This window comes from Mycobacterium bohemicum DSM 44277, from assembly GCF_001053185.1.
Lineage (GTDB): Bacteria > Actinomycetota > Actinomycetes > Mycobacteriales > Mycobacteriaceae > Mycobacterium > Mycobacterium bohemicum.
The window spans coordinates 1,717,891-1,775,561 of sequence record NZ_CSTD01000001.1 but is presented as its reverse complement, the minus strand read 5'-3'; the positions used below and the strand labels follow the sequence as shown (position 1 = coordinate 1,775,561).

Genomic DNA, 57,671 nt, shown 5'->3' with positions numbered 1-57,671 from the left:
GCGGCCGCCGACCGGATACTCGATGCGGCCGAGCGGCTGTGGACCGAGCGGGACCATTCCGCGGTGGGGATGAACGAAATCGCCAGGGCGGCGGGCTGTTCGCGCGCGACGCTGTACCGGTATTTCGAGAGCCGCGACGCGCTGCGCGCCGCATACGTGCACCGCGAGACCTACCGGCTGAGCCGGGCCGTCGCCGACCGGATCGACGGCATCGAAGACCCGGGCGAGCGGCTGGTGGCCGCCGTGAGCTCCACGCTGGCGATGGTTCGCGCGAGCCCGGCCCTGGCGTCGTGGTTCACCACCACGCGGCCGCCGATCGGCGGCGAGCTGGCCGGTCAGTCGGAGGTGATCACCGCCCTGGCCGCGGCCTTCCTGAATTCGCTTGGGCCCGAAGAGCCTACGGTGGTGGACCGGCGCGCGCGGTGGGTGGTGCGGGTACTCACGTCGCTGCTGATGTTCCCCGGGCGGGACGAGGCCGACGAGCGCGCGATGCTCGAGGAGTTCGTCGTGCCCCTGGTGACGTCGGCTCCGGCGCGGCGCTAGTTCGTCACACCGGTCCCCGCCGGAGGGGACACGCACGTTGTGCCCGCCTCAGAGCGACGATTTCCGCGGGGAGCCGGCTACCCTTGCGCGCGGCCGTCCCACCCCGGTTTTTCGTAAACGAGCCAACGCATCTCGACCGGCGAGGCCTCGCGGTCGACGTCGAAGATGTCCAGTCCGCTGACCCACTCGGCGTACCAATGGGTGGGCGGCCAGGCGCCCGCGGGCAGGTAGGTGCTCTCGAACTCGTAGACGGAATCGTCGGCGATGAGGTTGAGCGGCAGCAGGGCCGTCGCGTTCGTCACCTCATACGAGGTGAAGATCGTGCTGTAGACCTGTTGCCCGAGTTCGCGGGCGGCCTCGTCCGGGGTGTAGCCCTGCCGGGCCAGGAACGCATTGAAGACCAGGCGCCCGCCGGGAGCCAGGCAACGGGCCGCGAGCTCGAACATGCTGCGCAACTGCCGCGTGGTGCGGAAGTCGGACACCACCTCCGAGAGCACGATCAGCTGGTAGTCCCACCGCAGATCGTCGGTGGCCGAGAAGACGTCGCGCTCGATGACGCGGACGTCCAGCCCTTCGCGTTCGGCCTCGGCGCGGATCGTCTCGGCGAAATGCGGCGTCATCTCGACCGCGTCCACCGGATGACCGCGCCGCGCCAGCGCCAGGGCGTTGCGGCCCGTCCCCGCGCCGATGTCGAGCACCCGACACGCCCTGGGATCGGAGGCTTCCCAGGCCAGCGCCCACACCCGCGCGTCCGGCTCGATGCCGAACAGGGGCGGCTGGCGGGTGCCGGCCCACGTGCCGTAGGACTCGGCGAGGGTTTGCCATTCGGCCCTGACGTTGTAGTTCAGCACCATCCCGACCGGGCAGTCATAGGAGATGACGATGTTCGACCGGGGGGACGCGGCATAGGCGTCGGTCAGCTCCCCTTCGAGCACCTTGCGCAGATGAGCCAGTTCGGCCGCGTTGAACTTGATGCCCAGCCCGGCAAAGATGTTCTGGCACATGCTGACGTACTCGTCGATCATGGCCGGAACTGCCGGCAATGTCAGCTGGCCGGAGGCCACCGAACGGCGATGCAGCCGCCGGGCCATCGCTTCGCGAAGCTGCGCCGGACTGGACGATCTCAGGGGCGGATTGTCCATCAGGCCTCCCACACAACGCAATTCGCGTTACGCCGACGAGTGCGGAGCACTAACAGACCGTTCCGGGCACGCATGGAGATTAGCAAACCTGCGCCGCGCGGTGTGTTATTTGCGCCGCTGGCTTCAGTCCCGCACCCGGGTGAAGCGGTGCAGGAGCCAGGCGAGCGGGATCGTCAGCACCAGGGTCGCGACGAACAGGTAGAGCATCGAGCCGGTGTAGACGTGCGCCCGCACGACGTAGACCATCGCGAATTCCATGGTGATCAGATGGATGAGGAAGATCTCGTAGGAGATCTCGCCGAGCCACACCATCGGCCGGGTGGCCAGCAGTTGGTAGTACCAACCGTGATCGCCGAGGGCGAGCGGCGCCACCGCCAAGGTGGCGATCACGGCGTAGAAGCACGTCTTGTAGAGGGCCTCGCTCAGCGATGCCGGCGAGGTGGTGGGCGCCCCCGCGATGGGCGTGGACACGATGAAGTAACAGATGACCGCCAGCGGGATCGCCACGAATGCGTAGGCGCGCACGCCCATCCCCTGCAACACGGCCAGCATCATGCCGCCGAGAAACCACGCCAGATAGGTGGGCAGCCACAACCGGGCGCCGTCGGGGAACCAGTGATCGGCGTGCACCAGCACCAGCCAGGCCGGGCTGATCAGCGTCAGCCCCGCCAGGGCGGCCAGCATCAACCTCGGCTGCCAGCGGCGCCGGCAGATCAGCACCAGCAGCAGGTAGGCCAGTAGGGGCAGCGCCACGTAGAACGCCGCCTCCACGGCCAGGCTCCACATCTGGGTCAAGCCCTGGTGCAGGTACTTGCCCAGGTAGCCGTTGCAGTAGATCTGGGTCAGCGTGAGGTTGCGGACCAGCCCGAGCCAGGTGTGCCCGGGGTTGGGTCCCGCTTGGCGGAAGTGGTACAACACGTAGGCGAACAGCACCGTGATGACGTAGGCCGGCATGATGCGCCGAAACCGGTGCCGGGCATAGCGACTCAGCGACGGCGGCGGTCCGCCGGTGGCGGCCGACTTCACCCACGGCCGAAACAGCAGGAAGCCCGACAGCACGAAGAAGATCGGGACGCCGATCTCCAGCCGCGCGCCGACCAGCCCCCAGTAGCCGTGCGTGTACTTGCCGGTCGTGTAGGCGGCGTGGGTGCCGACGACCAGCAGCGCGGCCACGGCGCGGATGCCGGTCAGCGCGGCGACGCGGTCCACGTGGGCGGTCTGCTCGAGTCCGCCCTGGGCGTCTTCCTCTTGATCTTCGGACAGCGTCATCCGGTGTGACTTCTGCGCGGCTTGGTCTTGTTCGGTGACCGGTCCGGCCGAAGGTCGATCAGCACTCCCGAAATACGGGTCTGCTCAAGTTTTTTCAGGGTCGCCCTGGGCAGCTTGGCCGGCAGCTCCACCAGCGAGAAGTCGGGGCCGATGGCGATGTGGCCGAAGTCGCTGCGGTGCAGGCCGCCCTCGTTGGCGATGGCGCCGACGATCGCGCCGGGCCCGATCCGGTGCCGCTTGCCGACGGAGATCCGGTAGGTGGTGAACGGTCTTGTCTGCCTGGGCTTTTCGTGGCCTTTTTCGGGGCGCTCCCGGCGCTCGCGTCGCTCGGGCGGCGGCTCGGGGGCCATCAGGAACGCCTCGCCGTCACGGGCCTGCACGGCAAGCGCCGCGGCGATGTCGGCCATCGGGACGTCGTGCTCGCGTTCGTAGTCCTGCACCAGTTTGCGAAACAGGTCGATCCCCGGGCTGCCGAGCGCATCGGTGATGGAATCGGCGAACTTGGTGATGCGCTGGGCGTTGACGTCCTCGACGGTGGGCAACTGGGTCTCGGTGAGCGTCTGCCGCGTCGCCTTCTCGATGGCCTTGAGCAGGTGGCGCTCGCGCGGGGAGACGAACAGCAGCGCGGTGCCGCTGCGCCCGGCCCGTCCGGTGCGCCCGATGCGGTGCACGTAGGACTCGGTGTCGTGCGGGATGTCGTAGTTGAGGACGTGCGAGATGCGTTCGACATCAAGGCCTCTGGCCGCCACGTCGGTGGCGACCAGGATGTCGACGTTGCCATTCTTCAGCGCCGCGATGGTGCGCTCTCTTTGCGCCTGGGGGATGTCGCCGTTGATGGCGGCCGCGGAAAAGCCCCGGGCCCGCAGCTTTTCGGCGACCTCCTCGGTGGCCTGCTTGGTGCGCACGAAGACGATCATCGCCTCGAACGGCTCGACCTCGAGGACTCGGGTCAGGGCGTCCATCTTGCGCGGCCCGGCGACCTGGATGTAGCGCTGCGAGATGTTCTCGGCCGTAGCGGTTTTCGCCTTCGAGGTGACCTCGAACGGGTCGTGCAGGTACTTCGTGGTGAGCTTGCGGATCGCCGCCGGCATGGTCGCCGAAAACAGCGCGACCTGTTTGTATTCCGGCGTTTCGGACAGGATGCGTTCGACGTCCTCGGCGAAACCCATGGTCAGCATTTCGTCGGCCTCGTCGAGCACCAGGTAGTCGACGTGGGACAGGTCCAGCGTGCCGCGCTCGAGGTGATCGATCACGCGGCCGGGGGTGCCGACGACGATGTGGGCGCCGCGTTTGAGACCGACCAGCTGCACGGTATAGGACGACCCGCCGTAGATCGGCAGCACGTGGATCTTGGGCAGGTGCGTCCCGTAGCGGCTGAACGCCTCGGCCACCTGCAGGGCCAGCTCGCGGGTCGGCGCCAGCACCAGGGCCTGGGTGGCTTTGCTGGTGACGTCGATCTTGGACAGGATCGGGATCGCGAACGCGGCGGTCTTGCCGGTGCCGGTCTGCGCCAGGCCGACGACGTCGGAGCCGGCCATCAGCGGCGGGATCGTCGCCGCCTGGATCGCCGTCGGCGTCTCGTAGCCGACATCGTCGAGCGCCCGCAGGACCGCAGGGTGAATCTGCAGGTCGGCGAACGTCGTAGAGGCAGCTTCGGACGGGCTGTCGGGGGAGGTCATCGCACTCTGGAGTGTAGTGGCGCAGGCACCCGACCGCGGCACGCGGCCGGGCCTGCCGCGGCTCGGACCCGGAGGACGGTACGGTGCGTCGGTGTGGGAGTGCGAGCTAGTCATACGCTGAGGGGCCTGGCCGGTGTCGTGTCGCTCGCCGCGGTGTTGACCGCCTGCGGTGCGGGGGATTCCACCGTCGCCAAGACGCCGAAGGCGACGACGACCACCGAAACCGCCTCCATCACCGCCCCCGCCACACCGAGCCCGACGTCCGGCGCGGCGGCGGCCGGTCCCAGCACCGCGCCGCCCGACCCGTGCGCGGTCAACCTCGCCTCGCCGACGATCGCCAAGGTGATCTCCGAACTGCCCCGCGACCCGCGCAGCCAGCAGCCGTGGAACCCCGAACCGCTGGCCGGCAACTACAACGAGTGCGCCCAGCTGTCGGCGGTGATCGTCAAGGCCAACACCAACGCGGTCAACCCCGGCACCCGCGCAGTACTGTTCCACCTCGGCCAGTACATCCCGCAGGGCGTGCCGGACACCTACGGATTCAACGGCATCGACGCCTCACAGACCACCGGCGACACCGTGGCGCTGACCTACCCCGGCGGCATCGGCACCAGCAGCGTGGTGAAGCTCCGCTGGAACGGCAGCGGGGTCGAATTGATCGGCAACACGCCCGGGCACTGAGGCAACGAGAAGGCTCCCTCGTCACTCAGCGGCTGCCTTCACCGCTCACCTCCAACGGCAGTGAGATCGCGCCCGATCCGCCCGTCACCACGATCACCCAACGGCCGTCAACCGGCAGACACACCTCGATGTCGAAGAACGCGAATCCGATCTCGCCGCCCGCGGCGGCGTGGGGCAGCTGGTACTCGACCTGCAGCGGCTCGTCATTCGTCGGCGGTCTGATCTCCACCTCCACCCGCTGGACCGGACCGTCGGTCTCGGCCTGGGTCAGGACCACCAGCACAAACTTCGCGAACCGATCGGGACCGACCACGTAGCCGGACAACACCCCGCCCGCCACGTTGAGTTTGTTGTTCACGACCGAGGCAGCCTCGGCCAGGAACGCCCCAGTGATCACGCCGCCGAAGCTACCCCCTCACCGGTCGGCGGCTACTCGAAGGGCGTCGGGATTGGGCACCGGTCGTCAGCACAGCCGACGGGGTTGTCCCTTCTGTCGGACCCGGCACCTACAGTGACTGCTGTGTTCGTGACCGGTGGCAACATCGTCTACAGCGCGTCGGACCTTGCCGCCGCAGCACGCTGCGAGTACGGGTTGTTGCGCGACTTCGACGCCAAGCTCGGGTGGGGTCCCGCCGTCGCGGTCGAGGACGAATTGTTCTCCCGCACCATCGCTCTCGGCAACGAGCACGAACGACGCGAGCTGCAGCGGCTCCGGGACGAACTCGGCGATGCCGTCGCGGTCATCGGTCGCCCGGCCTACACGCTCGCCGGGCTCACCGCTGCCGCCGACGCCACCTCGCGGGCCGTCGGCGCCCGGGCGCCGGTGGTGTATCAGGCCGCCATGTTCGACGGGCGCTTCGTCGGGTTCGCCGACTTTCTCATCCTCGACGGCGAGCGGTATCGGGTCACCGACACCAAGCTCGCACGCTCGCCCAAGGTCACCGCGCTGCTGCAGCTGGCCGCCTACGCCGACGCGCTGGCCGCCTCGGGAGTCCCGGTCGCACCGGAGGCGGAGCTGCAGCTCGGCGACGGCACCGTCGTGCGGTACCGCGTCGACGACCTGGTCCCGGTCTATCGCACCCAGCGTGCCCGGCTGCAGCGGCTCCTCGACGAGCACCACGCCGGCGGAAGCCCGGTGCGCTGGGACGACGACCGGGTGAGCGCGTGCTTTCGCTGCGAGTTGTGCACCGAACAGCTGCGGGCCTCAGACGACCTGCTGCTCGTCGCCGGCATGCGCGTGAGCCAGCGCGCCAAGCTGCTCGACGGCGGGATCGCCACGGTGGCCGAACTCGCCGACCGCACCGAACCGGTGCCCGGTCTGGCCGCCAACGCGTTCGGGAAGCTGAGCGCCCAGGCCAAACTGCAAGTGCGGCAACGCGCCACCGAACGGCCGCAATTCGAGGTCGTCGACGCCCAGCCACTGACGCTGCTGCCCGAGCCCGACCCGGGCGACCTGTTCTTCGACTTCGAGGGCGACCCGCTGTGGACCACCGACGGCCACGACTGGGGGCTTGAGTACCTGTTCGGCGTGCTGGACGCCGCGGGCGGCTTCCGCCCGCTGTGGGCCCATAGCCGGGTGGACGAACGCAAGGCCCTCGCCGACTTCCTGGCGATGGTGGCCAAGCGCCGCCGGCGCCGGCCCAACATGCACATCTACCACTACGCGCCCTACGAGAAGACGGCGTTGCTGCGGCTCGCCGGCCGCTACGGCGTCGGCGAGGACGAGGTCGACGAGCTGTTGCGCAGTGGGACGCTGGTCGACCTGTATCCGTTGGTGCGCAAGAGCATTCGTGTCGGCGCCGAATCCTTCAGCCTCAAGGCGCTGGAGCCGCTGTACATGGGCGCGCAGTTGCGCGCCGGGGAGGTCACCACCGCGGCCGCGTCGATCACCTCCTACGCCCGCTATTGCGAGCTGCGGGACGGCGGTCGCCCCGAGGAGGCCGAATCCGTGCTCAAGGAGATCGAGGACTACAACCACTACGACTGCCGGTCGACGCGCGAGCTGCGCAACTGGCTGCTGGTCCGCGCCTGGGAATCCGGCGTCACTCCCATTGGTGCGCAACCGGTTTCGCAGGGCAACACCGTCGAGGACCGCGACCACCTCGCGGCCACGTTGTCCCGCTACACCGGCGACCCGGCCGTCGCAGAGCGCACGCCCGACCAGACCGCGGTGGCGCTGCTGTCCGCCGCGCGCGGCTACCACCGCCGCGAGGACAAGCCGTTCTGGTGGGCGCATTTCGACCGGCTGAACTTCCCACTCGACGAGTGGGCGGACGACGCCGACGTGTTCATCAGCGACAGTGCGTCGGTCAGCGTCGAGTGGCACACCCCGCCGCGCGCCCGCAAGCCACAGCGGCGCGTGCTGCTGCACGGCGCCCTGGCGGGCGGTGACCTGATGAGGGAGGTGTTCGCGCTCTACGATCCACCGGCCCCGGTCGGGATGACCGACAGTCCCGACCGCCGCGCCGCCGGGCGCGCCGAAGTGATCGAGGCCGACGACCCGGAACTGCCCACCGAGGTGGTCATTCTCGAGCGGACTGCGCACGGCACCAACACTTTTGACCAGTTGCCCTTCGCGCTTACCCCGGGCCCGCCGATCAAGACGACGGCGCTGCGGGAGTCCATCGAGTCGACCGCCACGGAGGTGGCCGCCGCGTTGCCGCGACTGCCGCGGACCGCCGCGCTCGACGTACTGTTGCGCCGCGCGCCCCGCACCCGCAGCGGTGATCCGCTGCCCCGCGGCGCCGACACCGCTGAGATTGCAGCCGACCTCACCGCCGCCGCGCTGGATCTCGACTCGTCCTACCTCGCCGTGCACGGGCCGCCGGGCACGGGCAAGACGCACACGGCCGCCCGGGTGATCAACCGGCTGGTCGCCGAGCACAATTGGCGCATCGGGGTTGTCGCGCAGTCGCACGCCACCGTGGAGAATCTGCTGGGCTGCGTGATCGAAGCGGGGATGGATCCGCAACGGGTCGCCAAGAAGCCCTGCGACGACGCCGCGCGGCCCTGGCAGCAGATCAAGGACAGCCAATACGCCGCATTCATCGCGGACACTCCGGGTTGCGTGATCGGCGGCACCGCATGGGATTTCGCCAACGCCAACCGGGTCGTGCCCGGCAGCCTGGATCTGCTGGTGATCGACGAGGCGGGGCAATTCTGCCTGGCCAACACCATTGCCGTGGCCCCGGCAGCTGCCAACCTGATGCTGCTCGGCGACCCCCAGCAGCTGCCGCAGGTCAGCCAGGGCACCCATCCCGAGCCCGTCGACACCTCGGCGCTGGACTGGCTGGTGGACTCCCAGCGCACGCTGCCGGCCGAACGCGGGTACTTCCTGGATCGCTCTTACCGGATGCACCCGGCGGTCTGCGCCGCGGTGTCCGCCCTGGCCTACGAGGGCAGGCTGCATCCCGACGAGCGTGCGGCCGCGCGGCGCCTCGCCGGATGCCGGCCCGGCGTCCGGGTTCTTTCCGTCGCGCACCAAGGCAATTCGACCGAGAGTCCGGAGGAGGCCGACGCGATCGCGAACGAGATCGGGCGGCTGCTCGGCGCCGAGTGGACCGACGAGCACGGCACCCGGCCGTTGAGCGCCTCCGACGTGCTGGTGCTGGCGCCCTACAACGCTCAGGTCACGCTGGTGCGTCACCGGCTGAACGCCGCTGGGCTCGGCGGCGTCCGGGTGGGGACCGTCGACAAGTTCCAGGGCGCGCAGGCGCCGGTGGTGTTCGTGTCGATGACGGCGTCTTCGGTCGACGACGTGCCGCGGGGCATATCGTTCCTGCTCAACAGGAATCGCCTCAACGTCGCGATCAGCAGGGCGCAATACGCGGCGGTGATCGTGCGGTCGCGACTGCTGACGGAGTACCTGCCCGCCACGCCGGCGGGGCTGGTCGACCTGGGCGCCTTCCTGGCGCTGACGGAGCGGCCCTACCCGCCGGTGGAGTGCCTTCCGTAGCCGGTGGCGCCCTCGTCGGGATCGGCCCGGTGATGCTGCCCCCGCGGGGCCTGGCCCTGGTGCGGACGGGCGGACCCGTTGGGGCGGCGCCGGTCCGCCTCGACGATCGGACGCAGGCGCCGACCGTGGTCCACCCGGGAGCCGTTGTGGGCGAGCCCTACCGGGCGCGCCTGCGGCACCGGCGGGCGTGCGGACCGCGCGGGGGGCGCCGCGGTGCCGGGTGCGGTCTCACCCGCGCGCTCGGGCACAGCGCCGCGCGCGACGACAGGCCCAGCGTCGGGTTCGCGCAGCAGGATGAGTTCGACGTAGTCGTCGTCGTCGACGTAGTCCTCGTCGCCGGCGTCGGGCGCCGCACCCATGGCGGCGGGCCGGAACCCGAGGAGGAAGAGCGCGGCGACGATGCCGAGCAGCCCGACGAAGGCGGGCAGCAGCACCGACTGCGCCATCGCCGCCGAAAACGGCTCGCGAAGGAACTCGGGTAAATGCAGCGCAACGCCGTCGTCGTGGCCCGACGGCCGCGGCGGCATCTCGGCGCCGATCCGGTACGTCATGAACGCGGCCATGCCCGCGCTGCCCAGCACCGCGCCCAGCTGCCGCACCGAGTTGTACACCGCCGACCCCGCGCCGGCCAGGTGCGGCGGCAGGTTACGGGTCGCGGTGGCGGTCAGCGGCGACCACACGAACGCCATCCCCACCCCGACCGCGGCAAACAACAGCACCAACCGCCAGACCGGCGTCGTCGGGGACATCTCGAAGGACAGCCACGTCAGGGCGATCGCCAGGACCGAGAAGCCGAACCCCAGCACCGGCCGCGGGTGGTACCGGTCCACCATCCGGCCCACGAACGGCGCGAACACGCCGTTGCACACGGCCATCGGCGCGATCAGCAGGGCCGAGCGGGTCGGCGACAACCCGCACACCTCCTGGGCGTAGAACGTCACGGGCAGAATCATCGCGGTGGCCGCGAACGACACGATGGCCACGCCGACGTTGCACAGGCCGAAGTCGCGGTCCCGAAAGATCTCCAGCGGAATCAGCGGCTCGTCGGCGTTGACCGACTGCCAGTAGACGAACGCCGTCATGCACCCGATGCCGGCCACGATCAGGGCCCAGATCCACGGTTGCCAGTGCGCGGCCTGGCCCTGCTGCAGCCCGAACACGACGAGAAACATCCCCACCGCCGACAGCGCGACCCCGATCAGGTCGAAGCGGTGCGACTGGGTGGGCAGCGCCGGGACCAGCCACACCGCCAGGACCAGCCCGGCGATGCCGACCGGGACGTTGACGAAGAAGATCCAGGCCCAGCCCAGCCCGTCGACCAGCGCGCCGCCGGCGAGCGGGCCCACCAGGCTGGCCACCCCCGCGGTGGCGCCCCACAGGCTCACCGCGACGCCGCGCCGCGCCGCCGGGAAGATGCGGGTGATCGTGGACAGGGTCTGTGGGGTCAGCACCCCGGCGCCGACGCCCTGGACGACCCGGGCCGCGATCAGCATCGCGGCGCTGCCCGACAGCCCACACCACACCGAGGCCAGGGTGAACACCACCAGGCCGATCAGGTACAGATTCTTGGTGCCGTACCGGTCACCGAGGCGTCCGGCGACCAGCAGGACGACGGCGTATCCCAGCAGGTAGGCGCTGGTCACCCACACGACGGTGTCGTAGCCGATACGCAGATCGGTCATGATCGTCGGATTGGCGATGGCGACGATCGTCGAGTCGACCATGATCATGAAGAAGCCGATCATCATCGCCCACAGCGCGTTCCAGGGGTTCTGCGATCCCGAGCGCAGGGCCGAGTCGAAGCGCTGCAGGACGGCGGGGCGACCCGGCGCCGCCCCCCGGCTCCCCCCACCCGGCGGGGGCGTCACCGCAGGCATGAGCCCCGGCCATCAGCCCTGTTCATGCACCCACCTCGTTCCCCCTCACACCGCCGTGGCCGCCGGCCCGATCCCGCCGCGCCGGCCCCACACACCCCCGGAACGACGAGAACCCGCCCCGGGTCGTCGTCGACTCCAAGCCTGCATTATCCCGCGCCCGGGAATCGACTGCGCGGCGGAGGATGCAATGCGGGTTAGCCTGGTAGGAAGCCGTTCGCAGGAGGGGCAGTATGCGGGGCCGACGCAGCCGAAAGTCGAATACGTCCACCGAGCAGGACCCGGCCACCCAGGGCGGGCGGCCCAAGGCGTCCGCGCGGGCGTTGGCCCAGGTCATCGAGCGCAGTTACCGGATCCAGGGACCGGCGGCCGAGGCGTACGTCGCGAGGCTGCGGGACGCGGGCCGGGGCGCCGGCCCGGCCGAGGTGGTCGCCAAGCTCGAGCGCCGGTATGTGGCGATGGTGACGGTCAGCGGCATGGCGGTGGGGGCGGCGGCGACCATTCCTGGCGTCGGGACGTTGAGCGCGCTGTCCGCGGCCGCCGCCGAGACCGTCGCGTTCCTCGAGGCCACCGCCTTCTACGTGCTGGCGCTGGCGGTGGTGTACGGGATCCCCGCCGATCACCGGGAACGTCGGCGCGCGCTGGTGCTCTCGGTGCTCGTCGGTGACAACAGCAAGCGCGCGGTCGCCGACCTGATCGGGCCGGGCCGCACCAACGGCGCCTGGGTCGCCGAGGGGATGTCCGCGCTGCCGCTGTCGTCGATGTCGCTGCTCAATTCGCGGCTGCTCAAAACCTGGGTGAAGCGCTACACGGTGCGGCGCGGCGCGCTGATGTTCGGCAAGATGCTGCCGGTCGGCATCGGCGTCGTGGTCGGCGCCGTCGGCAACTATCTCGCCGGCAGGAGGATCGCGCGCAACGCCCGCCACGCGTTCGGCGCCCCGCCGGCGCGCTGGCCCCGCCCCCTGCATCTGGTGCCGCCGATCCAGGAAGCGGGCTGACACTCAACCTGGCGAATCGGCCGCGAAACGCTAGCCTTTATAGGGCGGAAAACGTTGATTACCGCCGCGGATGTGACGTACCCCATAGCTCGGGGTTGAGGAAGTTGCAGGCGCCACGGGATGTGCTTGCAGGACATAGGGATTGAGGCGAACAGCGGCCGTGAGCAAAATTTCCCCATTCGGGCAAAACGAATGGCTGGTCGAGGAGATGTACCGCAAGTTCCGCGACGACCCCTCTTCGGTCGACCCGAGCTGGCACGAGTTCCTCGTCGACTACAACCCCGAGCCCGCCACCGAGTCGCCCCCGGGCGGTGTCGGCCAGTCTCGCCCACCTGCACAACCCGCCGCGACGCCCCGGCCCGTCCCCGCCGACAAGCCCGCCGCGGGCAACGGAGCGGCGGCCGCGCCGGCCCAGGCCCAACAGGCCCCGACCCAAGCCCCGGCACCCGCCAAAGCCCCCACTCCCCCACCCGCCGAGGGTGACGAGCTCCAAACGCTGCGCGGCGCCGCCGCGGCCGTCGTCAAGAACATGTCCGCGTCGCTGGACGTGCCCACGGCGACCAGCGTCCGCGCCATCCCGGCCAAGCTGCTGATCGACAACCGGATCGTCATCAACAACCAGCTCAAGCGCACCCGCGGCGGCAAGATCTCCTTCACCCACCTGCTGGGCTACGCGCTGGTGCAGGCGATCAAGCAGTTCCCGAACCTCAACCGCCACTACGCCGACGTCGACGGCAAGCCGACCGCCGTCACCCCGGCGCACACCAATCTCGGCCTGGCGATCGACCTGCAGGGCAAGGACGGCAAGCGTTCCCTGGTGGTCGCCGGGATCAAGCGCTGCGAGACCATGCGCTTCGCGCAGTTCGTCACGGCCTACGAGGACATCGTGCGCCGCGCCCGCGACGGCAAGCTCACCGCCGAAGACTTTGCCGGCGTGACGATTTCGCTGACCAACCCCGGCACCATCGGCACCGTGCACTCGGTGCCGCGGCTGATGGCCGGCCAGGGTGCCATCATCGGTGTCGGCGCCATGGAATACCCCGCGGAGTTCCAGGGCGCCAGCGAGGAGCGCATCGCCGAACTCGGCATCGGCAAGCTGATCACCCTGACGTCGACCTACGACCACCGCATCATCCAGGGCGCCGAATCCGGCGACTTCCTGCGCGCCATCCACGAGATGCTGCTCTCGGACGACTTCTGGGACGAGATCTTCCGCGAGCTCTCCATCCCGTACGTCCCGGTGCGCTGGAGCACCGACAACCCGGACTCGATCGTCGACAAGAACGCCCGGGTGATGGAGTTGATCGCGGCCTATCGCAACCGCGGCCACCTGATGGCCGACATCGACCCGCTGCGCCTGGACAACAGCCGGTTCCGCAGCCATCCCGATCTGGAGATCCTCAACCACGGACTGACGCTGTGGGACCTCGACCGGGTGTTCAAGGTGGGCGGCTTCGCCGGGTGTGAGTACAAGAAGTTGCGCGACGTGCTGGGCCTGCTGCGCGACGCCTACTGCCGCCACGTCGGGATCGAGTACACCCACATCCTCGAGCCCGAGCAGCAAGAGTGGCTGCAGCAGCGCGTGGAGACCAAGCACGTCAAACCGAGCGTCGCCGAGCAGAAGTACATCCTGAGCCGGCTCAACGCCGCCGAGGCCTTCGAGACCTTCCTGCAGACCAAATACGTTGGGCAGAAGCGATTTTCGCTGGAGGGCGCAGAGAGCGTGATCCCGATGATGGACGCGGCCATCGACCAGTGCGCCGAGCACAGCCTCGAGGAGGTGGTGATCGGGATGCCGCACCGCGGCCGGCTCAACGTGCTGGCCAACATCGTCGGCAAGCCGTACAAGCAGATCTTCAGCGAGTTCGAGGGCAACCTCAACCCGTCGCAGGCGCACGGCTCCGGCGACGTCAAGTACCACCTCGGCGCCACCGGCGTGTACCTGCAGATGTTCGGCGACAACGACATCAAGGTGTCGCTGACCGCCAACCCCTCGCACCTGGAGGCCGTGGACCCGGTGCTGGAGGGCCTGGTGCGGGCCAAGCAGGACCTGCTGGCCGATGATGGCGAAGCGCAGGAGGCGTTTTCCGTCGTGCCGATGATGATGCACGGCGACGCCGCATTCGCCGGGCAGGGAATCGTCGCCGAGACGCTGAACCTGGCGAACCTGCCCGGCTACCGGGTGGGCGGCACGATCCACCTCATCGTCAACAACCAGATCGGCTTCACCACGGCGCCGGAGTTCTCGCGCTCCAGCGAGTACTGCACCGACGTGGCCAAGATGGTCGGGGCGCCGATCTTCCACGTCAACGGCGACGACCCGGAGGCCTGCGTCTGGGTCGCCAAGCTGGCCGTCGACTTCCGCCAGCAGTTCCACAAGGACGTCATCATCGACATGCTGTGCTACCGGCGGCGCGGCCACAACGAGGGCGACGACCCGTCGATGACCAACCCCGCCATGTACGACGTCGTCGACGTCAAGCGCGGGGCCCGCAAGAGCTACACCGAGGCGCTGATCGGCCGCGGCGACATCTCGATCAAGGAGGCCGAGGACGCGCTGCGCGATTATCAGGGCCAGCTGGAGCGGGTGTTCAACGAGGTCCGCGAGCTGGAGAAGCAGAACGCGCTGCCCAGCGAGTCGGTCGAGGCGGACCAGATGATCCCCGCGGGCCTGGCCACCGGGGTGGACAAGGCGCTGCTGGCCCGGATCGGCGACGCGTTCCTGGCGCTGCCCGACGGGTTCACCGCGCACCCGCGGGTGCTGCCGGTGCTGGAGAAGCGCCGTGAGATGGCCTACGAGGGCAAGGTCGACTGGGCCTTCGGCGAGCTGCTGGCGCTGGGCTCGCTGGTGGCCGAGGGCAAGCTGGTGCGGCTGTCCGGGCAGGACACGCGCCGCGGCACCTTCTCCCAGCGGCACTCGGTGATCATCGACCGCAACACCGGCGCGGAGTTCACCCCGCTGCAGTTGCTGGCGACCAACCCCGACGGCACCCCGACGGGTGGCAAGTTCCTGGTGTACGACTCGCCGCTGTCGGAGTACGCCGCGGTCGGCTTCGAGTACGGCTACACCGTCGGCAACCCGGACGCGCTGGTGCTGTGGGAGGCGCAGTTCGGCGATTTCGTCAACGGCGCGCAGTCGATCATCGACGAGTTCATCAGTTCCGGCGAGGCCAAGTGGGGCCAGCTGTCCTCGGTGGTGCTGCTGCTGCCGCACGGCCACGAGGGCCAGGGGCCCGACCACACCTCCGCGCGCGTCGAACGCTTCCTGCAGCTGTGGGCCGAGGGTTCGATGACGATCGCGATGCCCTCCACCCCGTCCAACTACTTCCACCTGTTGCGCCGGCACGCCCTCGACGGGGTGCAGCGCCCGCTGATCGTGTTCACGCCGAAGTCGATGCTGCGCAACAAGGCGGCGGTGAGCGACGTCCGGGACTTCACCGAGATCAAGTTCCGCTCGGTGCTGGAGGAGCCCACCTACGAGGATGGCATCGGCGACCGCGGCAAGGTCAACCGAATCCTGTTGACCAGTGGGAAGATCTACTACGAGCTGGCGGCGCGCAAGGCCAAGGACAACCGCGACGACGTCGCGATCGTGCGGATCGAGCAGCTCGCCCCGCTGCCCAAGCGCCGGCTGAACGAGACGCTGGACCGCTACCCCAACGCCACGCAGTTCTTCTGGGTGCAGGAGGAGCCGGCCAACCAGGGCGCCTGGCCGCGCTTCGGGCTCGAGCTGCCGGAGTTGTTGCCCGACAAGCTGACCGGGATCAAGCGCATCTCCCGGCGGGCGATGTCGGCGCCGTCGTCGGGCTCGTCGAAGGTGCACGCCGTCGAGCAGCAGGAGATCCTCGACACGGCGTTCGCCTAGCCCTCACATTTCCGAACGTCGACTTGCCGCCGCGCACAGGCGGGTTGTCGCGAGCCCGAATTCACCCCCACCGCGAGGAGATCGAGCCGCCACCGGCCTTGCACCGGTAGTGCCCGCCGTCGTGGCCGGACGGCCTATCTCGAACCCGCCCGCGGGTCAGAGTTTTTCCAGGTTCATCGCCATGAAATCGAGGCGCCACAACGATTCGAAGAGCCTGCGGCCGAAGTTCTCGACATCGCCTGGATTGGCTCGCCGCGAGTCCCCGGCCTGCGACGCTCGCTCGGCGATCTCGCGGATCGTGCGCCGGCCGTCGACACTCTGCACGAACGGCAGCTGAGCCGAGTTGAGGACCATGCTCCAGTCCGGACGGAAGAGCTCGTTGCCGTTCAGGCCGCAACGCATCCGCATCATCGGGATGTAGTTCACGGAGTCCTCGGACGAAAAATCAATGGCGTAGGACTTTTTCGGCCGTTCGGGGCGGCACGCCATGAAGAAGTGGCAGCCGTTGAGGGTCTGGATGCGTTCCATCACCGACCAGATCTGGCGCTCGGGCAGCTCGTTGACGGCCCGGTAGAACTCGTTCAGCGGGGTGAACAGGTCGTGCGCGTAATACGGCGCCTTCAACAGCCAACCCTGAAAATCGAGCCCGGCCGAACTGACCAGTTCCAGGCAGTCCTCGACGGTGTAGCTGCGCTGCCGGCCGTGCAGGAACGTGTCCACCAGGGCCGCGTCGGACGTCTGCAGATCCCGCGCTATCCGGATGTAGCTTTGCACCGGATGATCTTGCGAAAGAACGGCAATGGCTTCCTTGACCACCTGAACCGACGTGTCGTCCTGACCTAATCGCAAGTCACGGAAGACCGATTCCAGAATTTCGACGCCGATCCGGCCGTACTTGGCGTACAGCATGACGGCCAGCACGCCGTCCTCCCGGAGGCGCCCGGCGAGCGCCTCCATGCCCTTCTGCGGGTCGGCCAGGTGGTGCAGGACGCCGGTCGACACGATCAGGTCGAACTCCAGGCCCAGGGTCGCCACTTCTTCGATCGGCAGCAGGTGCAACTCCAGGTTCCACAGCCCGTGCTTGTCCTTGAGATACTGCTGGTGATCCAGCGACGGCCGGCTGATGTCGATCGCCACCACTCGGGCGGCCGGGTTGTTGAACGCGAATATGGCGGCCTGGTTGGTGCCGCAGCCCGCGATCAGCACGTCGGCGTCGGGCTTGTATTCCCGATCAGGCCACAGGATTCGGTGGGCGTGTACCGGGTCGAACCATTCCCAGTTGCCGGCGACCCAGCCCTCGAGGTCATGGATCGGGTGGGGGTACCGCCACCGCTCGTACTGCCGGGTGACAACGTCGGCGCGCGGGTCATCGTTCATGTCAGCGTTCGCTCCTTAGCTGTCAGCGACGATCGACGATCGGATCACTGACCGGCCGAGACTAACCCAGATCCCCCCCTCTTGGACGACCGATTATCAAACACGACGCTCAGGCCCCGCAAGGATTCTCTGGGCGGCGGCCTCTGCGGGCAGCGCCGCGGTGGCCTCTACGGACCGGACGCCGCACCCAGGCCGATGGCCAGGAAGTCCAGGCGCCACAGCCACTGAAACAGCCTGACGGCGAACCGCTCGAAGTCCGCCCCGGTGGCTCGCGGGGACCCGCCACCGGCCGCCACGCACGCGGCGATCTCGCGGATCGTGAGGCGACCGTCGACGTGCCGCACATGGGGCAGCTGGGCGGCGTTGAGGGTTTGCCGGCCGCCGGGCTTGACGATGTCGCTGCCCACGAGTCCGCACCGCAGCCGCATCATCGGAACGTAGTCGAGTGCGCCGTCGGACGAAAAGTCAATCGTGTAGCTGTCTTTCGGCCGCTCGGGCCGGCACGCCATGAAGAAGTGGCACGCGCCGAAGATGTGCAGGCGTTCCATCACCGCCCAGAGCTGACGCAACGGCAGCTCGTGGACGGCGTCGTAGGCCGCGGTGCCGGGCGCGAACCAGTCGTGCGGGTAATAGGGCGCGTTGACGAGCCAGCCCTGAAACACCAGACCGGCGCGGGTGACCAGGTCGATACATCCGTCCACGTCATAACTGCGGTCGCGGCCGTGCAGGAAGGTGTCGACGACGGCGCCGTCGTACTGCAATTCGAACCCTTCCATCTTCAGATAGCTCTGGATCGGGTGGTCTGCGGGCAGCGACGCCATCGCCGCTTTGACGATCCGGACGGATTGCTCGTCCTGACGCAGACCCATCTCCCGGAAGACGGCCTGCAGCATCTCGACGCCGACCCGGCCGTACTTCGCATACAGGGTCAGACCGATCGCACCGTCCGGCCGCAGGCATTCGCCCAGGGCCGTCATGCCCGCCGCCGGCTCCGCCATGTGGTGCAACACCCCGGTGGACACGATGAGGTCGAAGGCGAGCCCGAGCGACGGCAGTTCCTCGATCGGCAGCAGGTGCAACTCCAGGTTCCACAGGCCATGCTTGTCTTTGAGGTATCGCTGGTGGTCCAGCGACGGCTGGCTGATGTCGACCCCGACCACCTTCGCGCCCGGATTGCGGTGGGCGAAGACGGCCGCCTGGTTGGTGCCGCACCCGGCGATCAGGATGTCGAGGTCGGGCTTGTAGTCGCGATCCGGCCACAGGCTCCGATGGAATCGGGACGGGTCGAACCAGTGCCAAACGCCCTCGGGCAACGCGTCGAGGTCCTGGATCGGCTGCGGGTACCTCCACCGTTCGTACTGGCGGGAGACCACGTCCGCGCGCGGATCGTCGTTCATTCAGCGCTGGCTCCTGACGGTTCACGGACCGCCGTGGCGTCCCGTTTCGCCCCTGCAGGGCAGGATAGGCACGCGTGGCCGTCCGCGGGCCGGGATCGCGCAATTGCGCCGCCCCGACCACCGGGTGCTCGAACCGGTACCCCGGGTACCGGCTAACCTCGACGCAGGGCAAGCGACGAAGGAGTGTGCATGAGGGGCTTCGCCGGGAAGGTGGCCGTGGTCACCGGCGCGGGTTCGGGGATCGGGCAAGCGCTGGCTGTCGAGCTGGCCCGCGCGGGCGCCAAGGTGGCGATCAGCGACGTCGACACCGAGGGGCTGGCGCAGACCGAGGAGCGGCTCAAGGCGATCGGCGCGCAGGTCAAGGCCGACCGGCTCGACGTGACCGAGCGCGAGGCCTTCCTGGCCTACGCCGACGCCGTCGCCGAGCACTTCGGCAAGGTCAACCAGATCTACAACAACGCCGGCGTCGCATTCAGCGGTGACGTCGAGGTCAGCCAGTTCAAGGACATCGAGCGAGTGATGGACGTCGACTTCTGGGGCGTGGTGAACGGCACCAAGGCGTTCCTGCCGCACGTCATCGCCTCCGGCGACGGCCACATCGTCAACATCTCGAGCGTGTTCGGGCTGTTCTCGGTGCCGGGCCAGTCGGCGTATAACTCGGCCAAGTTCGCCGTCCGCGGCTTCACCGAGGCGCTGCGCCAGGAGATGGTCCTGGCCGGTCACCCGGTGGGGGTGACCGCGGTGCACCCCGGCGGCATCAAGACCGCGATCGCGCGCAACGCCGGCGCCGCCGAGGGCCTCGACCGCGACGAGCTGGCCAAGGTGTTCGACAAGCGCGCGGCGCGGACCACCCCCGAGCGGGCCGCGCAGATCATCCTCGACGGGGTGCGCAAGAACAAGGCCCGGGTGTTGGTCGGAACGGACGCCGTCATCCTCGACGCCCTGGTGCGGCTGACGGGCGCGGGCTACCAGCGGCTGTTCGGCCCGGCCCTACGCCGGTTGCTGGCCCCCAAGTACTGACGGCCGCGCGCGCACGCCGCACCGAGACTGCGCTCGGGGCGCCGCGTCGCGCCCGGAACACGCGCTGTGTGCGGGCTCGACGCCGTGAGCGCAGTCTCGACGCCGAAACCCGCGTCCTCAGCGCCCCAGCGGGTGCTCGGCGAGCCACGCCCCCGCCACCGCCTGCGGGTCGGCGCCGCCGGCCACCTGGCGGCGCATGTCGGCCAGGGCCGCGGTGTCCAGCACGCCGGCCACCTCGTTGATCGCCAGCAACTGTCTATCGGCCAGCGCGTTGCGGCGATACAGAGGCACCAGGTTCTCGGCCATGATCAGCGCGGGCGTGCCGTCGGCCAGCGCGGTGAGATCGGTGGGGATGGCGGGGTCGGCGGTGGTCGCCCAGGCGAGCGTCAGTTGACCGGCCCGCAGCGCGGCGAAAAGCGTGTCAGCCGAAGGGAATTCACGCGCAGCCGGCAGCCGGCACGTGCCGACCGCCGGCGGCGGTGCGAACCCCGCCGCGGCCCCGGCCACCAGCCCGTCGCAATGCTTGGGCAGTTCGCTGAGGTCCTGGCCGCCCCAGGCCGCCGCGGTGGATCCGGTCACCAGCGCCACCGGTTTGTCCTCGGCGGCGGTGGTGTAGTCGCCCGCCGCCACGCCCTCGGGCAGCGCCGCGATCATCGCGCGGTACACCTGGGTGTCCGACATCGCCGGCGCGCCGGGCTGCAGGCGCTGCAGGGTTTGCCCGGTGAACGCCGGGACGACGGTGAACGCGCCGGCGTCCAGCTTGGACATCGGGTCGGCCGCCGACTCGGCCCGCGCCCCGAAGCCGTACGACCGCAGCGCGGCAACGTAGATCCCGGCCAGCAGCCGCGACTGGGCGTCCGGCGTGGAACCGACCGCCAGCTCCGGACGGCCGCCGTCGCCGCCCGCGCAGCCGGCGAGCGTGGTCACGGCGGCGAGCAGCGCGGCTAACCTGCCGACCCTCACCCCGCGTTGTCGGGGATTTCCGGGGCCACGGGAAGTTCTGCGGCCAACGCCACCGCGCGGGCGACCGCTTCGCCAACACGCAGGTCCAGGGGGCTGGGCACGATCCGATCGTAGGCGAGGTCGTCGCTGACGACGGAGAAGATCGCCTCGGCCGCGGCGACCATCATCTTCTCGGTGATCCGGCGCGCCCCGGCGTCCAGCGCACCGCGGAACACACCGGGGAAAGCCAGCACGTTGTTGATCTGGTTCGGGAAGTCGCTGCGGCCGGTCGCCACCACAGCCGCGTACCGGGCGGCGACGTGGGGGTGGATCTCGGGGTCGGGGTTGGAGAGCGCGAACACGATGCCGTCGGGCGCCATCGCGGTGAGCATCTCCTCGGGCACCACGCCCCCCGAGACCCCCAGGAACACATCGGCCCCGTCGAGCGCCTGCGCCAGAGCGCCGGTGCGGCCGTCAGGATTCGTGCGCCGCGCCAGGTCCCGCTTGACGTCGTTCATGTCGTCGCGGCCGGTGTGCAGGATGCCGCGCGAGTCCAGCACGGTGATGTCCGAAACGCCCATCGCCATAAGGAGTTCGGTGCAGGCGACGCCCGCGGCGCCGGCGCCCGAGACGGCCACCCGCAACGAGGACATGTCCCGGCCGAGCAGCTTGGTGGCGCCCATCAGCGCGGCCAGCACCACGATCGCCGTGCCGTGCTGATCGTCGTGCATCACGGGGCAGTCCAGCGCCTCGATCAGCCGTCGTTCGATATCGAAGCAGCGCGGCGCGGAGATGTCCTCGAGGTTGACGGCGCCGAACGTCGGCCGCAGCCGCACCAGGGTCTCGACGATCTCGTCGGGGTCCTTGGTGTCCAGCACGATCGGGATCGCGTTCAGGCCGCCGAACGACCGGAACAGGCCGCACTTGCCCTCCATGACCGGCAGCGAGGCCGCCGGTCCGATGTCGCCGAGGCCCAGGACTGCGCTGCCGTCGCTGACGACGGCCACCAGCCGGCCGGCCCAGGTGTAGCTGGCGGCGCACGCGCGGTCGGCGGCGATCGCCCGGCTGACCTGCGCCACGCCGGGGGTGTAGGCGATTGACAGGGCGCGCTGGGTGTCCAGCGGCGTGGTCGGTGCCATGGCGAGCTTGCCGCCGACGTGTGCCTCGAAAATCTCGGCGTCGGTGATCAGGCCCTGCTCCGCGCGAGTCTGTATCGATTCAAGCGATTCGGACACGCGCCCTAGGGTACTGACTACTCATTAGTAGGCCTAATTGCGTCGGGCCCCCTGCGCGACACGTGCACCACGCACACGACACGCCGCCGGCCGTCGCCGTGGTGCAAGTCTCGGCGAATCGGAAGTGAGTTAGATCAGGCCGAGCTCGGTGACCGCGCTGCGCTCGTCGGCCAGCTCCGCGGTCGACGCGTCGATCTTGCCGCGGGAGAAGTCGTCGATCTCCAGGCCCTGCACGATCTTCCAGTTGCCGTCCTTGGTGGTCACCGGGAACGACGACATCAGGCCCTCGGGCACGCCGTAGGAGCCGTCGGAGAAGACGGCCATGGAGACCCAGTCGCCGTCGGGGGTGCCCAGCAGCCAGTCGCGGGCGGCGTCGATGGTGGCCGACGCGGCCGACGCGGCCGACGAGGCGCCGCGCGCGTCGATGATCGCCGCGCCGCGCTTGGCGACGGTCGGGATGAAGTCGTTCTCGATCCAGGCCTGGTCGCCGACGACCTCGGCGGCGTTCTTGCCGCCGACCTCGGCGTGGAAAACGTCGGGGTACTGGGTGGCCGAGTGGTTGCCCCAGATCGTCATCTTCTTGATGTCGGTGACCTTCGCGCCGGTCTTCTTCGCCAGCTGCGAGATCGCCCGGTTGTGGTCCAGGCGGGTGAGGGCGGAGAACCGCTCCCGCGGGATGTCGGGGGCGTTGCTGAGCGCGATCAGGGCGTTGGTGTTGGCCGGGTTGCCGGTCACCCCGATGCGGACGTCGTCAGCCGCGACGGAGTTGAGCGCCTTGCCCTGAGCGGTGAAGATGGCGCCGTTGGCCTCCAGCAGGTCGCCGCGCTCCATGCCCTTGGTGCGGGGCCGGGCGCCGACGAGCAGCGCGAGGTTGACGCCGTCGAAGATCTTGTTCGCGTCGGCGCCGATCTGCACGCCGGCCAGCAGCGGGAACGCGCAGTCGTCGAGTTCCATGACCACACCCTCGAGGGCCTTCAGTGCGGGCTCGATCTCGAGCAGACGCAGCTCGATCGGGCGGTCGGCGCCCAGCAGCGCACCGCTGGCCAGGCGGAACAACAGGCTGTAGCCGATCTGGCCGGCGGCGCCGGTGACGGCGACCTTGAGGGGACTAGCGCTCACGTCGAAGTGCTCCTTATGGAGAAGGTGGGGCAGATTGTGGTCTGCGCACGAAACTATCGCACCCGCACCGGCGCCTGGCCTCCGGTCCGCTACCAGGGGTTTCCCCGCCCGCTCGCCGGGCCGCGGCAACGCCGGACGCGTAGCATGAGCACGGCCCGGTCAGAATCGTGCGCGATCGGAGGTGAGCGTGTTCCAGGGATTCGACGCGATACCCGAGGTGCTCAGGCCGATCACGCCGTCGCCGCGGCGCGAGCGCCACCACACGCACCCTCACCCCCGTCCCACCGAGCCGCTGGTCGACTGCGGCGTCTACGTGGGCGGCCAGCGCCTGCCCGGCACGTACGGCTACGCCTCGGCGCTCGACACCGTCCGCCAGATCCAGGCGACCGGCCAGGAGGCGTTCGTCTGGGTCGGCCTCCATGAGCCCGACGAGACGCACATGCAGGGAGTGGCCGACGTCTTCGGCCTGCACCCCCTGGCGGTCGAGGACGCGGTGCACGCGCACCAACGGCCCAAGCTCGAGCGATACGATGACACGCTGTTTTTCGTGCTGAAGACCGTGAAGTACGTCCCGCACGACTCGGTGGTGCTGGCCCGCGAGATCGTCGAGACGGGCGAGATCATGATCTTTGTCGGCAACGATTTCGTGGTCACCGTCCGCCACGGCGACCACAGCGGGCTGTCCGAGGTGCGCAAGCGCATGGACTCCTCCCCCGAGCAACTCGGTCTGGGCCCGTACGCGGTGATGCACGCGATAGCCGACTACGTGGTGGACCACTACCTCGCCGTGACCAACCTGATGGAAGACGACATCGACAGCATCGAGGTGGTGGCGTTCGCCCCCGGCGCCAACATCGACGTGGAGCCGATCTATCTGCTCAAGCGCGAGGTCGTCGAATTGCGCCGGTGCGTCGTACCGTTGGGCGTCGCCTTCCAGCGCATCCAGACCGAGAACAAGGACCTGATCTCCAAGGAGGTGCGGCGCTACCTGCGCGACGTCGCCGACCACCACTCCGAGGCCGCCGACCACATCGCCAGCTACGACGACATGCTCACCTCGCTGGTGCAGGCGGCGCTGGCGCGCGTGAGCATGCAGCAGAACAACGACATGCGCAAGATGGCGGCGTGGGCGGGCATCATCGCCGTGCCCACCATGGTCGCGGCGATCTACGGCATGAACTTTCATTTCATGCCGGAGCTGAACTGGGAGTGGAGCTATCCGGTGGTGATGGCGCTGATGGCCATCGCCTGCCTCATCCTGTACTTCCAATTCCGCAAAGGCCACTGGCTCTAGGACACCTCCTCTCGCCGAGCAAAGCGCGCAGCTCAGCGGGGTTGGGCCGCGGCGCGATTCGGGTCCAGCACGTCGACGCCGTCGTCGCACCAGGCCTGCCGCATCGCCTCGGCGCCCTTGAGCCGCACCCACGCCGCCTCCGTCGCGGTGATCGGCGTCGCCGAGAGAAACGTCACCGGGTCCAGCGGCGGCGATAGGACAAGGTCGGGAATGTCGCTGCGCCCCAACAACACCGCGCTGAACGGCACCCGCCGCCGCGGCGACGACCACAGCGGCGAGCCGAGGTCGATCAGCGCGTCGGGGACCAGCACCACGCCCTCGACGGCCGGCGTCGCCGCCAGCACCGCCAGGCTGCGCCCCAGACCTCTGACCGGGCCGGCGTCGCGCTGAGTGAGCACCACTTCGGCGCGCGGCCCGCGCAGCGGGTCGCCGACCGTATGCGTCGGGTCGGTCATCGGATGCCGCGAGCAGCCGACCGACACGTAATGCGTCAATTCCCTTCTGCCGAAGGCGAACCGCATGACATCGATCGGTTCGGCACCCAGGAAGGTCACGCTCGCCGATTCGGGCTCGATGTCGGCGAAGTGGGCGCGCAGGTGCGCGCGCACATCGTGCAGGACGTCGGTCATCTACGCCGGCGGCGCGAGGCTCAGGTTCGCCCCCGAGTCCGCGTCGAAGACGACGATCTTGGTGGTGTCGAGCGCCAGCTCGATCGGCCGCCCGACCGACGCCCGCGACTCGGCGGGAACCCTTGCGACGAACTGGTTTCCGTGCCGCTCCTCGCCCTGCGCCTCGAGCTCGTCGAGCTGCGCCGAATGCACGGCGGGACCGGACGTGCCGAAATACACGTACTTGTCGGCGCCCAGCGACTCCACCAGGTCGACCTTCACCTCGAAGGTCAGCGCCCGGATGCGCTGGTATCCGTCGATCAGCGCGGCGTCGGCCAGGTGCTCGGGGCGCACACCGACGATCACGCCTCTCGGTTTCGGGTGCTGCGCGATCACCTGCGCCACGTCGGGCGTCAACGTGACCTCCCCGAAGGGCAGTTCGAGCCCGACGGGCGTGAGCGTCGCGGGGAAGAAGTTCATGGCCGGGGAGCCGATGAACCCCGCGACGAACAGGTTGACCGGGCGTTCGTAGAGCTCGTCGGGCGTGCCGACCTGCTGGGCCACCCCACCGTGCATCACCACCACGCGGTCCCCCAGCGTCATCGCCTCCGTCTGGTCGTGGGTGACGTAGACGGTCGTGGTGCCCAGCCGCTTCTGCAGCCGGGCGATTTCCCCGCGCATCTGCACGCGCAGTTTCGCGTCCAGGTTCGACAGCGGCTCGTCCATCAGAAACGCCTTGGGGTGGCGCACGATCGCCCGGCCCATCGCCACCCGCTGCCGCTGGCCGCCCGAGAGCTGCGCGGGCTTGCGGTCCAACAGATCGGTCAGGTCAAGGGTTTTGGCGGTCTCCTCCACCTTCTGCGCGATCTCGGCCTTCTTCATCTTGGCCAGCGTCAGGGGGAAGGCGATGTTCTGTCGCACGGTCATGTGCGGGTACAACGCGTAGGACTGGAACACCATCGCGATGTCGCGGTCCCTGGGGGCCTTCTCGTTCATCCGCTGGCCGTCGATGCGCAGCTCGCCCGACGAGATATCCTCAAGTCCCGCAATCATGTTCAGCGTGGTGGTCTTGCCGCAGCCCGACGGCCCGACCAGGATCAGGAATTCGCCGTCGGCGATGGTGAGGTTGAGGTCGTTCACCGCGGTCGCGCCGTCGGGGTAATTCTTGCTGACGTGCGCCAGCACGATCTCGGCCATCGCGCTATCCCTTCACCGCACCGGAGGTCAACCCGGCGACAATCCGTCGTTGGAAGATGAGAACGAAAACGATGATGGGGACGGTGATCACGATCGCGCCCGCCGCGATCGACCCGGTGGGCTCCTCGAATTGCGATGTGCCGCTGAAGTTCACGATCGCCACCGGCGCGGTGATCGCCGCCTTGGTCGCCGTCAGCGACAGCGCCAGCAGCAGGTCGTTCCAGGCGAAGATGAACACCAGGATCGCCGCGGTGACCACCCCGGGGGCCGCCAGCGGGACGATCACCTTGCGAAAAGCCTGCCCCGCCGTGGCGCCGTCCATCTTCGCCGCCTTCTCCAAATCCCACGGGATGTCCCGGAAGAACGCCGACAGGGTGTAGATCGCCAGCGGCAGCGCGAACGTGATGTAGGGCAGGATCAGGCCCGGCCAGGTGTCGAACAACCCGAGGAACCGTTCGATGTTGAACAGCGGCGTCACCAGCGAGATCGCCGGGAACATGGTGATCATCAGGGTGGCGCCGATGAGCAGCCGCTTGCCCGGAAATTCCAGCCGGGCGATCGCGTAGGCGGCCATCGCCCCCAGCACCACCGCGATCACGGTGGTCAGCAACCCGACCCCGATGGAATTGACCAGCGCGGAGCCGAAGAACCCGCCCCGGAAGATGGCGCGGTAGTTCTCGAAGGACACCGACGACGGAATCAGCTTGCCGTCCTTGACCGTTGACGTCGGCTTGAGCGAAAGGCTGAGAATCCACAACACCGGCACCAGCGCGTACACCACGACGGCCGCGTCGATAACGACCCAGGCCGCCGCGCGCCGCGGCCCCGCCGACTCAGCGCCCATCGACGCCTCCACCCGGCGCGGCCGCGCCGAACACCTTGATGAAAACCAGTGCGATGATGCCCACGCAGCAGAAGATCAGCACGCTGATCGCCGAGCCGAGCCCGACGTTGAAGCCCTTGAACAGGTTGTCGTAACCCAGGATCGACACCGAGTCGGTGTCGTTGGCGCCGTCGGTCAGCACGTAGATGTTATCGAAGATACGGAACGCGTCCAGCGTGCGGAAAAGCAGCGCGACCACCACCGCGGGCTTGATGATCGGCAGGGTCACGCGGGTCAGCCGGCGCCAGGCGCCGGCGCCGTCGACCTGGGCGGCCTTCGACAAATCCTCGGGCACCAGCGCCAATCCGGCCAGGAGCAGCAGCGACATGAACGGCGTCGTCTTCCAGACCTCGGCGATCACGACGATGCCCAGCGACGGGATCTGTTGTGTCAGCGGCGCACTCCCCTGCGGCAGCAGGTTGGCCAGGTACCCCGTGCCCGGCGTCCAGGCGTAGTACCAGCTGTAGGACGCGACCACGGTGACGATGCCGTACGGGACGAGGACGGCGGTGCGCACCAGCGCCTTGCCGACGACGGCGCGGTGCATCACCAGCGCCAGCGCCAGCCCCAGCACGAACTCAATAGACACCGACGCCACCGTGATGCCCAGCGTCACCGCGAGCGCCGTCCACCAATACCGGTCGGTGAGGATCGTCGCGTAGTTAGCCAGGCCGATGAACGCGGTGTCGCGCGGCGTGGCAAGGTTGTTGCGCTGCAAGCTCAGCCAGACGGCGTAGCCGATCGGATAGGCCGTCACCCCGAGCATCAGGATCGCCGCGGGTGCGACCATCAGGTAGGCCAGTCGCCGCTCCGTCATGGGCGCCGCTCCCTCATGGCAACAGCCCCTTGCCGTCGATCGCCTTCTGCACCTGCGCGGTGAGTTCGTCGGCCGTTCGCTGCGGGTCGATCTCGGTGATCGGGTTCAGCGTCGCGGCCACCCGGATCGCCACCGCCTGATACGCCGGGGTGGCCGGTCGCACCGCGGCGTCGGTCAACTGCTGGCGAATGATGGTGTACATCGGGTAGGTGGCCTGGAATTCGGGGTCGGAATACAGCGAGGCCCGCACCGCCGGCAGGCCGCCCTGGATGGAGATGAATTTCTGGTGCGCCACGCTGCGCAGGCAGCGCACGGCCTCGAACGCCTCGGCGCGGTGTCGCGACGTGCTCGCCACCGCCAGGTTCAGGCCGCCGATGGTGACCCTCGCCGGGCGGCCCGGCGCGACGCCGGGATAGGGGGCGAACCCGAATACCTTCTGGCTGGCCGCGTACGCCAGGCGCCGCTGTTCGGGGGTGGGCGTGAACACGCCGAGATCGTTGACGCTGCCGGCCAACTGGGGGTCGCGGTTCAGCGGCAGGAACGGCACGCCGCCCTTCACCGCGTTCTCCAGCATGGACGCCAGCACGAAAGGCCAGTTGACTTCGAGCGCGGCCTTGCCCTGTTCGACGGCCAGTCGCGCGGTGCTCGTGTCGCTGCGGCTGATCGACGGGTCGGCCCCGGGCGCGGTGGCCACCGCTTTGAGGATGCGCAGCGCGTTGACGGTGGCGGCCCGGTGCTCGGGCGTGTCGGTGAGGGTGACGTGGCGCCCGTCGTCGGAGAGCACCTGGCCGCCGCCACTGACCAACAGGGTGTTGAACCAGACGACCAGGCCCTCGGCCTCGTTGGCCTGCACGGCGATCCAGCTGGGGCCGCCCGCGTCGCGCAACCTGGTGGCCTCGGCCACCATCCCGTCCCATGTCTCCGGCGGGCTGCCCACCAAATCGGCTCGGTACCAGAGCAATTGGGTGTTGGTGGTGATGGGCGCGGCGTACAGTCGCTGCTTCCACCGGGCGGTCGCGAGCGGGCCCGGCAGGGTGTCGACGGCCGCGTCGGACTCGGCCTGGCCGGCGGGGTCGTCGGACAGCGGCAGCGCCCAGCCCGCCTCGGCGAACTCCGCGGTCCACACCACGTCCAGCCCCATCACGTCGAGGGTGCGGTCGCGACCGGTCAACCGGCGGGCCAGTTGCACGCGCTGCTCGCCGGGGGCCCGGCCCAGGCCGAGGTGCCGGACGGTGAATCGGCCACCGGATTGCTGTGTGCAGTCGCGGGAGATCGCGGCGAAGGTGTCCTCGTCCGTGGACGGGGTGTAGAAACTGATCACCAGCGGGCCGCCGGCGGACCCGCAGCCCGCAACCACCAGAAGCGCGGCCAGCGCGATGGCGCCGACCCGGCGCAGCGGCCCAATATGACTCACTCGAGACTCACCCGTGCGACTCCGGCCTCAGATCGCCAAGCGCGCCAGCAGATCCCGCGCCTTCTCCGCGTTCTGCGGATCGCACAGCACGTCGTAGCGGCCGGCCACCAGCTGCATGGTTGAGCTGAAATCCCTTGTGCCCCTGGCCATTGCGTAGGGGACGGCGGAAGTGATCAGCCCGAAGAACACCCCGGCGATCAGGCCGGTGACCAGCGCGGCCCACGGATTGGGGCTGAAGAAGCCCAGCACCAGCCCGATGAACAGGCCCAGCCACGCCCCGCTGAGGACGCCGCCGCCGATCACCTTGGCCCACGTCAGGCGGCCGGTGACGCGCTCGACCTGCATGAGGTCGACGCCCACGATGGTCACCTGCTGGACCGGAAAGTCTTGGTCGGAGAGGTAGTCGACGGCCCGCTGCGCCTCCGCGTAGGTCGGGTAGGACCCGACCGGCCATCCTTTGGGCGGTGTCGGTAGCCCGGGTGCCCGCCCACGGGCCGCGCCGGACGGCGTCGAGCCCGGGACCTGCCCGGGCTGGAAAGGACTAGTCATCGGTGCATTCTCCTACGCCTTGACCTCGAACTCATCTCGGGTTTCGTCTGCCTCCTCGCCCACCCTATCCAGGGGACCGGCGGGCGGGCGCGGGCCGATCGGGCGCGCCGTCTCGGCGGCGCCGTGGCCGCCCGCCGATGCGTTAGGTTGAACCTCATGACGGCTCCCGGCGGTGACCACGGCGAGGCCAATCCCACCCCCGCGCAGCCGGATCGGGACGTTCCCTGGGTGCCGCCCGCGGGCGCCGACTCGCCGCCCGCGAACCCACCCTCCGGCCATTCCGCCGGGTACCAGGGCGGCTACCCCGGCGAGTACCCCCCGCCCATGCCGCCGCCCGGGTACGAGCAACCGCCGGCCGGCTACGGACCGCCCGCCTATCCGGGCGGCTACTACCAAACGCCCGACTACCCGGGCGGCTACGGACTTCAGGGATCACCGGTATACCCGGGAGCGCCGTATCCGGCGGCGCAGCCGGGGATGAACGGCCTGGCGATCGCCTCGCTCATCTCGTCGTTCGCCGGCGTTTTCTGCTGCCTCGGCTCGATCGCCGGGATCGTGCTGGGCACGGTCGCGCTCGAGCAGATCAAGCGGACCCGTCAGGAGGGCTACGGCATGGCGGTCGCCGGCATCGCCATCGGCGTGGCGGGGCTCGTGGTGACGTTGGTCGTGGTCATCTTCGCGATGAATTCCCGATAGCGACTCACCGCCCCGCGCCTCTGCCGTCGGATCCGGCGCTGCCTAGGCTTCCTGTCATGGCATCGGTCAACAGGGTGTACATCGCGCGGCTGTCGCGGATGTTGGTGCTGGGCCCGTTCGGCGAATCGTTCGGCCGCGTCCGCGACGTCGTCGTCAGCATCAGCATCGTGCGGCAACAACCGCGCGTGCTGGGGCTCGTCGTCGACCTGGCGACCCGCCGCAGCATCTTCATCCCGATCCTGCGGGTCGCCGCCATCGAACCCGACGCCGTGACGCTCAACACGGGCAACGTCTCCCTGCGTCACTTCGAGCAGCGCCCCGGCGAGGTGCTGGCCATCGGCCAGGTGCTCGACACCCAGGTCACCGTCAGCGATCCCGCGCTGCCGGAGCTGGCCGGCCTGGAGGTGGTGGTCACCGACCTGGGCATCGAACAGTCCCGGACCCGGGACTGGCTGGTGACCCGGGTCGCGGTGCGCGTTCCGCGGCGGCTGCGTCGGCGCGGCCCCGTGCACGTCGTCGACTGGCAGAACGTCCGGGGACTGACTCCCTCGGCGCTGGCGATGCCGGACCAGGGGGTGGCCCAGCTGTTGGGCCAGTTCGAGGGGCGCAGGGCGGTCGACGTCGCCGACGCCATCCGCGGGCTGCCGCCGAAGCGGCGCTACGAGGTGCTCCGCGCGCTCAACGACGACCGGCTGGCCGACATCCTGCAGGAACTCCCCGAATTGGACCAGGCCGAGGTGCTCTCCCAGCTGGGCACCGAACGCTCGGCCGACGTGCTGGAGGAGATGGATCCCGACGACGCCGCGGACCTGCTCGGCGTGCTGAACCCGACCGACGCCGAGATGCTGCTGACCCGCATGGACCCGGACGACTCCGAACCCGTGCGCCGCCTGCTGACCCACTCCCCCGACACCGCCGGCGGGTTGATGACCTCCAACCCCGTCGTGCTCACGCCCGACACGTCGGTGGCCGAAGCCCTGGCGCGGGTGCGCGACCCCGATCTCACCGCCGCGTTGGCGTCGATGGTTTTCGTGGTGCGCCCCCCGACGGCGACGCCCACCGGCCGCTACCTGGGCTGCGTGCCGCTGCAGCGGCTGCTCCGCGAGGCGCCGGCCGAACTGGTCGGCGGGATCGTCGACAGCGACCTGCTGACCCTGACGCCGGAAACCCCGCTGGCGGCGGTGACCCGTTACCTGGCCGCCTACAACCTGGTGTGCGGGCCGGTGCTCGACGACCAGAACCACCTGCTCGGCGCGGTGACCGTGGACGACCTGCTCGACCACCTGCTGCCCCACGACTGGCGCGTCGACGCCCAGGAACTCGACCTCGCCGGCCGGCTCGAGGGATTGGGGGGATCCGCGTGAGCGGCTCGACGGCCCCGCGCCGCCTGTACACCCCGCGCACGTCGCGCAGATTAGAGGTTCGCTTCGATCCCGAGGCCGTCGGCCAGATCACCGAGTCGATCGCACGGTTCTTCGGCACCGGCCGTTACTTGCTGATCCAGACGATCGTGGTGCTGGTCTGGATCGCGGTGAACGTCTTCGCGGTGACGCTGCGCTGGGACCCCTACCCGTTCATCCTGCTCAATCTCGCCTTCTCCACCCAGGCCGCCTACGCGGCCCCGCTGATCCTGCTGGCCCAGAACCGTCAGGAGAACCGCGACCGGGTGGCGCTGGACGAGGACCGCCGCCGCGCCGCGCAGACGAAGGCGGACACCGAATTCCTGGCGCGCGAGCTGGCCGCGGTGCGGCTGGCCGTCGGCGAGGTGGTGACGCGCGAATACCTGCGCCGCGAACTGGAAGACCTGCGCGAACTGCTGGCCGGCCACCGGCCGGAAACCCCGGCCGACGTCGCCGCGCGGGTCGACGGGCCCGGGCGCACAGCTAAAAAATCCCAGTGAAAACCCGGCCTGACCATTGCGCCACTCTGGTCACAAGAGTTATGTATGGTGATCTAGTTCACGAGGCTACAAGGTCGTAACGTTTCGGCTACCTCACCATTAAGGACGGTCGAGTGCGCATTGGGGGACGCTGGGGTCGCCGGAATGCCGGCCCCGACGCGAAGACGCGACAGCGGGCACCCCACGTGAAAAGCTCGCAGGCGTTCGGCGTTGCGACGATCGCCCTGCTGGTTCTCGCCGGAGCGGTCGGCGCCGGGGCGCCCCCTTCCCCGGTGACCGTCCCCCCGGTGCGCGCCGCCGTCACCCCGGTCGCGGCCGTCTCCCCCAGCCTGCCCAACCTCTCCGGCCCGGTGGTCGTCTCGGTCGAGCGCTCACCCACCGCCTTCCACGTTGCCGAGCCCGCGCTGTCGGCGCCCCCGCCGCCGATGATCGTGAATGCGCCTGGGGCGCTTGGCATTCCCAGTATCGCGCTTTCCGCCTACCGCAACGCCGAACAGAAGATGGCCGTCGCCGCCCCGGGCTGCGGCATCAGCTGGAACCTGCTGGCCGGCATCGGCCGCATCGAGTCCGGTCACGCCGGCGGCGGCGCCGTCGACGCACGCGGTACCGCGGTCCAGCCCATCTACGGCCCCTCGCTGGACGGCACCCTGCCCGGCAACGAGGTGATCATCTCCAGCAGCGTCGGCAATCGCGTGACGTACGCCCGAGCGATGGGCCCCATGCAGTTCCTCCCCGGCACCTGGGCCCGATACGCCTCCGACGGCGACGGCGACGGCATCGCCGACCCGCAGAACCTTTTCGACTCCACGCTCGCGGCGGCCCGTTACCTGTGCAGCGGCGGGCTCAACCTGCGCGACCCGTCGGCGGTCATGGCGGCGATCCTGCGCTACAACAACTCGGTGTCGTACGCACAGAACGTGCTCGGCTGGGCCGCCGCGTACGCCACCGGCGTCGTCCCGGTCGACCTGCCCCCGATCACCGGGCCGCCGCCCCCGCTCGGCGACGCGCACCTCGAGCACCCGGAGGGGCTGGGGCCGAACCTGCCGATGAATGTCAATGGCCTGCCGATCGACGACCCGATGTCGCGCATCCCGCTGATCGACTTCAGCCAGCCCCAGTCCGTCGGCCAGCCGCCGATGTTCCCCTGGATGATGCCCCCGACCCCGCCGCGCCCGCGCCCAAGCCGGCCGGCCCGGCGGCGCCGAAGGCACCCGCCGCGGGCTGATCGCCTGCGCCTACACTCGGCGGTGATGTCCAGTCATGACTCCCCGGGTTCGAAAGACGACCTGACCTCAGCTATCCGCACCGCCCTCGGCAAGGTGATCGACCCCGAGTTGCGGCGCCCGATCACCGAACTCGGGATGGTCAAGGGCATCGACGTCGACCCCGCCGGAGGCGTGCACGTCGAGATCTACCTGACCACCGCCGCCTGCCCGAAGAAGACCGAGATCAGCGAGCGCGTCACCGCGGCCGTCGCCGACGTCCCCGGCACCGGCGCGGTCAAGGTCAGCCTCGATGTCATGAACGACGAGCAGCGCACCGAGCTGCGCAAGCAGCTGCGCGGGGACGCCCGCGAGCCGGTCATCCCGTTCGCCCAGCCCGATTCCCTGACCCGGGTGTACGCCGTCGCGTCGGGCAAGGGCGGCGTCGGAAAGTCAACGGTCACAGTCAATCTCGCCGCGGCGATGGCCGCCCGCGGCCTTTCGGTCGGCGTTCTCGACGCCGACATTCACGGCCATTCGATTCCCCGGATGATGGGCAGCACCGACCGGCCCACCCAGGTGGAGTCGATGATCCTGCCGCCCATCGCGCACGAGGTGAAGGTCATCTCGATCGCGCAGTTCACCGAGGGCAACACGCCGGTGGTGTGGCGCGGGCCGATGCTGCACCGGGCGTTGCAGCAGTTCCTCGCGGACGTGTACTGGGGCGACCTGGACGTGCTGCTGCTGGACCTGCCGCCGGGCACCGGCGACGTCGCGATCTCGGTGGCCCAGCTGATCCCCAACGCTGAGATCGTGGTGGTGACGACGCCGCAGCTGGCCGCGGCCGAGGTCGCCGAGCGGGCCGGGAGCATCGCGGTGCAGACCCGCCAGCGCATCGTCGGGGTCGTGGAGAACATGTCCGGGCTGCTGCTGCCGGACGGCTCGACGATGCAGGTGTTCGGCGAGGGCGGCGGCAGGCAGGTCGCCGAGCGCCTGTCGCGGGCGGTCGGGGCCGACGTGCCGCTGCTGGGTCAGGTGCCACTTGACCCGGCGCTGGTGGCCGCCGGCGACTCGGGCACCCCCATCGTGCTCAGCGCGCCCGACTCCCCGGTGGCCAAGGAATTGCGCGGCGTGGCCGACGCCCTGTCGGCGCGCCGGCGCGGCCTGGCCGGGATGTCGCTGGGCCTGGACCCGACGCGCCGCTAACCGCCTGCGACGCCAAAACCTCCCGCGAGACTGCAACCACGGCGGCGACACGCCGAGCACGACCGCCCTCAGCGCAGTCTCGGCGGGAGCGCGAGAGCCCGCTTCGCCTCAGGTCGCGTCGGTGTCGAACGGGGTGCGCTCGGGCGGATTCCGCTCCACCGCCGGCGCGGGCTCCACCGCCGGTGCGGGCGGGGCCCCGTTCACCGGACGGTCGAAGTTGCCGGTGAGAAACGAGTCGTCGCCGTCGAGCAGGTGCTTGGTCAGGGCGGCCCGCGGTGACATGCTCCGCAGCCGCTGCAGCTCGCTCAACGGGGCGCGCAGGTCGTCGAACTCGGGTCCGAGGTCCTCGCGCAGCTGGGTGGTCACCCCGCTGAGGTAGTCGCGCGCCTGCCGCAGCGCGTTCGACGTCCAGCGGATCGCGCCCGGCAGCCGCTCCGGCCCGAGGATCACCAGGCCGACCACGACGAGCACCAGGATGTGCTCCCAGCTCAGGTTCGCGAACACTTTAGCTGTTGTCCGGGTCCGGCTTCACCGTCAGCGTGACGTGCCGGCCGTCGCGGACCACCTCCACCGGGGCGTCCTGGCCGATGGTCAGCAGTCGCACGGCGACGACGAACTCGTCGGCGTCGGCGACCTTGCGGTTACCGACCTTGACGATCACGTCGTTCTCCAGGATTCCGCCCTTCTGGGCCGGGCTTCCGGCCTTCACGTTGGCGACCTGCGCGCCCGAGGCGATCGCGTTGCTCACCGAGCGGGTGCTGACGCCCAGCGTCGGGTGCACGATCTTGCCGTCCTTGATCAGCGTCTGGGCGACCTGCTTGGCCTCGTTGATCGGGATTGCGAAGCCCAGGCCACTTGCGCTGTCGGACAACGACTTTCCGGCGGTGTTAATGCCGATCACCTGGGAGTCCATGTCGATCAGCGGGCCGCCGGAGTTGCCGTGGTTGATCGAGGCGTCGGTCTGGATCGCGTCGATGACGGTATCGGTGTCCGAACCCTCACCCGACAGCGGGACGGGCCGGTGCAATGCGCTCACGATGCCGTGGGTGACCGTGCTGCGCAGGCCCAGCGGCGCGCCCGCGGCCAGCACCTCGTCGCCGACGCGCACCTTGTCGGAGTCCCCGAGCCGGGCGACCGTCAGGTTGTCGACGTTGTCGACCTTGAGCACGGCCAGGTCCGTCTTGGGGTCGCGGCCCACCAGGTTGGCGGGCACCTCCTTGCCGTCGTTGAACACCACGGTCGTCTTGAACTGGCTGGGATTGTTGGCCGCCTCGGAGATCACGTGGTTGTTGGTGACGATGTAGCCGCGGCCGTCGATGATGACCCCGGAGCCCTGCATGCCCTCCTGGTCGCTCTTGGACTCGATGGTGACCACCGAGTCGGCGGTCGCGGCGGCGACCTTGGCGAATCGGCCGGCCGGTGACTCCCCATTGTTGTTGGTCGCCAGCGTGACCTTGGAGGTGGTGAACGCCTCGACGACCTCGGCGGTCTTGCGGCCGATCACCCCGCCGAGCAGGCCGATCACCAGGGCGATCAACGCCAGGACGGCCAACGCGACGTAGGAGACCTTGCCGCCGAACAGGACGTCGCGAACCCCCAGCTTGCCGGTGAAGCCCGCCGGGGTCTGCGGCGGCGCGGGCGCGACCGCGGGAGTGCCCAGCGCGGCGCCGGCCGCGGGGTCGCGCCAGGGGTCGTCGAGTTCGTCGGGTTCGGAGCCGTTCTTCTCCCCGGCCAGCGCGCTTCCGCAACGTCGTCGGCTCGACGGACGAAGAGGGAGCGCCGGAGCAGTCGACGCCGGACGAGGTCAACGCGACGCTGGACCGGATGCTCATCGCCGATGCGGTGGCCCTGTCGTCGTCCGAGCAGTGCGGGATGTCGGCCAGCAATCCGAGCAGGCCGCTGGGAATGCGGATGGGGTGCGAGTCGCGCAACGCCGCTCGCGCCCGGCTCTGCCCCTCGACTTCGGCCGCGCATTGCGGGCACAGCGACAGGTGATGGGCCGCCCGCAGGTGGGCGTTCATCCGCAACTCGCCGTCGACGAACGCGGCGATCGCCTCGACGGACAGGTGCTCGGTGGAACCGAATTGCCGCGGTCCCACGGGAGCGTCACTTTGGGAGGCGAACTGGGCGGGGAGCCAAGCGAATGCGCGCCGGAACACGTTTCCGGGATCGGCCATCACCGCTCCTTCCTTGCCTACACCCTCGAATGTAGCGCGAGGTGGTGCCCGATACCGCGTGTACGACCCCCAAATGTGTGCCGGATTGTCGCCCCGGCGACGGTTTTACGCCGACGCGGCGTGCACGGCCCCCGCCTCGGGGTGTGCGGCCAAGTAGTCACGCAGGGCCTGGCGTCCGCGGTGGATGCGGCTGCGCACCGTCCCCAGCTTCACGCCCAGGGTGGCGCCGATCTCCTCGTAGGACAGGCCTTCGATGTCGCACAGCACCACCGCCGCGCGGAACTCCGGCGGCAGCGAGTCCAGGGCCGCCTGCAGGTCGGGCCCCAGCCGCGCGTCGTGATAGATCTGCTCGGGATTCGGCTCGTCGGCGGGCACCCGGTCGTAGTCCTCGGGCAGCGCCTCCATCCGGATGCGCGCGCGCCTGCGCACCATGTCCAGGAACAAGTTCGTGGTGATGCGGTGCAGCCAGCCCTCGAAGGTGCCCGGCTGATAGTTCTGCACCGACCGGAAGACCCGGATGAAGGTCTCCTGGGTCAGGTCCTCGGCGTCGTGCTGATTACCGGAGAGACGGTAGGCCAGCCGGTAGACCCGGTCGGCGTGCTGGCGCACGAGTTCGTCCCAGGACGGCATCGCCGCCTTGTCGCCGGTCGCGTCGAAGACCGCGGTGCCGTGCAACTCGTCGGACGGTTCCACCCATTCGTCGTCGCGGTGCGCGAGGCGGCCCGCCTCATCGCCGAGGACGAGCGGCTGACGCCGGCGCTGATTCCCCTCGGCGACGGCCTGCTCGCCGCGGTCCGCGACTAACCGCGCGAGCAGACGCACAATCGCCCGCACGCTCGGCGTGTCGGGCGATTCTGCGTCTGCTCGCGTCCGCTTTCCCAACCGCGCCCCACCCATTTGACCCATTGACCCATTGACGCATTGACGCGCGACTGAACCAGCGTTTAATCTACTGAACATGCGTTCAGCCGACCTGACCGCTGCCGCCCGGATCCGGGATGCGGCCATATCGCAGTTCGGCGAGCACGGGTTCGGCGTGGGTGTGCGCGCGATCGCCGACGCGGCCGGGGTGAGCGCGGGGCTGGTCATCCACCACTTCGGGTCCAAGGACGGCCTGCGCAAAGCCTGCGACGACTACGTCGCCGAGGAGATCCGCAGCACCAAGTCCGAAGCCATGAGATCGAACGACCCCGCCACCTGGTTCGCGCAGCTGGCCGAGATCGAGTCCTACGCACCGCTGATGGCTTACCTGGTGCGCAGCATGCAATCCGGCGGTGAGCTGGCGAACATGCTGTGGCGCAGGATGATTGACAATACCGAGGAATACCTGGACGAGGGCGTGCGGGCCGGCACGATCAAGCCCAGCCGCGACCCCGCGGCCCGGGCGCGCTACCTGGGGATCACCGGAGGCGGGGGCTTCCTGCTGTATCTGCAGATGCACGAGACCCCGACCGACATCCGCACCGTCCTTCGCGACTATGCCCGCGACATGATCCTGCCCGCCTTGGAGATCTACTCCGAGGGATTGCTGGCGGATCGCACCATGTACGACGCATTCCTGGCCGCCGAGAAGCAAGGAGACTCACATGCCAGTTGACCATCAGCCGCCGGTCGAAATCCGCGGTCTCATAAAAAGGTTCGGCACGGTGCGGGCGCTGGACGGGCTGGATCTCACGGTGCACGAAGGCGAAGTGCACGGCTTCCTCGGGCCGAACGGCGCCGGAAAGTCGACCACCATCCGCATCCTGCTGGGCCTGGTGAAGGCCGACGGTGGCACCGCCCGACTGCTCGGCGGCGACCCGTGGGCCGACGCCGTCGAGTTGCACCGCCGCATCGCCTATGTGCCCGGCGACGTGACGCTGTGGCCGTCGCTGACCGGCGGTGAGACCATCGACCTGCTGGCGCGCATGCGCGGCGGCATCGACGGGCAGCGCCGCGCCGAGCTGATCGAGCGCTTCGATCTGGACCCGCACAAGAAGGTCCGCGCCTACTCGAAGGGCAACCGGCAGAAGGTCTCGCTGATCTCGGCATTCTCGTCGCGGGCCGAGCTGCTGCTCCTGGACGAGCCGAGCAGCGGTCTGGACCCGTTGATGGAGAACGTCTTTCAGCAGTGCGTCCGCGAGGCGCGTGATCGCGGCGCGACCGTCCTGCTGTCCAGCCACATCCTCGCCGAAACCGAAGCGCTGTGCGAGCGGGTCACCATCATCCGGTCCGGCAAGACCGTCGAGAGCGGATCGCTGGAATCCATGCGCCACCTCAGCCGCACCTCGATCAAGGCCGAAATGATCCGCGACCCCGGCGATCTCACCCGCATCAAGGGCGTCGCGGACGTCAGCCTCGACGGCAACACGCTTCGCGCCCAGGTCGACGGCGACAGCCTCGGGGAGCTCATCCGGGCGCTCGGCGACGCGGGCGTGCGAAGCCTGGTGAGCCAGCCACCGACCCTGGAGGAGCTCTTCCTGCGCCACTACAACACCGAGCAGCAGGTGCCGGCGCTATGAGCACCGCGACCCTGGACCGGCCCCGCCACCACCAGCCGCCGCACCGCTCCCGCTCCAACTTCTCCGGAACGCTCGGCGTGCTGCGGCTTTACCTGCGCCGCGACCGAATTGCGTTGCCGCTGTGGGTGTTGCTGCTGTCGGTGCCGTTGGCCACGGTGTACGTCGGCAGCGTCGAGAAGGTGTACCCCACCGCGGCCGCGCGCGCCGGTTTCGCCGCGTCCATCAACGCCAGCCCGGCGCAGCGCGCCCTGTACGGGCAGGTCTACAACGCCAGCCTCGGCTCCGTCGGCATCTGGAAGGCCGGCATGTTCCACCTGCTGATCGCGGTGGCCGTCATCCTGACGGTCATCCGACACACCCGCGCCGACGAGGAGACGGGCCGGACCGAAATGGTCGACTCGACGGCCGTCGGCCGGTACGCGAGCCTCACCGCGGCCCTGGTGTTGTCGTTCGGGGCGTCGCTGGCCACCGGGGTGATCGGCGCGCTCGGACTGCTGGCCACCGACGTTCCCGCCGGCGGATCCCTGGCCTTCGGGGCGGCGCTGGCCGGCAGGGTCGCCCGGGGCACCGCCTTCGGCGCGCTGGCGGTGGCGTTCAGCCTGCGCGCCGTCGGCGACGCCGGCGACGGCGCGCTGTCCTGGTTCTCGCCGCTGGGCTGGTCGCTTCAGGTCAGGCCGTACGCGGGCGACCGGTGGTGGATTCTCTTGCTGCACTTGGTGACCGCGGCCGTGCTCACCGTGGTGGGGTACCGGTTGCTTGCCGGCCGCGACGTCGGGGCCGGGCTGATCGCCGAACGGCCCGGACCCGGCACCGGCGGACCCACCCTCGGCGGCGTCTTCGCCCTGGCGTGGCGGCTCGACCGGGGCGCGTTGGTGCTGTGGACCGTTGGCCTGTGCCTGTACGGCCTGTTGTTCGGCAGCGTGGCACACGGCATCGGCGACGAATTGGGCGACAGCGCCGCCGCACGCGACATCGTCGCGCGGATGGGTGGAACGAGCGCGTTGGAGGAGGCCTTCCTCGCCGTGGCGTTCACCATGATGGGCATGGTGGCCTCGGCGTTCGCCATCTCGCTCACCCTGCGCCTGCATCAGGAGGAGGCGGCGCAGCGGGCGGAGACGACGCTGGCCGGGTCGGTGGGCCGGAGCCGTTGGCTGGCAAGCCATCTGACGCCGGCCGTGGCCGGTTCCGCGACGGCGATGCTGGGCAGCGGGGTCGCCGCCGGCCTGCTTTACGGCGCCGCCGCCCGCGACCCCGCCAAGCTCGGGACGGCGGTGGCCGGCGCCGCGGTGCAACTGCCCGCCGCGTGGCTGGGCTCCGCCGTGACACTCGCGCTCTTCGGCTTCGCACCCCGCTTCGCGCCGGTGGCCTGGGGCGTGCTCGTCGGCTTCGTCGCCCTCTATCTCATCGGGTCGCTGGCCGGATTCCCGCAATGGCTGCTGGATCTGGAGCCCTTCGCGCACACGCCGCGAGTCGGCAGCGGCTTCACCGCCGCGCCGCTGGCGTGGCTGCTCGCCATCGACGCGGCGTTGTTTGCGTTGGGGGCCGCAGCTTTTCGACGTCGCGACCTGCGCTGCTAGGAGCTCCCATGAAGACCGCCGTGCGGATGACGGCCTCGTCGGTCGTCGGGCTCCTCGGTTTCTGCGTGCTCCTGTTTGCACCGGCCGGCACGCTGAACTATTGGCAGGCATGGGTTTTCATCGCCGTCTTCACCACGGTGTCGACCGTTCCGACCGTCTACCTGTCCCGGAGGAACCCGGCGGCCCTGCAGCGCCGCATGCACGCCGGTCCCCGCGCGGAAGCCCGGACGGTGCAGAAGATCATTATCACCGCATCGTTCCTGGACATGTTTGTGATGATGGCGTTCAGCGCGTTGGACCATCGTTTCGGTTGGTCGTCGGTGCCGTCGTGGGTAAGCCTGCTCGGTGACGTCGCGGTGGCGGTCGGGCTGGGGCTGGCCATGCTGGTGGTCGTGCAGAACGGCTACGCCGCCGCCACGGTCACGGTCGAGGCGGGCCAGCCCGTCGTCTCCACCGGCGTCTACCGGCTCGTCCGGCACCCGATGTACGTCGGGGACGTGATCATGATGGCCGGCATGCCATTGGCGCTCGGCTCGTACTGGGGACTCCTCTTCGTCGTCCCCGGCGTCGGCGTGCTGGTCTGGCGCATTCTCGACGAGGAGAAAATGCTGAACGAGGACCTGCCGGGATATCGCGAGTACGCGCGGCACGTGCGCTACCGGTTGGTGCCGAAGCTGTGGTGACGCCGGCGCGGGGCGCCTAGGGTGACGGCGTGGCCCGAACGCCGGTTCCTCCGCTCGACCGACCGTGGCGGCGCCCCGGTGCGCTCCGGTATGCACTGACCCGCCTGCGCAGCATCGTCAAGCCGCCGGTGACCGTCACCCAGCCGCCGCCCGACATCGTCGTCGATCGCGATATCAGCGTCCCCACGCGCGATGGCACGCTGCTGCGTATCAACGTGTTTCGGCAACAGGGCGATGCGGCCCGGCCCGTCATCCTGAGCATCCATCCCTACGGCAAGGACGACCTGCCCAGCCGGCGCGGCAACAAGTCGAAGTTCGACGTGCAATACCGCATGCTGCGCCAGCCGCAACCCGTCAGCTTTTCGGCGCTGACGGGTTGGGAGGCTCCGGACCCGGCCTGGTGGACCGCGCGAGGGTTCACCGTCGTCAATGCCGACTCGCGCGGCGCCGGCCATTCCGAGGGCACCGGACGGCTGCTGTCACGTCAGGAGGCCGAGGACACGTACGACCTCGTGCAGTGGATCGCCGGCCGGCCCTGGTGCGACGGCAGCGTTGTGATGCTTGGGGTTTCCTATCTGGCGATCAGCCAATTCGCCGTCGCCGCCCTGCGCCCACCGGCGCTGAAGGCGATCTGCCCGTGGGAAGGCTTCACCGACGTCTACCGCGACCTCGCCTTTCCGGGCGGCGTTCGCGAGCGCGGGTTCCTCCGGATCTGGTCGCTCAACCTGCGTCGCCGCACGCGGCAGACCTACGACATCATCCGGATGCAGGACGATCACCCGCTGCGCGACGACTTCTGGCGCTCGCTGGCACCCGACCTGTCGGCGATCACGGTGCCGATGCTCGTGTGCGGCAGCTTCTCGGACAACAACCTGCACAGCCGCGGATCGATCCGCGCATTCAGCCACATCGCGGGCCCCGCCCGCCTCTACACCCATCGCGGCGGCAAATGGGCGGTCTTCTACTCCGAACCCGCGCTGGCAGAACAACTCACGTTCTTCCGCGGCGTGCTCGACGGCGCGACCGCCTCCCGCAGCGTGCGCCTCGAGGTGCGGGAGGACCGCGAAACCGTCGCCGCGGTCCGCGAGGAGGCCGAATGGCCGCTCGCCCGAACCCGTTGGCGGCCGTTATACCTGGCCACCGGCGGGGCCCTGACGCCCGACCCGCCGCGCGGGTCCGGCGGCATCGGCTTCCACACACACTCACGCGCAGCGGCGTTCAGCTGGACCGTTCCGGAGGACGTCGAGCTGACCGGTCCGATGACTGCCCGGTTGTGGGTTTCACTGGACGGTTGCGACGACGCCAACCTATTCGTCGGCGTCGAGAAGTGGCGTGGCGGAAGGTATGTCGAATTCGAGGGCTCCTACGGTTACGGCCGCGACCGGGTGACCACCGGCTGGCAGCGGGTCGCGCTGCGGGCGCTCGACCCCGACCTCTCCCGCCCCTGGGAACCGGTCCCCGCCTGCATCGAGCCGAGTCCCCTCTCCCCCGGCGAGGTGGTCCCCGTCGATGTGGCGCTGGGCCCGTCGGCGACTCTGTTCCGCGCTGGGGAGCAGCTGCGCCTGGTGGTGGGCGGGCGCTGGTTGTTGCCGCGCAACCCGCTCACCGGGCAGTTCCCCGCGGCCTACGCGACGTCGCCCCGCGGGCGCGTGACCCTGCACTGGGGCCCCGACCGCGAGGCCCACCTGCTCATCCCGGAGATCCCCTAGCGGGCGCCAGCAGACGCGGGCTCAGATCCAGACGCCCTTGCCGACCGCGACCACGCCGCCGGTGCTGATCGCGAAGCGCTCCCGGTCCTTCTCGAGGTCCACCCCGACCATCTCGCCCGGCCCGACGACCACGTTCTTGTCCAGGATCGCGTGGCGCACCACCGCGCCGCGACCGACCCGGGCGCCCGGCATGATCACGCTGCCCTCGACGATCGCCCCGTCGTCGACCACGACGTTCGACGACAGCACCGAGTTGCGCACCGAGGCGGCCGAGATGATGCTGCCGGCCCCCACCACCGACTCCTGCGCGGAGCCGCCGTTGACGAACTTGGCCGGCGCCAGGTTATCCGACTCCCCGCGGATCGGCCAGCGCTTGTTGTACAGGTTGAACACCGGATGCACCGACACCAGATCCATGTGGGCGTCGTAGAACGCGTCGAGCGTCCCGACGTCGCGCCAGTAGCCGCGGTCGCGGTCGGTGGCGCCGGGCACCTCGTTGTCCTTGAAGTCGTAGACCGCGGCCATCCCGTCGCCGACGAGCCGGGGGATGATGTCGCCGCCCATGTCGTGATCGGAGTGGTCGTCGTCGGCGTCGGCGCGGATCGCGTCGATCAGCACCTTGGTGGTGAAGATGTAGTTGCCCATCGACACGAACGTCGCCGCGGGGTCGTCCGGGGTCCCGGGTGGATCCAGCGGTTTTTCGACGAACTCACGGATGCGGCCGGAGTCGTCGGCGTCGATGCAGCCGAAGGCGCTGGCCTCGCCGCGCGGCACGCGGATGCCGGCCACCGTCGCGCCCGCCCCGCTTTCGATGTGGAACTGGACCATCTGCTCGGGGTCCATGCGGTAGACGTGGTCGGCACCGAAAACCACTATGTAATCGGGGTCTTCGTCGTAGATGAGGTTCAGCGACTGGTAGATCGCGTCGGCGGATCCGGTGTACCAGCGCGGCCCGAGACGCTGCTGGGCGGGCACGGGGGTGATGTATTCACCGGCCAGGCCGGACAGCCGCCAGTTCTGAGAAATGTGACGGTCGAGTGAATGCGACTTGTACTGGGTGAGAACACAGATCCGCAGGAATCGGGCATTGACGAGGTTGGACAGCACGAAGTCGATCAGCCGGTAGGCGCCGCCGAAGGGAACCGCGGGCTTGGCTCGGTCCGCCGTCAGGGGATACAGCCGCTTGCCCTCACCGCCGGCCAGGACGATGCCCAGCACGTGTGGCGCTTCCCTCATAGGTCAAACCTATCGGCCGCATCCGGCCACTGCCAGGGGATTGCACTATTGGCCCCGTCCTGTCGGGCTGTCCGTCAATGTATTTGGCCGAAGTTGGCCCCGAAAAAAGCCCGGCCCGACTCGCGGGCCACCTCGTCTGCGAACTACCGTGCGGAGTATGCGGGTGGCGATGATGACTCGGGAGTATCCACCCGAGGTCTATGGCGGAGCCGGGGTCCACGTCACTGAATTGGTCGCTCAGCTACGCCGGCTGTGCGCGGTGGACGTGCACTGCATGGGCGCCCCGCGGCCGGGCGCGTTCGTCCACCAGCCCGACCCCAGGCTGCACCGGGCCAACGCGGCGCTGTCGACGTTGTCGTGCGACCTGATGATGGCCAATGCCGCGTCGGCGGCCACGGTGGTGCATTCCCACACCTGGTACACCGGGATGGCCGGCCATCTGACCGGCCTGTTGTACGACATTCCGCACGTCTTGACCGCGCATTCGCTCGAGCCGCTCCGGCCGTGGAAGGCCGAACAGCTCGGCGGCGGATACAGGATCTCGAGCTGGGTGGAGCACACCGCGGTGCTGGCCGCGGACGCCGTGATCGCGGTCAGCTCCGCGATGCGCGAGGACATCCTGCGGGTGTACCCCGCACTGGACCCGAGCCTGGTGCACGTCATCCGCAACGGCATCGACACCGACGTGTGGTGCCCGGCCGGGCCCGGCGAAGGCGGCTCGGTGCTGGCCGAGCTCGGCGTGGACCCCGACCGGCCCGTCGTCGCGTTCGTCGGGCGGATCACCCGGCAGAAGGGCGTCGAGCACCTGCTGGCGGCCGCGCACCGGTTGCGCCCCGACGCGCAATTGGTGCTGTGCGCCGGGGCGCCCGACACCCCGGAAATTGCCGACGAGGTGCGCGCGGCGGTGGATGGGCTGGCCCGCGAGCGCACCGGGGTATTCTGGATCCGCGAAATGCTGCCCGTCGGCGAATTGCGCGAAATACTCACGGCCGCAGACGTATTCGTGTGTCCTTCGGTGTACGAGCCGATGGGCATCGTGAACCTGGAAGCGATGGCCTGCGCGACGGCAGTGGTCGCTTCCGATGTCGGTGGTATTCCCGAGGTCGTCGCGGACGGGGTGACCGGCTCGCTCGTGCATTACGGCGCCGAGGATCCGATCGGCTATCAGAGCAGGCTGGCCGACGCGGTCAACGAGCTGATCGCCGACCCCGAAAAGGCGAAACGCTACGGCATGGCGGGACGCCGGCGCTGCATCGAGGAGTTCTCATGGACCCGCGTCGCCCAGCAGACGCTGGACATCTATCGGAAGGTGGGTGCATAGCCGACGCGTCTGCCCGGGCCCGTCCGGAAGGCGCTAGCTGGAGCTGGTGACGCCCTTGAGTTCGTCGCCCAGGGCGGCGGCTTCGTCGGGCGTCAGTTCGACGACCAATCGCCCACCGCCCTCGAGTGGTACCCGCATCACGATGCCGCGCCCCTCCTTGGTTGCTTCCAGAGGACCGTCCCCGGTCCGGGGCTTCATCGCCGCCATCGAGTGCTCCCTCCAGGTTCGAGCTGGCCCGCCCTCGCGGGCTTGGTCGGCGCCGAGCATGCCCCACCCGCAAATTTGCAGCCACACCCGGCATCGAACTGCCTAATCACCCCCCCATTGTTCCCTATCACGGTCTCCTATTGCACAAAGACCCGCTTCTGGGGCGTCAAAACCCCCCGGTGGGCACCCAGCAGTCACGAATATGGTCGTCCACCATCCCGGTCGCCTGCATCAGCGCGTAGGCCGTGGTGGGCCCGACGAAGCGGAACCCGCGCCGCTTCAATTCCTGGGCCATGGCCTTCGATTCCTCCGTCGCCGACGGGATCTCGGACGCCTGCGCCGGCCGCTTGCGCCGGGCCGGCGCGAACGACCACAGCAGCTCGGACAGTTCGGCCGCCGGTCCCAACTCGGCGGCCGCCCGCGCGTTGGCGATCGTCGCCTCGATCTTGGACCGGTTGCGGACGATGCCCTCGTCGGCCATCAGCCGCTGCACGTCGGCGTCGGTGTAGCCGGCGACCGTCTCGATGCCGAAGCCGGAGAAGGCGCGCCGAAAGTTCTCCCGCTTACGCAGGATGATCAGCCAGGACAGGCCGCTCTGGAAGGCCTCCAGGCTCATCCGCTCGAACAGTGCCACCGGATCGCGCACCGGGCGGCCCCACTCGTCGTCGTGGTAGTCGCGGTACAGCTCGAAGTCTGGGCCCGGCCGAACAGTCGCCCAGCCGCACCGGACCCGCCCGTCATCACTCACATCTATTCCTGACGGTGCTCGGCGTCGTCAGGTTCCACCGCCTCGGGTGCGGACTGGGCCTGGGCCAGCTGGCCCCGCAGCGTCTCGAGCTCCCGGGCGAGCCGGTCGAGCACCCAGTCCACCTCGCTGGTCTTGTATCCGCGCAGCACCTGGGTGAATTTCACCGCGTCGACGTCGGCGCCGGTCACGCCGTAGGCCGGCAAAACCGTCGCGGTCGTCCCGCGGGGCAGGGGCGGCAGCGGCTCCCCGCGCCCGAACAGCAGGCTGGCCGCGCCGAAGAGCACGATCGCCACCAGGACCAGCACCACCAGGTACAGCAACACCAACGCCACGCGATCGATATTGCCCTATCCGGCCGACACGCCCTACCGGGCCCGCACACCCTTCATCGGCGGCCGGTCCTCCAGCGACACCGGGGACGTGTGCTGGATGAAGCCCTCGCCGCCGTCGGAGCCGTCGATGAAGAACTGGGTCAGGCCGACGCCGGAGTCGCGGACGCCGCAGCGGGACAGCAGCGTCGCGATCACCTGGCGGCTCATGGCGCCGAGTTCGCTCAGCGGCCTGTTGCGGTGCGCGCGGACGCCGAGGTTGACCTGGGCGATGCCGTTCAGTCCAAGCCGGTCGAAGGTGTCCACCAGCAGGCCGATCTCCACGCCGTAGCCCGGCGCGAACGGCAGCGACGTCAGCAACTCCCGGGTGGCCGCGTACTCCCCGCCGAGGGGCTGCAGGACGCGGCCGAGCTCGGGCCGCAGCGCCGCGAGCAATGGCCGCGCCACCAGTTCGGTCACCCGGCCCCCGCCGGTGGCGCCGGCGCCGCCGCTGGCGTCACCGACGTTCAGGGGGCGGCGGTAGAAGCTCTTGACCAGGTGGATGCCGTCACCCGTCAGCAGCGGGGCGACCAGCCACGGCACGAACATCGGGTGCGGATTGATCAGGTCCGAGTCGATGAAGACCACGATGTCGCCGTCGGCAACGGCCAGCGAGCGCCACAGCGCCTCGCCCTTGCCCGGCCGCGTCGGCACCTCGGGCAGCGCCTGCTCCCGGCTGACGACGCGGGCACCGGCGGCGACCGCGCGGATCTCGGTCTCGTCGGTGGAGCCGGAGTCCAGGACGATGAGCTCGTCGACCAGGCCGTTCACCAGCGGTGAGATGCTGTCGATCACCGACCCGATGGTTTCCTCCTCGTCGAGGGCGGGTAGCACGACCGAGATCGTCCGCCCGGCCTTCGCCGCCTCGAGTTCGGCCAGGGTCCAGCCGGGGCGGATCCAGCCGCCGCCGGGCAGCCAGGTGTCACCGGGCCGGGCGGCCAGCACGCCGTCGCCGGCGAGATCGACGAGTTCGGATGCCGTCATGCCAGCCCCCTCACCGTGCGCGCCGGGGCGCGCGTGCCCTGGATGGAGGCCACCATCTCCAGCACCCGCCGGGTGGCGGCGACCTGGTGCACCCGGAACATGCGGGCGCCCGCCGCCGCCGCCAGCGCGGTGGCCGCCAACGTCCCCTCGAGGCGGTCGGTCAGTCCCACACCCAGAGTCTCCCCGACGAAGTCCTTATTACTCAAAGCCATCAGCACGGGCCAACCGGTGTCGACCAGATCCTTCACGTGGCGCAGCACCATCAACCCGTGGAAAGTGTTCTTCCCGAAGTCGTGGGCCGGGTCGATGAGCACCCGGTCGCGGGCCACCCCGGCGGCGACCGCGCGTTCAGCCTCGGCGGTGACGGCGCGGATGACGTCGTCGACCACCCCCCGCGTGGTGGTCCCGTAACTGACCCGGAACGGGCGCGTGCGCGGCACCGCACCGCCCGTGTGGGCGCACACCAGGCCCGCGCCGAACTCCGCGGCGACCTCAGCCAGGGCGGGGTCGACCCCGCCCCAGGTGTCGTTGATCAGGTCGGCCCCGGCCGCGCAGGCGACCCGTGCGACCTCCGAACGCCAGGTGTCGACGCTGATCAGCTGGTCGGGGTAGGCGCCGCGCAGCCAGTCGACGAACGGGACCAGCCGGGCGATCTCCATGTCGGCGTCGACGGTGTCGCCGGGCCCGGCCTTCACACCGCCCACGTCGATGACGTCCGCGCCGTCGGCGACGGCCCGATGCACCGCTTCGCGGGCGGCCTCGTCGCCGAACGTCGCGCCCCTGTCGTAGAACGAGTCGGGGGTGCGGTTGACGATCGCCATGATCAGCGGGCGATCGCCGGCGACCGGGCGGCCGCAGAGAGTCGAGTGGCCGGCGGGCGCCGGCGGTGTCGAATGCACCCATCCATGGTGCCTGGTCACCGTCCCGGGCGCTTACGGGGCGCTGGCCACCCGTCGGGCAGTGAAGCCAGCCGCACACCCGGGGGGCTAACGCCTACCCAGCGGCCTCCGGCTGGAAGGGGGCGAGATGGCGGCGCGTCTGGTGGTCGGGTGACCCGGCCTCGCCGTCGGTGTGTCTGCCGCGGGTGTAATCGCCCTGCCATTCGGCTCGCTCACCCGCGGCGACCCTGGCCAGCTGTTCTATTTGCTTGCCCGCATCGCGCGAGCGAAGGAAGAGCTCGTGCTTGGCCCGCAGATCGTCGTCGGACTCGATGGACCTGATTTCGGGCGCGAACTCTTCGAGCTCGCCCCGCCGCTGCGGGACGATCATGCAGATTGGCTCGTCGACCTCGAATCGCACCGGCATCAGCTTGCGGGTGAGCTTCCAGCTCATACTGAAACTTGCACTGGCCCAGTCCGTTTCGACGATTCCCTCCAGCGGACACACGGCGTCCTTCGGATAGTTCGCCGGGCCGCGGGCCAGCAGGTTGTAGCCCGGCGGAGTGCGAAACACCATCGGCAGATGCCAGGTCAAGATGCCGGAACCGAAATGGCTCAGGGGCATGTATCGATCGGTCCCGGGCACATCGGGTGCGACGAGCACGTCGACGCCGTTCTCCTCACCGATCCAGGTCGCGGTGAACGCGCAGCGATTGCGCAGCTCCCAGCCGCTCTGGTTGGCCATGAGCATCGGCAAACACCGGGTCGGCGAGCCCGCACGGATTTCCGACATCCACGCCCTGCCGACCGGCGCCGGGGTGATCCGCGGCGCGTTATCGCGGGTGATGAACGCGATCAGGGGGAGCTCCGCCGGCGCGGGGTTGTCGCTCATTCGATCCTCAATCAGCTGGGGACGCCCGTCGCCGGAGTGCGGATTCCTCCCCCAAGGAATGTGGCGCAGGTCATGGGTCGGCTAGTCATCTAGCGAACAGTTCCGCCTGTAACCTAGCGGACGGTTTCGGTTTGCGCTCGTCCGCGAGCAACCATTAACCGCGCGGCCGCTTACCGGACGCCACCTCTTCGGGGTACTCGTCGTAGTACGGCACGTAGCCCTCGTCGCGGCCGGCCAGCACGTACAGCGGATCCCCGACGTCGGGGCCGTAACCCTGGTCGCGCAGTTCCACCTTCCGGCTCTTGAACGTCGTCGTCTGCGCGAGCTCCTCGACCACCCGCACGAACAGCGGTAGGGCGTAGGGCGGAAGCTGGCCGTACACCGCGGCCGCCAGCGACTTGCCGTCGAAGTCCACGCCGTCGCGCAGCTTGATCGCGGCCATCCCGGCGCGCCCGCCGGTGCGGGGGATCTCCACCCCGAACACCGTGCACTGCTCGACGGAGTCGTCGGAGGCCAGCGCCGCCTCGACCTGTGTGGTGGCGACGTTCTCACCCTTCCACCGGAAGGTGTCGCCGAGCCGGTCGACGAAGGCGGCGTGGCCCAGGCCCTGCGGGCTCATCACGTCACCGGAGTTGAACCACACGTCGCCCTCACGAAAAGCGTTGCGTACCAGCTTCTTTTCGCTGGACTCCTTGTCGGTGTAGCCGTCGAACGGCTGCAGCCGGTTGACCGGGCTCAGCAGCAGCCCCGGCTCGCCGGGGGGCACCCGGCGCACCCGCCCGTTGTCGTCGCGCAGCGGGGTGCCGGTGTCGGGGTCGTATTCGACGTAGGCCAACGGCATCGGAAACACCCCGGTGCTGCGCGGCACGTTGAAGACGTTGATGAACGCGGCGTTGCCCTCGCTGGAGGCGTAGAACTCGCACACCCGCGCGATGCCGAACCGCTCGGTGAATTCGTCCCAGATCTCCGGCCGCAGCCCGTTGCCGGCGATCACGCGCACCTTGTGCGCCCGATCCGTCGGCTTGGCCGGCTGATTGAGCAGATACCTGCAGATCTCGCCGATGTAGATGAACGCCGTGGCCTCGGCGGCGATCACCTCGTCCCAGAACTTCGACGCCGAGAACGAGGTGCCGAGCGCGAGCGTCGCCCCGGAATTGATCACCGACGACAGCGCGACCGTGAGCGCGTTGTTGTGGTAGAGCGGCAGGCAGCTGTACAGCGTGTCGCTGCTCTTCAACCGCAAGCCGATGCCCCCGAACGCGGCCAGCGCCTTGAGCCAGCGCAGGTGGGTCATCACGCTGGCCTTCGGGAATCCCGTTGTGCCCGAGGTGAATATGTAGAACGCGGTGTCGCGGGCCGACACCGCCGACGCCGAGGCCGGATTGGTGGACGGGGCGCCGGCGGCCGACCGCTCCAGGTCGTCGATGGTCAGCGTCTCCGTGGCGCCCACACCGCCGGAGTCCGCGACCGCACTCACCAGGTCGGTCTCCGCGATCAACACCTTGGCGTCCAGCAGCCCGATGCTGTGGGCGAGCACCTCGCCGCGCTGGTGGTAATTGATCATGCCGGCCACGGCGCCGCACTTGACCGCGGCCAGCATCGCCAGCACCGCGTTGGGCGAATTGCGCAGCATGATGCCCACGACGTCGCCGTTGCCGACGCCTCGCGCGGCCAGCACCGCGGCGTACCGGTTGGCGACCGCGTTGGCTTCGCGGTAGGTCAGCTGCTGATCCCCGAACCTCAGGAAGACCCGGTCGCCGTAGCGGGCGGCCCGGTCGGCGAACACCGTGCCGATCGACTTCTTCGAGCTCGGCCGCGCCAGCAGCCCGGTCAGCGCGCCGCGCAGGATCACCGGCGCGTCGGCCAGCAGGGCCGGCATCCGCGCCGCGATATCGGTCAGGCCGACCGCGGCCCGCGCTCCCCCGTCGTGATCGGACACTTTCCCCTGCACCCCTCGATTTCCGTCGAAACGCAATCAGGCCAGCTTAGTGGGATGCCGGGCCGGCTCACTCCGGTGCGCACGCCTCCAGCGCTGCGCCGACCTTGTCGACCAGCACCACGCGGTCCATCGCCGCCGGTGAGATGTAGCCGCGATCGGCCAGCCCGCACAGCCAGCGCCACAGGCCTTCGTAGTGACCGAAGCTGTCCAGCAGCACGATGGGTTTGCCGTGTAGGCCGAGGTAGCCCGTGGTCCAGGCGTCCAGCAGTTCGTCCAGCGTGCCGACGCCGCCCGGCAGCACGATGAACGCGTCGGCGCGGTCCTCCATCACCTGCTTGCGCTCGCGCATGGTCTCGCTGACGATCAGCTCGTCGGCGTCGGCGTCGGCGATCTCGCGGCGCATCAGGATCTGGGGGATGACGCCGACGGTCCGGCCGCCGCGCGACCGTGCCGCGCTCGCGACGGCGCCCATGGCCGACACCCGGCCACCGCCCCACACCAGCGTCCAGCCCCGCTCGGCGATCGCCTCGCCGAGTTCGCCGGCGAGCGCGAGCAATTCGGGGTGATCGGGCCCCGACGCGCAGTACACGCACACCGCCCAATCGCGTCCGTCGCGCATATCCGCCAAAGGTAGACCACGCCCGGTGCGGCAGGCACACCGCGCGCAATAAGATCGCCAGCAATGCCGATTCGATGGAACGTGCCCCAGCACGACGCGGCCCTGGAACGGCTCTCCGCTTCCCTGGGCGCCGGCCGCGGGGTGGCGGTGCTCGGGCCCGACGGCGTCGGCAAATCCACCCTGGCCCGGTTGGCCGCCGAGGATCACTGCGCCCGGCATCCGGGAACCCTGACCCGCTGGGTCACTGGCACGCACGCCGAGCGGGCCATTCCTTTCGGCGCGTTCAGCCACCTGGTGCAGATCGCCGAGATCGGCAAGCCGGCCGCGTTGCTCCGGGCGGCGCGGGCCTCGCTGGACTGCGATGGGGACCTGCTGCTGATCGTCGACGACGCACACGACCTGGACCTGTTGTCCGCCACGCTGGTGTACCAGCTGGCGCGGGCCGGGACGGCCCGCATGATCGTCACCGCCGAGGCCGGCGGTGCGCCCGAGGCCATCTCGGCGCTGTGGACCGACGGGCTGCTCGACCGCCTCGACGTCGAACCGCCCGGCGGTGCGGTGAACCCTTCGACACCCGGAGAGGTCGACGCGTTCCTCGCCGAGCTGCCGGGGCCGGCGCGCGCGGTGCTGGGTTATCTGGCTGTCGAGGAGCCGTTGTCGGTCGACGATCTGACCGCCCTCGCCGGCGACGGGGCGGTTTCCGAGGCGGTGGACTGGGGCGCGGCCGAGACGCGGGTGCGCGGCGGACGCGCCGACGAGCCCGTGGTCTACACCGCGCACCCGCTGTTCGCCGAGCGGGCGCGGGCCGCGCTCGGCCCCGACGACGAGCGCCTGCTGCGGACGCGGCTGGTCACGCTGCTGTCCCAGCACCCGTCGGACCACCTCAGCGACCGGCTCCGCCTGGCCTCCCTGGCGCTGGGCAGCGACGCCCCGCAACCGGTGACGGAGGTCGTCGCCGCCGCGCAGCGCGCATTGCAGCTGGGCGACCTGGAGCTGGGCGAACGGCTGGCCCGCGCGGCGCTGGAACGGTCGGCTGGCCTGGCGGCGCGGCTCGCGCTCGCGCACTGCCTGGCCTGGCGCGGTCGCGGTCGCGAGGCCGACGAGGTGCTGGCCGCGGTCGACTCCACGGCGCTGGCCGAACCCGCGCTGATGGACTGGACCCTGCTGCGCGCGGCGAACCAGTTCTGGATGCTCAGCGAGCCCGAGCGGGCCACCGCGTTCCTGCGGACGATCCGCAACCGGGTCACCGACGCCGGCGCGCGCACCACGCTGGACGCGTTGAGCGCGACGTTTGCGATGAACGCCGGCAACGTGGCGCACGCCGTCCGCGTCGGCCACGAGGTGCTGGCCTCGCCGTCGGCCGACGACCAGGCGGTGGCCTGGGCGGCCAGCGCGGCCGCGCTGTGCGCCGCACGGCAGGGCCGGTTCGATGACGTCGAGCCGCTGGCGCAGCGCGCCTTCGCCGCCGAACACCCTGGGTTGCTGCGCTTCACCGTCGGCCTGGGCCAGACCACCGCCCTGCTGATGGCGGGCCGGCTGGATGCCGCGCGCGAGATCGCCCAGCAATACACCGATTTCGCCGAGCTGCAGCAGCCGGGCCGCGCGATCGGCGAGGTGCTGCTGGCACACGTGCTCATCGCCGGCGGCGAATTCTCCTCCGCCGCAGCACTACTCGGTCCGGCCGCCGCCACGTTGGAGCGCACCGGCTACTCCTGGGGTCCGCTCTCGCTGATGCTCCTGGCCACCGCGCTGGCCCAGCAGGGCGACATCCCGGGATCGGCAAAGGCGTTGCGGCGGGCCGAAACCCGGCACGGCACGAAGTCGGCGCTGTTCGCCCCGGAGCTCGGCCTGGCGCGGGCCTGGCGGCTGGCGTCGATGCGGGACCGCCCCGGCGCGGTGGCCGCCGCGTCGGGCGACTGGTTCTCGACCATGCCCGCGCGCTGGCGGCAGGCGACCGCGCTGCGCTGCGGGCGGTGTCGGGCGACCTGGCGGCGATCGGCCTGCGCGCGGCCGCCGCCGACGCCGCAGAACAGGCGGGCCGCTGCGACTGAGGCCGCCGTCACCGCGCGCCGGCTCGCCGAATCGTGCGCGAACCGTGACCGCGTCGTGTTGGCGCGGTGACGATCAGCCGTCACCGTTTCCTGATTGCGGCAGTTGCGGTTGAGCCGGCGGTTTGGAGGCCCGATGCGGATCCGTGCGAGCCGGCTGGTCGCGGTCGGCCTGCTGATCGCGGCGCTGACGACTGACGGATCGTCCGTTGTCGCCCCGCCGGCGGCGTTGGCGATGGCCCCGGGGCCGACCATGCCGCTCGGTCACGCCGGCCGCTGGATGACGGACGCCGACGGCCGGGTGGTCGTGCTGCACGGGCTCAACCAGGTGTACAAGGTGCCCCCCTACGAGCCGTCGGCCGACGGGTTCGGCGATGACGACGCGGCTTTCCTTGCGGCCAATGGCTTTAACGCGATGCGGGTGGGGGTGATCTGGGCCGCGGTGGAACCGCAGCCGCTGAGCTATGACGACAACTACCTGACCTCGATCGCGCAGACGGTGACGACGCTGGCGTCCCACGGCATCGTCAGCCTGCTCGACTTCCACCAAGACCTCTACAACGAGGTGTTCCAGGGCGAAGGCGCCCCACCCTGGGCCGTGCAGACCCGCGGGCTGCCCAACCCGCAGCTCGGCTTTCCGGGCAACTACTTCGCCAACCCGGCCGAGCAGTATGCCTGGCACGCCTTCTGGCACAACAACCCGGCGCCCGACGGGATCGGGCTGCAGGACCACTACACGCGCGCCTGGGCGCACGCCGCGGCGTTCTTCCACGGCGTCCCAGGCGTTTTCGGCTATGAGGTGATCAACGAGCCGTGGGCCGGCATCCTGTGGGAGGGCTGCTTCAACCCGGTCCTGGGCTGCCCACTGCAGGACCACAAGATGGTCGAGTTCTACCGCAAGGTCGTCCCGGCGATACGCGCCGCCGACCCCACCACGCTGGTGTTCTTCGAGCCGAACCTGTTGTTCGACGAGGGGATTCACACCGACATGGGCCGCGTGGTGGACCCGAGCACCGGGTTCGCCTTCCACGACTACTGCGCAATCGAGTCGGTGTTGCACCAGAACACCACCTGTGGCCTGCAGGACGGCCTGACGATCACCAACGCCGAACTGTATGCGGACATCAACCGGATTCCCCCGCTGCTGACCGAATTCGGCGCCACCAACGACCTGGCCAACCTGGCGGAGGTGATGCGCCACACCGACCGCCACCGGATGGGCTGGCTGGAATGGGCGTATACGGGCAACGACAAGACGAGTTCGTCGCCGACCAATCAGGCGCTGGTGTTCGACCCGAGCCAGCCGCCGACCGGCACCAACGTCAACACGGCGAAGCTGGCGGTGCTGGCCGCGCCCTACCCTCAGGTCGTGGCGGGTACGCCGAGGGAGTGGTCGTTCCGCTCGAACACGTTCCGATTGTGCTACACGACCGAGCGCGCCGACCGTGCCGGACGCTTCACACCCGGCGCGCAGACGCTGGTCTCGGTGCCCCCGATCGAGTACCCGAACGGCTATCACGTGAATATCAAAGGCGGGCAAGCGGTTTCGCCGCCCAATGCCCCGGTGCTCGCGGTGGTGGCCGACCCCGGCGCCGACCGCGTCGACGTCGTCGTGACGCCTTGAGGTTCAGATGCTTACGACCCGAACAAGGCCGTCAAGCCCGGTGAAGTCTTCACCGTTGCGGGTGTAGAGATCGAGGCGGTTCGCATGTGCGGTGGCCGCGATCAGCAGGTCGGCGAACCGGCTCCGCGGTTTCCTTCCTTCTGTGATCACGACCGCGACCACGAGTCCGTAGCTACGCGCGGCCGCTGCGTCGAACGGGAGCGGTTCGAGAAGGGATTCAACTTCTTGCAACCGAGCCTGTCGTTTCGCGGCTTCCACAGTGTTGTCGGTGAGGTGTGGACCGGAGGCCAGTTCGGCGGCGGTGATCGCGGAGATGGCCATCTCATCGGGCAATGCGGCGATGACGGCCGGATCGTGCCAGTCGATGACGACCGACGTGTCCAGGAGACCGGATGACACCGTCAAAGCCCCTGGTCTATGAGCCTGTCGAGGTCGGCGCGGAACCGACGGTGGTCAATGCGTACGGCGGCTGCGCCGAGGGCCGCGACGTCATCCCGGGTGACGAACGCACGACGACCGGCCGTGATCGGGCGAAGCTCGGCCACCGGTTCACCGTTGCGAGTGACGACGAACGTCTCACCGGCCGTCACCGCTTCGATGACCTTGGCGTTGTCGTTGCGCAGCTCGCGTTGGGCGATGGTCCGGGCCATCCGGCCATTGTAGCAAGATGTGCTACGGCCGGCTACGCGCTCAGATACCGCCGCAGCATCTCCACCGCGGCGGTGATCGCACCGACGTCGACCCGCTCGTCGCGCATATGCGCCAGGTTCGGGTCGCCGGGCCCGAAATTGACCGCCGGCACCCCGAGGGCGGCGAACCGCGCCACGTCGGTCCAGCCGTACTTCGCCCGCACCTGCCCGCCGGCGGCCTCGACGAGAGCCTTGGCCGCGGGCTGGGACAGGCCCGGCAGCGCCCCGGCCGCGGAGTCGGTCTGCTCGATGCGCACGTCGAGCCCGTCGAACACCTCGTGCACGTGCGCCAGGGCGTCGGCCGCCGACCGGTCGGGGGCGAAGCGGAAGTTGACGGTCAGCGACGCCGCGTCGGGGATCACGTTGCCGGCCACACCGCCGTCGATGCGCACCGCCGACAGGCCCTCGCGGTACTCGCACCCGTCGATGTCCACGCTGCGCGGCCGATACGCGGCCAGCCGGTCGAGCACCGCACCGAGCTTGTGAATCGCGTTGTCGCCCAACCAGGATCGCGCGGAATGCGCCCGCGTTCCGGCCACGCTGATCACCACGCGCAGCGTGCCCTGGCAGCCGGCCTCGATGTAGCCGCCGGTGGGCTCGCCCAGGATG

At 69.7% G+C, this 57,671-nt stretch carries 48 protein-coding genes and 6 pseudogenes (2 of these 54 only partly in view); 22 read left to right on the top strand and 32 right to left on the bottom strand.

Annotation, left to right across the window (positions count from 1 at the left end; all coding sequences use genetic code 11):
• On the top strand, positions 1-543 hold the 3' portion of the coding sequence (locus tag BN971_RS08095; protein ID WP_085178943.1) for a TetR/AcrR family transcriptional regulator. 36 nt of this gene lie to the left of the window's left edge; 543 of the gene's 579 nt are visible here — the last part of the coding sequence; its start codon lies beyond the left edge, outside the window; the stop codon is at positions 541-543.
• A 77-nt stretch (positions 544-620) separates the two neighbouring features.
• Here BN971_RS08095 and BN971_RS08090 read toward each other — a convergent pair whose 3' ends face one another.
• The 3 genes from BN971_RS08090 to BN971_RS08080 all read right to left on the bottom strand — a co-directional run bounded on the left by BN971_RS08090 (position 621) and on the right by BN971_RS08080 (position 4,633).
• Positions 621-1,685, bottom strand: a complete 1,065-nt coding sequence (locus tag BN971_RS08090) for a class I SAM-dependent methyltransferase (RefSeq protein ID WP_085178944.1) — start codon at positions 1,683-1,685, stop codon at positions 621-623.
• A gap of 123 nt (positions 1,686-1,808) precedes the next feature.
• Positions 1,809-2,954, bottom strand: a complete 1,146-nt coding sequence (locus BN971_RS08085; RefSeq protein WP_085178945.1) for an acyltransferase family protein — start codon at positions 2,952-2,954, stop codon at positions 1,809-1,811.
• Positions 2,951-4,633 carry a DEAD/DEAH box helicase gene (locus BN971_RS08080; protein WP_085178946.1) on the bottom strand — a complete coding sequence of 561 codons (1,683 nt, stop codon included), beginning with the start codon at positions 4,631-4,633 and terminating at the stop codon, positions 2,951-2,953. The genes BN971_RS08085 and BN971_RS08080 overlap by 4 nt, the downstream gene beginning before the upstream one ends.
• A 93-nt stretch (positions 4,634-4,726) precedes the next feature.
• Between BN971_RS08080 and BN971_RS08075 the strand changes: the two genes are divergently transcribed.
• Positions 4,727-5,314, top strand: a complete 588-nt coding sequence (locus BN971_RS08075; RefSeq protein WP_085178947.1) for an LppP/LprE family lipoprotein — start codon at positions 4,727-4,729, stop codon at positions 5,312-5,314.
• 25 nt (positions 5,315-5,339) lie between these two features.
• Here the strand turns inward: BN971_RS08075 and BN971_RS08070 are convergent, their stop codons facing one another.
• On the bottom strand, positions 5,340-5,711 hold the full coding sequence (locus BN971_RS08070) for a hypothetical protein (RefSeq protein WP_085178948.1): 372 nt from the start codon (positions 5,709-5,711) through the stop codon (positions 5,340-5,342).
• Positions 5,712-5,834: 123 nt separating this feature from the next.
• On the opposite strand from BN971_RS08070, the gene BN971_RS08065 reads away from it, so the two are divergent.
• Entirely contained in the window at positions 5,835-9,269 is a 3,435-nt protein-coding gene (locus BN971_RS08065; protein ID WP_085178949.1) for a TM0106 family RecB-like putative nuclease, read from the top strand.
• On the opposite strand, the gene BN971_RS08060 is transcribed toward BN971_RS08065, so the two are convergent.
• Positions 9,242-11,146 carry an MFS transporter gene (locus BN971_RS08060; protein WP_090349909.1) on the bottom strand — a complete coding sequence of 635 codons (1,905 nt, stop codon included), beginning with the start codon at positions 11,144-11,146 and terminating at the stop codon, positions 9,242-9,244. The two genes, BN971_RS08065 and BN971_RS08060, sit on opposite strands and share 28 nt — an antisense overlap.
• Positions 11,147-11,376: 230 nt before the next feature.
• Here BN971_RS08060 and BN971_RS08055 point away from each other — a divergent pair, with 230 nt between their 5' ends.
• A complete protein-coding gene (locus BN971_RS08055; RefSeq protein ID WP_085178951.1) occupies positions 11,377-12,141 on the top strand; it encodes a hypothetical protein in 765 nt (254 codons plus the stop codon).
• Between the two features lie 208 nt (positions 12,142-12,349).
• Positions 12,350-16,006 carry a multifunctional oxoglutarate decarboxylase/oxoglutarate dehydrogenase thiamine pyrophosphate-binding subunit/dihydrolipoyllysine-residue succinyltransferase subunit gene (locus tag BN971_RS08050; RefSeq protein WP_245836458.1) on the top strand — a complete coding sequence of 1,219 codons (3,657 nt, stop codon included), beginning with the start codon at positions 12,350-12,352 and terminating at the stop codon, positions 16,004-16,006.
• 156 nt (positions 16,007-16,162) lie between these two features.
• Here the strand turns inward: BN971_RS08050 and BN971_RS08045 are convergent, their stop codons facing one another.
• Positions 16,163-17,383, bottom strand: coding sequence for a class I SAM-dependent methyltransferase (locus BN971_RS08045; RefSeq protein ID WP_085178953.1), 1,221 nt, complete (start codon positions 17,381-17,383; stop codon positions 16,163-16,165).
• 167 nt (positions 17,384-17,550) lie between these two features.
• Positions 17,551-18,780 carry a class I SAM-dependent methyltransferase gene (locus BN971_RS08040; protein WP_085178954.1) on the bottom strand — a complete coding sequence of 410 codons (1,230 nt, stop codon included), beginning with the start codon at positions 18,778-18,780 and terminating at the stop codon, positions 17,551-17,553.
• Positions 18,781-18,969: 189 nt separating this feature from the next.
• Between BN971_RS08040 and BN971_RS08035 the strand changes: the two genes are divergently transcribed.
• Positions 18,970-19,800: an SDR family NAD(P)-dependent oxidoreductase gene (locus BN971_RS08035; RefSeq protein ID WP_085178955.1), complete on the top strand. Its 831-nt coding sequence runs from the start codon at positions 18,970-18,972 to the stop codon at positions 19,798-19,800.
• 117 nt (positions 19,801-19,917) lie between these two features.
• On the opposite strand, the gene BN971_RS08030 is transcribed toward BN971_RS08035, so the two are convergent.
• The 3 genes from BN971_RS08030 to BN971_RS08020 form a co-directional block, all read right to left on the bottom strand.
• Positions 19,918-20,763: a glycine betaine ABC transporter substrate-binding protein gene (locus BN971_RS08030; protein ID WP_085178956.1), complete on the bottom strand. Its 846-nt coding sequence runs from the start codon at positions 20,761-20,763 to the stop codon at positions 19,918-19,920.
• Complete coding sequence (locus BN971_RS08025; RefSeq protein WP_085178957.1) at positions 20,760-21,977, bottom strand: NAD(P)-dependent malic enzyme; 1,218 nt, start codon at positions 21,975-21,977, stop codon at positions 20,760-20,762. Before BN971_RS08025 ends, BN971_RS08030 begins: the two co-directional genes overlap by 4 nt.
• Before the next feature lie 129 nt (positions 21,978-22,106).
• Complete coding sequence (locus BN971_RS08020) at positions 22,107-23,096, bottom strand: malate dehydrogenase (RefSeq protein WP_085178958.1); 990 nt, start codon at positions 23,094-23,096, stop codon at positions 22,107-22,109.
• A 187-nt stretch (positions 23,097-23,283) separates the two neighbouring features.
• Here BN971_RS08020 and corA point away from each other — a divergent pair, with 187 nt between their 5' ends.
• Entirely contained in the window at positions 23,284-24,390 is a 1,107-nt protein-coding gene (corA, locus tag BN971_RS08015; protein ID WP_085178966.1) for a magnesium/cobalt transporter CorA, read from the top strand.
• A 32-nt stretch (positions 24,391-24,422) separates the two neighbouring features.
• On the opposite strand, the gene BN971_RS08010 is transcribed toward corA, so the two are convergent.
• The 6 genes from BN971_RS08010 to BN971_RS07985 are packed head-to-tail and all read right to left on the bottom strand — an operon-like array spanning position 24,423 to position 29,858.
• Entirely contained in the window at positions 24,423-25,019 is a 597-nt protein-coding gene (locus tag BN971_RS08010) for a suppressor of fused domain protein (RefSeq protein ID WP_085178959.1), read from the bottom strand.
• The gene (locus BN971_RS08005; RefSeq protein ID WP_085178960.1) at positions 25,020-26,195 is read right to left on the bottom strand and encodes an ABC transporter ATP-binding protein; all 1,176 of its coding nucleotides are present in this window, start codon (positions 26,193-26,195) and stop codon (positions 25,020-25,022) included.
• A 4-nt stretch (positions 26,196-26,199) separates the two neighbouring features.
• Positions 26,200-27,039: a carbohydrate ABC transporter permease gene (locus BN971_RS08000; RefSeq protein ID WP_085178968.1), complete on the bottom strand. Its 840-nt coding sequence runs from the start codon at positions 27,037-27,039 to the stop codon at positions 26,200-26,202.
• Positions 27,029-27,895 carry a carbohydrate ABC transporter permease gene (locus BN971_RS07995; protein ID WP_085178961.1) on the bottom strand — a complete coding sequence of 289 codons (867 nt, stop codon included), beginning with the start codon at positions 27,893-27,895 and terminating at the stop codon, positions 27,029-27,031. Before BN971_RS07995 ends, BN971_RS08000 begins: the two co-directional genes overlap by 11 nt.
• A gap of 13 nt (positions 27,896-27,908) precedes the next feature.
• Positions 27,909-29,309 (bottom strand): extracellular solute-binding protein, encoded by a 1,401-nt coding sequence (locus BN971_RS07990; protein ID WP_245836457.1) that lies wholly within the window; start codon positions 29,307-29,309, stop codon positions 27,909-27,911.
• Between the two features lie 27 nt (positions 29,310-29,336).
• Positions 29,337-29,858 (bottom strand): general stress protein, encoded by a 522-nt coding sequence (locus BN971_RS07985; RefSeq protein WP_085178962.1) that lies wholly within the window; start codon positions 29,856-29,858, stop codon positions 29,337-29,339.
• A 156-nt stretch (positions 29,859-30,014) separates the two neighbouring features.
• Here BN971_RS07985 and BN971_RS07980 point away from each other — a divergent pair, with 156 nt between their 5' ends.
• The 5 genes and pseudogenes from BN971_RS07980 to BN971_RS25295 all read left to right on the top strand — a co-directional run bounded on the left by BN971_RS07980 (position 30,015) and on the right by BN971_RS25295 (position 34,862).
• Positions 30,015-30,554: a DUF4190 domain-containing protein gene (locus BN971_RS07980; protein ID WP_085178963.1), complete on the top strand. Its 540-nt coding sequence runs from the start codon at positions 30,015-30,017 to the stop codon at positions 30,552-30,554.
• A 56-nt stretch (positions 30,555-30,610) separates the two neighbouring features.
• Complete coding sequence (locus tag BN971_RS07975; protein WP_085178964.1) at positions 30,611-31,918, top strand: magnesium transporter MgtE N-terminal domain-containing protein; 1,308 nt, start codon at positions 30,611-30,613, stop codon at positions 31,916-31,918.
• A complete protein-coding gene (locus BN971_RS07970) occupies positions 31,915-32,454 on the top strand; it encodes a DUF1003 domain-containing protein (RefSeq protein WP_085178965.1) in 540 nt (179 codons plus the stop codon). The genes BN971_RS07975 and BN971_RS07970 overlap by 4 nt, the downstream gene beginning before the upstream one ends.
• A gap of 425 nt (positions 32,455-32,879) precedes the next feature.
• A pseudogene (locus BN971_RS26435) lies at positions 32,880-33,242 on the top strand (lytic murein transglycosylase); the annotation flags it as partial.
• 462 nt (positions 33,243-33,704) lie between these two features.
• Complete coding sequence (locus BN971_RS25295; RefSeq protein ID WP_090350043.1) at positions 33,705-34,862, top strand: Mrp/NBP35 family ATP-binding protein; 1,158 nt, start codon at positions 33,705-33,707, stop codon at positions 34,860-34,862.
• 108 nt (positions 34,863-34,970) lie between these two features.
• Here the strand turns inward: BN971_RS25295 and tatB are convergent, their stop codons facing one another.
• Together tatB and BN971_RS07950 are read right to left on the bottom strand one after the other, a co-directional pair.
• The gene (gene tatB / locus BN971_RS07955) at positions 34,971-35,366 is read right to left on the bottom strand and encodes a Sec-independent protein translocase protein TatB (RefSeq protein WP_085180300.1); all 396 of its coding nucleotides are present in this window, start codon (positions 35,364-35,366) and stop codon (positions 34,971-34,973) included.
• 1 nt (position 35,367) lies between these two features.
• A pseudogene (locus tag BN971_RS07950) lies at positions 35,368-36,603 on the bottom strand (S1C family serine protease); the annotation flags it as partial.
• Here BN971_RS07950 and BN971_RS07945 point away from each other — a divergent pair.
• A pseudogene (locus tag BN971_RS07945) lies at positions 36,591-36,725 on the top strand (sigma-70 family RNA polymerase sigma factor); the annotation flags it as partial. The pseudogenes BN971_RS07950 and BN971_RS07945 overlap by 13 nt on opposite strands.
• Here the strand turns inward: BN971_RS07945 and rseA are convergent.
• Positions 36,724-37,039 (bottom strand): annotated as a pseudogene (gene rseA, locus BN971_RS07940) (anti-sigma E factor RseA); the annotation flags it as partial. The pseudogenes BN971_RS07945 and rseA sit on opposite strands and share 2 nt — an antisense overlap.
• Before the next feature lie 105 nt (positions 37,040-37,144).
• Positions 37,145-37,732: an RNA polymerase sigma factor SigE gene (gene sigE / locus BN971_RS07935; RefSeq protein ID WP_090349907.1), complete on the bottom strand. Its 588-nt coding sequence runs from the start codon at positions 37,730-37,732 to the stop codon at positions 37,145-37,147.
• A 6-nt stretch (positions 37,733-37,738) separates the two neighbouring features.
• Here sigE and BN971_RS24565 point away from each other — a divergent pair.
• The 6 genes and pseudogenes from BN971_RS24565 to BN971_RS07910 all read left to right on the top strand — a co-directional run.
• A pseudogene (locus BN971_RS24565) lies at positions 37,739-37,843 on the top strand (methyltransferase); the annotation flags it as partial.
• Positions 37,844-37,997: 154 nt separating this feature from the next.
• A complete protein-coding gene (locus BN971_RS07930; protein ID WP_085180304.1) occupies positions 37,998-38,636 on the top strand; it encodes a TetR/AcrR family transcriptional regulator in 639 nt (212 codons plus the stop codon).
• Entirely contained in the window at positions 38,626-39,540 is a 915-nt protein-coding gene (locus tag BN971_RS07925; protein ID WP_085180305.1) for an ABC transporter ATP-binding protein, read from the top strand. Before BN971_RS07930 ends, BN971_RS07925 begins: the two co-directional genes overlap by 11 nt.
• A complete protein-coding gene (locus BN971_RS07920) occupies positions 39,537-41,117 on the top strand; it encodes an ABC transporter permease (RefSeq protein WP_170322115.1) in 1,581 nt (526 codons plus the stop codon). Before BN971_RS07925 ends, BN971_RS07920 begins: the two co-directional genes overlap by 4 nt.
• A gap of 8 nt (positions 41,118-41,125) precedes the next feature.
• Positions 41,126-41,800: a methyltransferase family protein gene (locus BN971_RS07915; RefSeq protein WP_085180306.1), complete on the top strand. Its 675-nt coding sequence runs from the start codon at positions 41,126-41,128 to the stop codon at positions 41,798-41,800.
• A 29-nt stretch (positions 41,801-41,829) separates the two neighbouring features.
• Positions 41,830-43,509 carry a CocE/NonD family hydrolase gene (locus BN971_RS07910; protein WP_085180307.1) on the top strand — a complete coding sequence of 560 codons (1,680 nt, stop codon included), beginning with the start codon at positions 41,830-41,832 and terminating at the stop codon, positions 43,507-43,509.
• A gap of 21 nt (positions 43,510-43,530) precedes the next feature.
• Here the strand turns inward: BN971_RS07910 and glgC are convergent, their stop codons facing one another.
• Positions 43,531-44,745, bottom strand: coding sequence for a glucose-1-phosphate adenylyltransferase (gene glgC, locus BN971_RS07905; RefSeq protein WP_085180308.1), 1,215 nt, complete (start codon positions 44,743-44,745; stop codon positions 43,531-43,533).
• Positions 44,746-44,902: 157 nt separating this feature from the next.
• Between glgC and glgA the strand changes: the two genes are divergently transcribed.
• A complete protein-coding gene (glgA, locus tag BN971_RS07900) occupies positions 44,903-46,066 on the top strand; it encodes a glycogen synthase (RefSeq protein WP_085180309.1) in 1,164 nt (387 codons plus the stop codon).
• Positions 46,067-46,099: 33 nt separating this feature from the next.
• On the opposite strand, the gene BN971_RS07895 is transcribed toward glgA, so the two are convergent.
• The 8 genes from BN971_RS07895 to log form a co-directional block, all read right to left on the bottom strand.
• Positions 46,100-46,273 (bottom strand): DUF3117 domain-containing protein, encoded by a 174-nt coding sequence (locus BN971_RS07895; protein WP_003878471.1) that lies wholly within the window; start codon positions 46,271-46,273, stop codon positions 46,100-46,102.
• Between the two features lie 166 nt (positions 46,274-46,439).
• Entirely contained in the window at positions 46,440-47,021 is a 582-nt protein-coding gene (locus BN971_RS07890) for a DNA-3-methyladenine glycosylase I (protein ID WP_085180311.1), read from the bottom strand.
• A gap of 2 nt (positions 47,022-47,023) precedes the next feature.
• Positions 47,024-47,353 (bottom strand): DivIVA domain-containing protein, encoded by a 330-nt coding sequence (locus BN971_RS07885; protein ID WP_085180312.1) that lies wholly within the window; start codon positions 47,351-47,353, stop codon positions 47,024-47,026.
• A gap of 33 nt (positions 47,354-47,386) precedes the next feature.
• Entirely contained in the window at positions 47,387-48,373 is a 987-nt protein-coding gene (locus BN971_RS07880) for a glucosyl-3-phosphoglycerate synthase (protein WP_085180313.1), read from the bottom strand.
• Complete coding sequence (gene folP, locus BN971_RS07875; RefSeq protein WP_085180557.1) at positions 48,370-49,194, bottom strand: dihydropteroate synthase; 825 nt, start codon at positions 49,192-49,194, stop codon at positions 48,370-48,372. Before folP ends, BN971_RS07880 begins: the two co-directional genes overlap by 4 nt.
• Positions 49,195-49,366: 172 nt before the next feature.
• Positions 49,367-50,143, bottom strand: a complete 777-nt coding sequence (locus tag BN971_RS07870; protein ID WP_085180314.1) for a DUF6065 family protein — start codon at positions 50,141-50,143, stop codon at positions 49,367-49,369.
• 154 nt (positions 50,144-50,297) lie between these two features.
• Positions 50,298-52,082, bottom strand: coding sequence for a long-chain-acyl-CoA synthetase FadD6 (gene fadD6, locus BN971_RS07865; protein WP_085180315.1), 1,785 nt, complete (start codon positions 52,080-52,082; stop codon positions 50,298-50,300).
• 67 nt (positions 52,083-52,149) lie between these two features.
• Positions 52,150-52,701: a cytokinin riboside 5'-monophosphate phosphoribohydrolase gene (gene log, locus BN971_RS07860; protein ID WP_085180316.1), complete on the bottom strand. Its 552-nt coding sequence runs from the start codon at positions 52,699-52,701 to the stop codon at positions 52,150-52,152.
• 63 nt (positions 52,702-52,764) lie between these two features.
• Between log and BN971_RS07855 the strand changes: the two are divergent.
• Positions 52,765-54,752 (top strand): annotated as a pseudogene (locus BN971_RS07855) (AAA family ATPase).
• Between the two features lie 133 nt (positions 54,753-54,885).
• Positions 54,886-56,373, top strand: a complete 1,488-nt coding sequence (locus BN971_RS07850; RefSeq protein ID WP_085180318.1) for a glycoside hydrolase family 5 protein — start codon at positions 54,886-54,888, stop codon at positions 56,371-56,373.
• Between the two features lie 3 nt (positions 56,374-56,376).
• Here BN971_RS07850 and BN971_RS07845 read toward each other — a convergent pair whose 3' ends face one another.
• The 3 genes in view from BN971_RS07845 to dapE are tightly spaced (at most 32 nt apart) and all read right to left on the bottom strand, a layout consistent with a single transcriptional unit that may run on beyond the window.
• A complete protein-coding gene (locus BN971_RS07845) occupies positions 56,377-56,772 on the bottom strand; it encodes a type II toxin-antitoxin system VapC family toxin (protein WP_085180319.1) in 396 nt (131 codons plus the stop codon).
• A 2-nt stretch (positions 56,773-56,774) separates the two neighbouring features.
• Positions 56,775-57,023: a type II toxin-antitoxin system Phd/YefM family antitoxin gene (locus BN971_RS07840; RefSeq protein WP_085180321.1), complete on the bottom strand. Its 249-nt coding sequence runs from the start codon at positions 57,021-57,023 to the stop codon at positions 56,775-56,777.
• A 32-nt stretch (positions 57,024-57,055) separates the two neighbouring features.
• Positions 57,056-57,671, bottom strand: the 3' portion of a protein-coding gene (gene dapE / locus BN971_RS07835; protein WP_085180323.1) for a succinyl-diaminopimelate desuccinylase. The gene runs 449 nt beyond the window's last position; the window shows 616 of its 1,065 coding nt (coding positions 450-1,065); the start codon falls outside the window, past its right edge; the stop codon is at positions 57,056-57,058.

What these genes read in the sequence shown, in the direction of transcription:
- BN971_RS08035 (WP_085178955.1), top strand. Translation starts at nt 18,970, where the DNA reads ATGAGGGGCTTCGCCGGGAAGGTGGCCGTGGTCACCGGCGCGGGTTCG.
- BN971_RS08010 (WP_085178959.1), bottom strand. Translation starts at nt 25,019, where the DNA reads ATGACCGACGTCCTGCACGATGTGCGCGCGCACCTGCGCGCCCACTTC.
- BN971_RS07880 (WP_085180313.1), bottom strand. Translation starts at nt 48,373, where the DNA reads ATGACGGCATCCGAACTCGTCGATCTCGCCGGCGACGGCGTGCTGGCC.
- BN971_RS08050 (WP_245836458.1), top strand. Translation starts at nt 12,350, where the DNA reads ATGTACCGCAAGTTCCGCGACGACCCCTCTTCGGTCGACCCGAGCTGG.
- BN971_RS07870 (WP_085180314.1), bottom strand. Translation starts at nt 50,143, where the DNA reads ATGAGCGACAACCCCGCGCCGGCGGAGCTCCCCCTGATCGCGTTCATC.
- BN971_RS07925 (WP_085180305.1), top strand. Translation starts at nt 38,626, where the DNA reads ATGCCAGTTGACCATCAGCCGCCGGTCGAAATCCGCGGTCTCATAAAA.
- BN971_RS08045 (WP_085178953.1), bottom strand. Translation starts at nt 17,383, where the DNA reads ATGAACGATGACCCGCGCGCCGACGTTGTCACCCGGCAGTACGAGCGG.
- BN971_RS07930 (WP_085180304.1), top strand. Translation starts at nt 37,998, where the DNA reads ATGCGTTCAGCCGACCTGACCGCTGCCGCCCGGATCCGGGATGCGGCC.
- BN971_RS25295 (WP_090350043.1), top strand. Translation starts at nt 33,705, where the DNA reads ATGTCCAGTCATGACTCCCCGGGTTCGAAAGACGACCTGACCTCAGCT.
- BN971_RS07995 (WP_085178961.1), bottom strand. Translation starts at nt 27,895, where the DNA reads ATGACGGAGCGGCGACTGGCCTACCTGATGGTCGCACCCGCGGCGATC.
- BN971_RS08060 (WP_090349909.1), bottom strand. Translation starts at nt 11,146, where the DNA reads ATGCCTGCGGTGACGCCCCCGCCGGGTGGGGGGAGCCGGGGGGCGGCG.
- glgA (WP_085180309.1), top strand. Translation starts at nt 44,903, where the DNA reads ATGCGGGTGGCGATGATGACTCGGGAGTATCCACCCGAGGTCTATGGC.
- BN971_RS08000 (WP_085178968.1), bottom strand. Translation starts at nt 27,039, where the DNA reads ATGGGCGCTGAGTCGGCGGGGCCGCGGCGCGCGGCGGCCTGGGTCGTT.
- log (WP_085180316.1), bottom strand. Translation starts at nt 52,701, where the DNA reads ATGCGCGACGGACGCGATTGGGCGGTGTGCGTGTACTGCGCGTCGGGG.
- BN971_RS07920 (WP_170322115.1), top strand. Translation starts at nt 39,537, where the DNA reads ATGAGCACCGCGACCCTGGACCGGCCCCGCCACCACCAGCCGCCGCAC.
- BN971_RS08040 (WP_085178954.1), bottom strand. Translation starts at nt 18,780, where the DNA reads ATGAACGACGATCCGCGCGCGGACGTGGTCTCCCGCCAGTACGAACGG.
- BN971_RS07975 (WP_085178964.1), top strand. Translation starts at nt 30,611, where the DNA reads ATGGCATCGGTCAACAGGGTGTACATCGCGCGGCTGTCGCGGATGTTG.
- BN971_RS07915 (WP_085180306.1), top strand. Translation starts at nt 41,126, where the DNA reads ATGAAGACCGCCGTGCGGATGACGGCCTCGTCGGTCGTCGGGCTCCTC.
- BN971_RS08080 (WP_085178946.1), bottom strand. Translation starts at nt 4,633, where the DNA reads ATGACCTCCCCCGACAGCCCGTCCGAAGCTGCCTCTACGACGTTCGCC.
- folP (WP_085180557.1), bottom strand. Translation starts at nt 49,194, where the DNA reads ATGGCGATCGTCAACCGCACCCCCGACTCGTTCTACGACAGGGGCGCG.
- BN971_RS07980 (WP_085178963.1), top strand. Translation starts at nt 30,015, where the DNA reads ATGACGGCTCCCGGCGGTGACCACGGCGAGGCCAATCCCACCCCCGCG.
- BN971_RS07985 (WP_085178962.1), bottom strand. Translation starts at nt 29,858, where the DNA reads ATGACTAGTCCTTTCCAGCCCGGGCAGGTCCCGGGCTCGACGCCGTCC.
- BN971_RS08005 (WP_085178960.1), bottom strand. Translation starts at nt 26,195, where the DNA reads ATGGCCGAGATCGTGCTGGCGCACGTCAGCAAGAATTACCCCGACGGC.
- BN971_RS07850 (WP_085180318.1), top strand. Translation starts at nt 54,886, where the DNA reads ATGCGGATCCGTGCGAGCCGGCTGGTCGCGGTCGGCCTGCTGATCGCG.
- BN971_RS08055 (WP_085178951.1), top strand. Translation starts at nt 11,377, where the DNA reads ATGCGGGGCCGACGCAGCCGAAAGTCGAATACGTCCACCGAGCAGGAC.
- glgC (WP_085180308.1), bottom strand. Translation starts at nt 44,745, where the DNA reads ATGAGGGAAGCGCCACACGTGCTGGGCATCGTCCTGGCCGGCGGTGAG.
- BN971_RS07840 (WP_085180321.1), bottom strand. Translation starts at nt 57,023, where the DNA reads ATGGCCCGGACCATCGCCCAACGCGAGCTGCGCAACGACAACGCCAAG.
- BN971_RS07895 (WP_003878471.1), bottom strand. Translation starts at nt 46,273, where the DNA reads ATGGCGGCGATGAAGCCCCGGACCGGGGACGGTCCTCTGGAAGCAACC.
- BN971_RS08090 (WP_085178944.1), bottom strand. Translation starts at nt 1,685, where the DNA reads ATGGACAATCCGCCCCTGAGATCGTCCAGTCCGGCGCAGCTTCGCGAA.
- BN971_RS08085 (WP_085178945.1), bottom strand. Translation starts at nt 2,954, where the DNA reads ATGACGCTGTCCGAAGATCAAGAGGAAGACGCCCAGGGCGGACTCGAG.